Raw genomic sequence first — 57,671 nt, 5'->3', positions numbered from 1 at the left:
AGGCGACAGGTACTTCAAAAATGGATACTAATGAAGTTATTGCAGCAAAAAAGACTAACAAGAAGAACAAACCTGCGACGACACTTGCCCCTACATAACCTATTGATGCTTGCAAGGCTAAGAAAATCTTGGGCAAGAAAGTAAATATCATACTTACCGAAGAATCACTTAACTCGGCCGTATTGGTATTTGGATTAAAGGAAAATACTGCCGGTAAAATCAGTAAACCGGCAATAAACGCAACCATTGTATCAGCCAAAGCAACAAACTTTGCAGATCCAGGAACATCACTTTTGCTATCCAGATACGAGCCGTAGGTAATCATAATGCCCATTCCCAATGATAGGGAAAAGAAGGCTTGTGAAAGGGCTGCACTTACTACCGAGGCGTTAATCTTTGTAAAATCCGGGACTAAATAGTATTCCACTCCAGCAAACGCATTGTCTAGGGTAAGAACGAAAATAACTAAACCCACTAACATAATAAATAATGCTGGCATCATCACTTTCGCGGCTTTTTCAATGCCCTGTTTAACGCCACCTTGCAAAATTAAGTACACAACAGCCAATACGCCGACCATGTAAATAAACAAGTGTGAGGATTTAATAAACTCTGGAAAAGTATTGGGATCAGCAAGTTTGTCTAAATTACCAATGCTAATTTGAAAAAGAAAACCGAAAATCCAAACCGTAATGACCAAATAAAATACGGCAATCATAAACGGGGTTATGATTGACAACCAACCTGCCATACGCCAGTGCAACTGATTTCCGCTTAATTTCACGTAGGCATTAAGTGGGTCCATACGACTTCGACGCCCTACTGACATTTCAGCCAGCATCACCGGCAAACAGATGAGTACAACAAATACCGCATAAATCAGTAAAAAGGCACCACCACCATTTTTGGTTGCTGCGACTGGAAACCCTACCATGTTGCCTATGCCAACCGCAGAGCCTGCGGCGGCCAGAATGAATCCGAGACGAGAACCAAACTGTTCGCGATCTGCTGCCATATTATTTTCCTTTTTTGTTAGTTGAATTATCTCCGCATGACAAAGCACCTACGTCAGATAATCACCTTTATTGTTTTTAGGCTTATTAATTGATGTTAACAGGCTATTTTTAAAATGTCTTTTACTTAAATCTTCAGCAATAAGCAAGTTAGTCAATCACGCAATTGAAACCCTGCACTGTCAATATTTACATACTTAATGCGCCTTAACACGTCTTAAACCTTTCGCCGCACAATATGAATTACCAATCAATGGGTTGATTATCCCAATCTATAAAGTGTGGGGCATACTGTATGTCTAAAGTATGTATATGATTTAGCAATTTATCGACGGTGAAGGACACTGAAAACAGTTTATTTTGCGGAACATTGGCTTGGAAGGGTTTAGATAAATCAGTATCCACAGTCCCTGGGTGATAGCAGATTAATTCAACATTTTTAAAACGTCGCGAATATTCAACTTGTGTGTTTTTGACCAACATATTTAGTGCAGCTTTGCTGGCTCGATATCCATACCAACCACCTAATCGATTGTCCGCAATGCTCCCGACTCTGGCGGAAAGCATAACGACCTGCGATTTTTTTTGATTGTCAAAAATCAACGGCAAGTGCTTCAACCATAACATAGGGGCAATCGTGTTTATTTTAAAATAGGTTTCGAGTTGATCGGCCGAGATATCTTCCAAGCGTTTTTCAGGCTTAATTTCTTTATCATGAATCTGGCTTTGCAATACACCAATACACGATACGACTAATCTAAAGTGACCAACAGAGTGCAACTCTTTACACAAAGCCCTGATTTGCTGTTCATCTAAACTATTAATTTGATGACAACGCACCTTAGGATTCGTTTGATTAAGTTTTTTGCGCGAAACGGCATGCACCTCACAAATTTCGTCACTTTGACTTAATTGTTTCACGAGTTCAGCACCAATACCCGAAGAAGCGCCTATGATTAAAGCATTTGATTGTTTCATCTGGTTTTCATATCCAAAGAATAAAGTCTAAACTTTTTTGTTGTTTGGTTATTACGCAGAATTATCTGAAGTGGATGACTTGAACTCATATCCATTCGCTACCATGTTGATATAACGAGTCAGCATCAACCATTTTAAGAGGTAACATATGGCAAATCTTCAACAGGCAACGCTAGCAGGTGGTTGTTTCTGGTGTATCGAATCAGCTTTCAATTCAATTGAAGGAGTAGAGTCGGCTTATTCAGGCTATGCCGCTGGTCATATTGACAACCCTACTTATGAACAAGTGTGCAGCGGCTCTACGGGACATGCAGAAGTTGTGAGAGTCAATTTTGATGCCGATACCATCTCATATCGTGATGTATTAGAAATATTCTTTTCATTACATAACCCTACCCAATTGAATAGGCAGGGGAACGATGTGGGTAGCCAATACCGCAGTGCGATTTTTTATCATAACGATGAGCAAAAGAAACTTGCTGAAGAAATCATTTCTGAGATTGAGGAACAGCAAATTTGGCCCGATCCAGTTGTGACCGAAGTAACCGAAGTTAACAATTATTATCAGGCGGAAGACTATCATCAAGATTATTTTACTAATAATCCGCAAAACCAATACTGCAATATGGTAGTTGCCCCAAAACTAGCCAAATTTAAGAAAAACTTTGCGAGTCGATTAAAATAATCGATAGCCAACATTAGTCACCTGGCCAATAACTCTATTGGCCACGTAAATCAATAGTGATTAATTAAACCAGTTTGGATCAACCGGCATAGAAAATAGTAGCGGTGCCATTTTTTCGTAATTAACGCGGTTCACTTCACAAATAATGTTGTCTGGATAATAACGTTTCCAAGGATCATTGATCATCCAAATAGTACTGCCGACCACAGCGACGCCTTCTAAAGACGCATTGTCCATTAACTCCCATGGACCACAGTTTTCTTCTTTGGAATGCGTGGGCGCATAAAACTCGACGGCGATCACTTTAGTCTCTTTTTGTTTTGCCAAATCGATCAACCAAATATTGTTGTCGTTTCTGGCGGCAGCAACTAAATACCCAGGATGATTTTCTCGTGGTAAATAGTCCATACCATTAATTGGATGATTACCTGAATCATACTTAGGTAAATTGAGTTGCAAATCTGTTACTTGAGCGAACTCTTCTGATAACCAAAAATCATCATCTATTTTTAAAGAAAAAATCCGAGCTTTAACTTTTTTGTCTTTCTCCATTCCTAGGTAAAGAGTGTCATCTGGCCCAAAAGCGAGCGCTTCTATACCATCATTTGGAAAGTCACCTATTTGCAGGGACGCTTGAAATTGAATAGGTCTAACATGAGAAACCAATAACTCGTTATTCTCCTGTAATTCAAGTCTGAGCAATAATGTAGGGTATTGGGTTGAACCACTATTTTGATATTTTTCAAAACAACTTTCAGACATGGATTCACTGCGCGTCGCATCTTCTGTCACGACGATAAAAACCTTATCATCATCTGGGTCGACAGCTAATGCTTCTAAATCCGGAGCGTCGTTTAAATAAGCGGCAAAACAACTTTGCTGAACCCTATCTGACATAACAAACGTCAAAGACTCAGCTAAAACGGCTGCCGTGTTTGGTTCAATAATATGCAATTGCTTACGCTGTGAAATATCTGCACTTCCATCTGATACAGACAGTAACTTTCCTCTCCACCCCTTAAGCCCTGACGTTTGCGGATTAAGCATGGCTTCTCCGCTCTGCTCAGTTAACCATTGTCCTTGCAACGCAATTTTTTGAGGAGTTTGTTGCTTTTCTGCGCACCCCGTTAATCCAATCGCAACCAGTAAAATTAAACCGAGTTTATTCATTTTTCCCATCCTCTCCATAGGCAGGTTTTTTTAAATTAATAATGTTCCAATAGCAAGTTATTCCGAAAACAATTTGATTGTTCGGTTACAACTAATGCAAACTAAGTCACATCTATTGTTTGTATTTAAATGTGATTTGACTGACTCTAAAAACACTCAAAAATTGACGCCGGATTTGCCGCCAATTATTGCAGGTCCTATTCTTCGTGCAGTAAATGAAAATAGTATTACGCTGTGGATGCTATTAAGTCATAAAATTTCTTTTCAAGCAAAAGTTTGGACTGAACAAGATGAAGTTTGTTTCGAGCAAAGTACACAAGAATACGCACAAAACGTTAAAGTAGGCGAAAACGCTTATATCTGCTTAATAACGTTGCCAATTGAACAACCTTTATCGCAAGGGATACGTTATTACTACGACCTAACCATGGCCACTAACGCTGGTACGCAGAAAAATTTGCAAGCGCTAATGCCAGATCTTTTGTATCCACAGCAAGATGCCCCAAGCTTCGTATTCAACTCTCATATTAAACACGTCTTACACGGTTCTTGCCGAAAGCCCCATCATGCTAGTGATGATGGCATGCTTGCTGTTGACGAAGAGCTTAGTAAAGCATTTAGTGATAAACATGCGCAGCCTGACTTATTACTTTTGTCAGGTGATCAAGCTTATATCGATGATGTGGCAGGGCCCACTTTAGTTGCCATCCATCAAACCATTAAGTTATTAGGCTTATTTCATGAAGAAATACCAGGCGGAACAATCACAAATAGTAAGCAGTTACTAACAAAGCACAGCAACTATTATCAGAGACCTTCTTTATTACCTGATAATGACAGTACCAAGACGGTCATGTCATATTTTTTCGGCGGCAAGAAAAAGCCCATATTCACTTCTGTTAATGCCAACAATCATCTAATCAGTTGGACCGAAGTCATTGGCATGTACGCACTCATTTGGTCTCCCGAACTGTGGAATTTAACCACTTTAGAAACCGATAAAATTGCTGCAGAGTTTAAACCTCTTTTTGCAGAGGAGCTTAAATGGATAGAACGATTTAAAGCTGGGTTGCCCAAAGTTCGCCGCGCAATGGCACATATCCCGGTATATATGATATTTGATGATCACGATGTCACTGACGATTGGAATTTAACCAGAGGCTGGGAAGACGCTGTCTATAATAATGCGTTTGCTAAACGCATTGTAGGTAACGCATTAATCGGATATTGGCTGTGCCAAGGATGGGGAAATGACGTAGAGAAAATTAATCCGCTGTCCAACAAATTATTACCACATTTCACCTCGTCCGGTATTCAAGAGCACGATCAAGTGATTGATATATTGCTCGACTGGGACCAATGGCATTACACATTAAACACCACTCCAAAAGTCGTGGTTTTAGATACGCGCACCCAGCGCTGGCGCTCTGAATCGAGCTTACGTAAACCATCCGGATTAATGGACTGGGAAGCGTTATGCGAATTACAACAAGAACTGATAAATCAACCTTCGGTTATCATGGTTTCAGCGGCACCTGTCTTTGGGGTAAAACTGATTGAGGCTATCCAGCGAATCTTTACCTTTTTTGGGCGAGCATTGATGGTCGATGCAGAAAACTGGATGGCGCACAAGGGCACGGCAAGTGTGATGTTAAATATTTTCCGGCATTATAAAACACCGCCGCATTTTGTTATTTTGTCAGGCGATGTGCATTACTCGTTCGTTTACGATATCACTTTGAAATTCAGACGTAACAGCCCACAAATCACGCAGATAACCAGTAGCGGCATAAAAAACGAATTTCCAAAACAATTAATCCGCTGGTTTGACCGTTTAAATCGAGTTCTATTCAGTACAAAGTCTCCATTGAACTGGCTAACGCAACGACGCAATATGACCGTGCGGCATCGTCAGCCAGACAACCAGCAGATAGGCACCTTATTAAACGGCTCAGGGATTGGTAGAGTAAAAGTAGATAACAACTGCATTCACGTAGAAGCCTCCGTCATTTTAGCAAAAGGTGAAGAAGTCGAATTCATCAAAAAAGACTAACTTTAGCGAGAAAAACAAGCCTAAAAATCGTTGGACCTCAGTGCAGCATCCGGAGACAATAGCCTTTGAAACAAATCTAAGGGAAAAAATGTCAGAAAATGCACTAAATATTGGCTTGTTCTTCGGCTCAACTACCTGTTACACCGAAATGGCTGCTGAAAAAATCCAATCAGAACTCAACGAGCTTTTTGATGCGCCCGTTGTCGAACTGTTCAACATTAAAGACGTCGCATTACAAAAAGCACAAACGTTTGACGTTTTGCTGTTTGGTATTTCTACTTGGGACTTTGGCGAGTTGCAAGAAGACTGGGAGTCTAGTTGGGACGATATCAAGCATATGAACTTAAAAGGTAAAACCGTTGCTCTATTCGGACTTGGAGACCAAATTGGTTATGCAGATTGGTTTCAAGATGCGCTGGGAATGTTGCATGATGAATTAGCGGTATTAGAGTGTGAGTTTATAGGTTACTGGCCAAATCAAGGTTACGAATTTGCCCACTCTAAAGGTCTTACTCCGGATAAAAGTCATTTTGTTGGATTATCTTTAGATGATGAAAACCAATACGAATTAAGTGAACAACGCATCAGTCAGTGGTGTGAACAATTGTTAACCGAAATTCAACTAAGTTAAACATTGCAATGTCGTCTCTTCTGCCTAGAATTCAACGCCCTTTTTACCGAAATGGAGCGCAGCATAGGGCCGGCGCAGATGTGAGTTTTGGTGATATTCATAAAATTTTCGGCTTTAAGACTATACAGATTGGCAAATGGGTAACCCAGGCCGAACAACAGTTGGCGGCAAATCTATTTTTTGATGCCCTTTGCGACTTGATGGACATTTTACACGTTACTGAAACTGTCATTTCTCTGAACGGAAGCTTGTCATTGGCTTTTGGGGTCGGCGGCCAAAAACACAGCAGCGCACATTATCATGCTCCTAAACGACAACTATCATTGGCCAAAAATGCTGGCGGTGGTGCATTAGCGCACGAATGGTTTCACGCTTTCGATCATTACATCAGTACCAAAATGTACGCCACAGACCTACCCCATGCATTTGCTTCTAGTCTCTGGTTAGAAGATGCCACTATGCATTCCCATCCGCTCAATCAGAAACTCTCAGCTTGGTTTCAAACACTTTTTTTGGACAGCAATGGTATTGAACCAAGTGACTACGTTACGCGCAGCGTCAAAGCAGATAAAAGTATGCAGTTTTATTATTACGCTCAACCCCAAGAAATGGCGGCCAGAGCATTTGAAGCCGCGATTCAGGATCAAACCATCAAAAATGCGTTTTTAGTACAAGGGACAAAACAATCCGTTGAAGCTCAGGTAGGGATTTATCCAATCGCACAGCACCGCCAGCAAAGCAACGCTAAGTTATTGGAGTATTTTAAGAAATTAGGAAAAGCGATTGATTAATGGTCAAAATTAGACACTAACTAAAACTATTTTCTAAAAATTTACCAACAATTTCAGATAACTCATTTACTCCGACACCAAACTAATTCTATACTAGGGTATTAACGATTAGAAACTGTGGTTGAATTTATGAGAAAGAAAAAGCACGGCTCCGCTGATGACGAAGCACAAATAGACATGACCCCTATGCTCGACATCGTTTTTATTATGTTGATATTCTTCATCGTAACGACGTCATTTGTGAAAGAAGCAGGCTTGATGGCAAATCGCCCTAAAGCACCTGATGCACCGCCACCGCCAAGTAATGCCAAAACATTGGCAATACGTATCGACCAGCAGGGAACCATTGTTATGGATAACCGCGAAGTTGATATTCGTCGTGTAGTTGCAAACATTCAAAGCTTCTTAGCAGAAAATAATACTGACTCTGCTGCGATACAGGCTCATCCTAAAACGAAACACGGTATCGTGGTTGAAGTGATGAACCAAGCCAAAGAGGCGGGAATAGACAAAGTATCCATACTGGTTAAAGACAGTTGATATTTTAAAGTTTGTAAAAAAGCCCTTCGATTGAAGGGCTTTTTTGTTTCTGCGGCTGAATTAAATACACGTTATTCCAGTGTTAGCTATTTAGCTATACAAAATCTTTTACAATACATTTAACTGAACGGTGATTACTGGCAACGATGAGGTCATCAGCAACATGATCTGCTGGATAACCGTATAAGCCAAACCTGTCTTCTTTACTATGAGTAATGATCACGACATGCTCTGGAGGCTTGTCAATGTTGCCCCGAAATGGATCAATAACCGGTATTTCATAACGACCGAGTTTTAAAAGTGCAATACGGCGGCCGTTACGGTACATAAAGCGATCGAAAACAGGATTATCTAAAATACTGTATACCGCAAATTTGGGGATCTGAAATGGGACGCCTTGCCACACAATTTCTACAATTTGCAGCTTGCCAGCTAAGTTAGAGATCGAATCAGGTAGCTCAATATCACTCATACTTCACCACGTTGCTAAAATCATCTTAATTTAAATATAGCAACAAAAATACCAAGAGAAAATTGTATGCGAAAAAAACTTGAAGGTTTTTGCTAGGGCTGACCAGACATTGCTATATAAGCAAAGCTCTGTTTGCTTTGATCGTCAGAAGTTTAAGTAATAATCTCGACAAAGTTCAATATAGTCAGCCGAATAAGCTCCTTCACAGTCATGAATACATAAATCAGTCACTTGTGGCTGCGCGGGCTCAAACCCAAACCTTAGTAGTTGTCGTTTAGGTGGTTTAAACGGGCTGGATTTCACCCATGTCCGGCGATCACAATATAATCCGTGCTCTTGAGCCAAGGCTTCCAAAGCGATCGTTTCAGCAGGTAAAATACAATAAAAATAAGCATCTTTATTGAGTAGTATTGATACGTGTTGGAATAGTTCTGAAAAGTTGAGGGTGTTGTTATGCCTAGCTTTTCTTCTGCTATCGGAAATGAAGTTAGCGTCTGAGCTTAATAACTCTCCGGATTTTCCCTCAAAATATGGCGGATTACTCACAATAAGGTCATAACGTTGAATTTGGGGGAGTTGTTGCAATGCCCGATGTACAAAAGTGAGTTGGGACGACCAAGGGCAATTGAGTGCATTTTTTTGTGCTTGCAAGATCGCCGATTGGTCAATATCAATTCCCAAAATGTCACATTGCGCGACGCTACGTTGTGCCAGCATTATTGCGATTAAACCACTGCCAGTTCCAATATCGAGTATTGAGCTATAATCTCCTGTCGGGATCCAACTTCCCAGCAAAATACCGTCAGTGCCAACTTTCATTGCGCAGTTTTTATGTTCGATCGCAAACTGTTTAAATCGAAACCCTTCAAACCTAGATGTTGCAGCCACCCTGTTGGCAACTAAAACATATGGTCTGCAAGCGTTTTTTGAATACCAACCACCACTTTCTTATTCAGTTCTTTTTTAATCGGTTCGTCAATCCCAGATATCCAAATTCTAAATTCAGCATCTAAATCAAAATGGCCCGCTGTTTCTAATTTAAACTGAGTGATTGCTCGGTAAGGAATGGAATGATAATCAACTTTTCTCCCTGTTAAGCCTTGCTTATCAATTAAGATAAGGCGTTTGTTGGTGAATACGTACATATCGCGAATTTCTTTAAAAACCCGCTCAATAGATTCACTCGCGCCCAAAATTGGTGTCAGTTCTTCGCTAACATCCGCCACATCAATTTCTGAAGCATTACCCATTATTTTATCTAACAAACCCATGTTTTTCTCCATAACTTGTAAGTTGCATCAAGCATAAGGGATTGCTCGTAAAACTCAATACATCTATACCTTTTGTGCTAGAAATATGCTTCACTACAGCTTGAAAAAAGGAGCACACATGACGAGTTACGCTGACATTGTTCAAGCCCATAAACGGATTGCAGATAAGATTCATCAAACCCCAATAATTGAATCTTCACTTTTAAATAATTGGCTAGGTAGCAGAGTATTATTTAAAGCTGAATGTTTACAACGCACTGGTGCTTTTAAAGTCCGTGGCGCAATTAATATTTTATCTAAATTAGCAGAGCAAGATGCGTTGCCAGAACAAATTGTGGCAAATAGTTCAGGGAACCATGCCCAAGCAGTCGCGTATGCCGCAAGCTTATTTGGTGTTCAGGCAAAGATATTTAGTACCGAAGGGGTTTCAGCAGTAAAAGCGCAAGCTACCCAATACTATGGCGCGGAACTCGCTTTATACCCTACCCGACTCGCCGCAGATGAAGCTGTGTATCAAGCATCGTTAGCAACGGGCACGTTATGGATACCGCCATTTAACCATCCTGATATTATCGCAGGTCAAGGCACATTGTTATTAGATGCCTTAGAGCAAACAGGTGACGTCGACGCAATATTTGCTCCTTGTGGTGGTGGCGGCTTGTTATCAGGTACAGTCCTAACTGCCAGAGAACGCTGTCCATTGGCAAAAGTATTCGGTGCTGAACCACTGGCAGCAAATGATGCTGCGGAATCGATGCGCCAAAATAAAATAATTAAATTAGCCCAGCCACCTTTGACATTAGCTGATGGCGCGGCTACGCCATCTGTAGGCGAGCACACTTTCCCCTTGTTAAAAACACTGGATGGTATAGTTGAAGTGTCAGAATCAGATATCGCCTATTGGACACAGTGGTTGCAACATTTACTCAAGCTCCACATCGAACCGACCAGTGCCATGTCAATGCAAGCCGTGGTAAATTGGTTAAAAAGTGTTCCCCGAGGACAAACCGTGTTAGTACTGTTATCTGGTGGAAATATTGATCACATCAAAATGAAACAGGTTTGGTCTAAAGATTACTTATGTCAGTTGCCTAGCTTATAAAAATAAAGAGGATTTATGAAAACAATATTTATGCTTCTTATCTGTGTCTGCAGTGCGGTTTGTGCAGCCAAACCGACCATGTTCGGTAACGTCAAGGGTTACACCCTAACTAACTCAGGTGCGATGCTGCAGTTCTCTCATATCGTATTTGAAAACGGTAAGGTATTAGAAATTGGCGATCAGACATTATTAAACCAATATCCAGATAGTCTTTTCATTGATGGTCAGCAAAAAACCATGATTCCTGGGCTTATCGATGCCCATGGCCACATGTTGGGGCTTGGTAATTCGTTGTTGAAAGTGGATATAAGAGACGTCAAATCCGCGCAACTATCGGCAAAAAAAGTGGGGGATTACGCAGCCCAGAATGACCACTTAAAATGGATAACCGGTGGCGGTTGGAACCAAGTTCTTTGGCCAGACAAGCAATTCCCTAATGCCCAGCAACTGGACGAGTATGTAAGTGAAAAACCGGTGTTGCTATCCCGTGTGGACGGACATGCTGCTTGGGCAAACAGTAAAGCCTTAGCGATCGCTGGGATAAGTAAAGACACCCTCGACCCGCCAGGGGGTAAAATCATCCGTGATAGCCAAGGCAATCCTACTGGTGTGTTAATCGATACAGCAATGTATTTGGTCACCAAACACCTTCCGAATCAATCTGATGATTACTATCAAGCCAGTTTAAATGCAGCAACCGAACATCTTCACTCAGTCGGGATCACCAGCGTACATGATGCAGGAATTGAAAAAGCCGAGTATGACTTTTTCAAACGCTTAGCGCTGGAAAAAAATCTTGATGTACGAATTTATGCCATGGTTTGGTATGAAGACCCTAACTTAGAAGCCATACTTAACGCAGGTTATTTTAATGATGCGGAAGATTTTCTATCTATTCGTAGCGTAAAAGCCATGGCTGATGGAGCTTTAGGTAGCCGCGGTGCTGCGTTGTTTGAAAATTATGCAGATGCTCCGGACAATAAAGGGCTTTTGGTGATACAAGAAGACCAATTTAAGCCACTGTTCGATCTAGTTCTCAAACATGATTTTCAGCATAATTTGCACGCTATTGGCGACCTTGCCAACCATTTGGCGTTAAACCAATTCGAAGCCTCTTTTAAAGATGTGGGCGGGAAAAACCTTAGAAATCGCATCGAGCACGCGCAGATTATAAGCCTGAACGATATTCCTCGCTTTAAGCAGTTAGATATTATTCCGTCAATGCAGCCGACTCACGCTACCAGTGACATGAACATGGCAGAAGATCGCCTAGGTAAAGACAGATTACTCGGTGCATATGCTTGGAAACGATTTATAGACCAAGGCTCTCCACTACCACTTGGCTCTGATTTCCCGGTTGAACTGGCTAATCCATTCTATGGGATTCATGCCGCTGTCACTCGTCAAGATAGGAATAATCAACCGGTAGGTGGTTGGGTGCCAAGTCAAGCGTTAAGCCTGCAACAGACCTTTAAAGGTTTTACTATTGATGCTGCCTATGCGGCTCATCAAGAAGATATTATTGGAGGTCTTACGAAAAACAAATGGGCCGATTTCATCTTGATTGATCAGGATATATTTTCTATTGATAAAGACCAAATTTGGAAAACAAAAGTATTAGAAACTTGGGTGGCAGGAAAACGCGTATATCAAGCAAAACCTAACTAGCCAGAAAGAAAAAACCCGCACAAACCACAGGACACGAAAATTTGTGCGGGCAGTGTTGCCTTCCTGCCTCAAGAAGCTAAATAGCGCTTGAAGTATTTCAACATTGATTATTATTTTTATTATCAATGGTTACACACATAACATTTCTATCGTAGATGCGTAATCGGGTAATCTATAGCAGCATCAGTGCCAACTTTTTTATCTTTATATATCAAATAGTTAGATTTTCACACCCCCTACCTTTGAGATAATTTCTCGCCAGCTTGGTGCATTGGCACTTTTATAGGGCGCACTGTCCATACCAGTGCGCCAATATGCATCAGTAACATGCTTATTATTTGTACAGGTGTTTGATTAATTTGAAGTTAGCAATTTTTGGTAATTAAACGGACGTATTAAATACTGCCGGCTGACTCAACCACCAGCACTCTTACTTCACCAATTGGGTGGGCAACATGTTCAGTGCCAATAGATGCATAAAAAATGTCACCCACATCTAATCTAGTAGAAAACTCTTCTCCATCTATTCGATAAAACATATCGACTTTGCCATCGAGAACGACAAAGACTTCTTCACCATCATTGATGTGCCACTTATAAGGCTGATCGGTCCAATGTAATCGCGTCGTAATTCCGTTCATTTGCGCTATATTTTTGGCTCCCCAAGCTTTATCCGCGGTAAATTGTTTGCTTCGAATTATGTCCATATCCTTCTCTAATTATCTTTAATCAGATATTCGCATTCAGCCATAGTGCTATCCATTGGTTCTGGATAGTCTATACACCGAAAGCCAAGTTTTTCGTAAAGCGTTCTAGCGACTGTATTATTCGCTAGCACGAACAAGGAAAAGCCTTTAGTTGTAATGCTTTTAGGTGCGTATAGCATGAGTTGCTCAACTAAGTATTTACCAAGTCCTTTTCCTCTCGCATCAGGACTCACTACTAAACGAGCTAAATGACAACGCTCAAGCCTTTGGTAGCATTGACCAAAAGCGAGCATGTTGTTTTTATGATCAACTATTTTGTAGCTATTTAATTGGTCGAGTTTAGTCTCAGCAATGAACTGCATCACGCTAATTGGGAAGTCCATGCTGGGACCTCCCCATTGACGAATTTCGAGGATATTTGTAAACCAACCATGCAGGTTTATTACATCTTTTTCAGTTGCCGACTCTAGATTTAACGATAAAGCGTTCTTATCCATTTTTCTTCATTAATAAAAGACCAACTCCACTCCTGCCATTTTTCATCTAAACCTGCCTCGATGATATCTTCTACTGGCATGCCATTTATTTTTAACTCTTTAACTTGTGCCGAGGTTTCTTTGATCATTTCCACAAATGTAATTAACTGTGCTTTATCGGCAAGTGGCCCGTGACCTGGGATAACCTTAGTTTCATCATCAATCATGCTAATGAGCTTCTCTACTCCAGCAATGTACCCTTTTACCGAGCCTCCACTGTCAATATCGATATAAGGAAATAAACCATTAAAAAATAAATCGCCAGTATGTAATACATTGGCTTTTTCAAACATGACAACACTATCCCCATCAGTATGCGCATTAGATAAATGCATCACATTTAAGGTATCGTCATTAAAATGAAAGGTGACACCATGAGAATAGGTAACCACTGGAAGGGACGCGTGCTTATGCCCATCCTTACTTAACAATCTAACTCTTACGTTGTCATGGGCAAAAATAGTGGCGTCTTTTACTTCTTTCATATACGCATTAGAGCCCGTATGGTCTCCGTGATAATGGGTGTTAATTACATAGCGCAATTTACCTTTTAAGATTTGATCTAATGCGGCTGATATTTTTTCAGCTAAAGGCTCATACTGATCATCTATGATCAATAACCCGTCGTCACCTGCCGAAACCCCGATATTACCTCCCATACCAGTTAAAATGTAAACCGACCCGCCTAAATTCTCGGATTCCATCTTTACGTCATCTGGATTCATTTGGGCCTGTGCGGAAGTAATTAGTAATGTCGTTAACACAAACATGAATGAAAGAGCTAGTTTACGCATTTTTCTATCCTTTATGTTTAATCACTGTGAATATGAAGCAAATAATAGTTTGTTTAGATCATATACACCCTATGCTTTGGATCTTAAACTGTTATTTTGTTAATTTGCTTATGAATTAATTATATAGAGTGGCGCTAGAATGGATAAATTGCAAAATAAGTTAACCCTATTGTGTATTATTTTGGGTTTAATCGGTGCGCTATACGTTAATTTATTCGTTTCGGCCACATGGGTAGAATCGAAAGTTCAGTATCAAACCTATCAAACTGAACAAGGTCAATGGGCCTATATCAGTCGTGGTAAAGAAGTTATTATTGATGCAGTAGCCAACTATGCCGACTCCCCTGTTGCACAACACAAGTTGGACGTTTTAACGTCTGAGCCTGAAATTAAACAACAATGGGTTTTCATTCCAGAATTGGGAAAAAGTCCAGTTTTATTGAAAGCCGATTATCATTTTGAAGTATGGTCATTATTACCTGCCTTCATTGCAATCGCACTTTGTCTTATTAGTCGAGAACCCTTAATCGCATTATTTAGCGGGATTGTAGTGGGCGGTTTCATGTTAGGTAAATTTGATATAGGCCATGATGTTCTTATTCCTAATCTCGCGACAACTGATGCCGCTTCTATTCTCATTTTATATTTGTGGTTACTCGGTGGGCTCATGGGTATTTGGGCTAAAACTGGTGCAGCGCAAGCGTTTGCGCAGATGATGAGTGAACGTTTTGTCACCGGACCAAGATCCGCCAAGCTGGTCACGTGGATGCTAGGTGTACTGTTTTTCCAAGGTGGCACTATGAGTACGGTTTTAGTTGGTACAACAGTTAAGCCCATGGCAGACAAAGCCAATGTGAGTCACGAGGAGTTAAGTTATATTGTGGATTCAACCGCATCCCCTATAGCTGCGGTAATCGCTTTTAATGCTTGGCCAGCATATATTCAGGCATTTATTTTCGTACCAGGCGTGGCATTTTTAGCTACCGAAGCAGATCGCATTGCGTTTTTCTTTTCAAGTATCCCATTTAGCTTTTACGGTATTTTTGCAGTCATTGGCACCTTATTGCTAAGTTTAGAATTCACCGTTTTTTCTGGCGCTCCATTACGTAAAGCCATTTCCAGAGCCAGACTGACCGGCCAATTAGATGCCCCTGGAGCAAGCCCGATCAGCGCCAAGGAACTACGCGAAACCAGTGTTCCTGACAATTACCGTCCTCATTGGATGGAGTTTGTGATTCCACTAATTTGCTTAATTGGTATCGCTGTTGTGACATTTTTGAGCACAGGATCACCGCAAATTCACTGGGCTTTTGCTGGTGCATTATTTATCGCCATTATTTTTGCGTTAGGTAAAGGCATGCAAATTCGAGAAATGTTAAATGGCTTAGGCATAGGCTGGAAGGGAGTAGTTGTTGCCTCGATAATTTTGATGTTAGCCATTACCATTGGCGCGATTAGCAAACAACTTGGTGGCGGAATATATTTAGTTGACCTACTTGGCGAGGAATTGCCATTCTGGATACTTCCTGTGGTGTTACAACTACTCACAATGATTATCGCTTTTTCTACTGGCACAAGTTGGGGAACCTACGCCATTGCTTTTCCGTTAGCCATGCCTTTGATGTGGGAGATTGCCCAAAACGAAATGCTAACCAATCCCGAAGTATTTATGTTGATATGTTTTGCTGCGGTGTTAAATGGCAGTGTGTATGGTGACCAATGCTCTCCCATTTCCGATACCACTATTTTGAGCTCGATGACAACTGGTTGCGATTTAATGGACCATGTAAAAACCCAGATAGTCCCGGCAACATTTGCCGCCACCATCGCAGGAATACTCTGGACCTTGTGTGCTTTACTGATGAGTTAAAATCAAAATAGGTGGTTGATTTTCAGTTTGTAAGTTCGTCTAATTTGACGCGATTTCGACGAGATAGTGTAAGTATTTCGCCACTTTGCAAAATCACTGAGTAGTCACCTTTATCATTAGGACGTAGTTCACTGATGGCACTGCGTCGTACAATTGAAGAGCGATGAATACGCACAAACTCTTGCGGATTAAGTTGCTCTTCTAGGGCAGAGAGTGTTTCTCGATGTAATACATGTTTACCATCATTTAAATGAATTTCAGCGTAGTTTCCCGCACCGGAAATAAAGTTGATTTGAGCAACATCGATCAACCTTATCCGACCGGGGTCACGGATAACTAAGCGTTCTCGATAAGGTTTTTGCTGTTCAAAAATCATTTGCTGAATAATTTCACTCAACTTCGCATAATCATCATGTTTTTCGTCTTTTATTTTATCTCTGGCACGTTCCAGCGCTTTAAAAAAACGCTCATCATCATAGGGCTTTAAAATATAGTCGATAGCGTTTAACTCAAAGGCTTCTACCGCATGTTCGTTGTAAGCCGTTGCAAAAATAATGACGCTTTCTGGAGGTACATGTTTGGCTACTTGAATACCTGAAATCCCTGGCATTTCAATATCTAAAAACACAACGTTTGGTTTAAACTCATTCACCATAGTAAGTGCTTGATTACCATCTTCTGCTTCAAAAATATCTGCAATATCAGTTTCTTTAGATAGCAATATTTTAATCGTCTCGCGCGCTAGATATTCGTCATCTGCTATTAATACACTAAGCATCCTGTCCCCCTATCGGTATAGCTAATAGCGTTTCGAACAAATCATTATCAAGTGGATGTAATTCCAAACGAAAATGCCCATATAATTTAGCCAAGCGCTCACGAGTATTGCTAAGGCCAATACCAAAACCATTGTGTTGATCGTTTTTCGCGACTTTGTTAGTTAACACTACTTTTAGTTCGTTTTTGTCTATGCTGATATCCAAATTTAACAAGTTTCGACTCGACTCTAATTGAGAACCATGTTGCACCGCATTTTCCACTAAAGGATGTAAAAGCATATTTGGAATGGCTAAGTCTAAACATTCGGGCTGAACGTGAATGTGGGTGTCTAATTTATCTGCAAATCGCATCTTTTGAATCGCTAAATAGCTTTTAATAAAGGCGATTTCGTCTTTAACTTTAATGTCATCGTGATTTTTTGTTTCCAGTATTTTTCGCAACATAACACTGAGTTCGGACAATGCAGTAACAGCATCTTTCTCACGCTTCAACCTAACTAAACTGGCGATGGTATTTAGTGCATTAAACAAAAAGTGGGGATTTAATTGAGAGCGCAGAGTTTTTAATTGCTCTTGTATTAAGGCATGGTGTAAACGTTTCAATTCGATACTTTCTTCTACAGCATTATGATAAAAACGTAATGCCATAGCCGCACCAAGAACCCCCAAATACATGAAAATATCTAACTGAGCATTCTGCGTAATAGTGCGCGTAAACCAATAACTAAATTGATCGATGGTTCGCTCAGAGACAGCAATCACGAGTAAGTGAGCTATGGCCCAATACACAATTAAAATAACCGTCATCCAAGCCAAGTGAAAGAGCACTTTGAAAGCAACTGGTTTAGGCGATCTATTGGTGCGCTGAACCAACTTAAATATAATCGCAGTGACGCCTATCCACAAAACAAACCAGGGACTAATTGAAATCCAAAGCTCGGTCCAGTTTGGATTTTGGTCCGTTTGTTCAAACGCTAAAAATTTAATATGTGTGTATAAGGCGTGAACAGCCAACCAAAAAAACGTATTGGCAAACCAAAAATAGCGGTTAAAAAAGTGGTTTGTTTGCGCCATGCTAATTAATCATCAGTGTTTTCTTTTTTTTAACATATCGGTGTTTTCATAAATAATCCAGATATAAAAATGTAATAAAATAATTAATCGAGCCGTCACAGTGAATCCCCATTCACACCAAATAAGGCCATATTAGAACTGTAGAAGTATCTTCCAAAAATCTCAATCTTTCCTCATCAACTTTAATTTTTCATTTATTTTCAATTGGTTAAATAAGAGTGAATCAGCGAAAAAGTATAGATTTAAAATTTAATTTAGACCGTTTAATCAAAGTTCCCCCGCTTCGCCATACAAACCATACCTTTGGTCACACGCTTACTGCGATTGGCGGAAACTGCCTAGAGCAACCCACAGATTGAGCCTAATTTAGGCTTAGACAAGTTATTTTTGTCGAAAATTAATAACACAAAATAAGTGGGTCCAAGAGACTTTTGAGACGCACAGGGGAGTAAGAAAATGTTTAACACGTCAAAAGTGGCAAATTCAATAAAGCTAGCTTTATGCGCTAGCTCATTGGTAGCACTCAGTGTGCCTTTGGCATCTGCTCAAGAAACTGAAGGTGCAAAAGATGTAGAGAAAATATCTGTTACCGGTAGCCGCATACTATCGCCAGGAATTGAATCATCCAGTCCTATATTCTCTCTCGGAGAAGAAGAAATCGGATACTTACAAACACCCGAGTTTGAAAAAATAATTCGATCTTTACCTTCGACTATTCCTGCTGATGGTGGCAACGTAAACAATGGTACGGCAGGCGCTGCCACAATTGATTTACGAGGCCTAGGTGCGCAACGAAACCTTGTTCTTCTCAATGGTAAACGCATGGTACCTTTCAACTTTAATGGTCAAGTTGATACCGCAAATATTCCAACGGCGCTTATCGATAGAATTGATGTTGTTACCGGAGGGGCTTCTGCGGTGTATGGTTCTGACGCTATATCTGGCGCGGTGAACGTCGTGCTCAAAAACAATTTTCAAGGTGTATCCTTGGATATGAACCATTCCCAAAGCAGTGAAAGCGATGGTGATCAAGACAATATATCACTTACCATTGGAGCTAACTTTGATGACAGTCGCGGCAACGCTGTACTGTCTTTAAGCTGGATGGAACGTGACGCGGTATTACTCGGTGACCGTCCACTTGGTCTATTTGGTATCAATTCAAATACAGGTTCAGGTTATCAAGAATTTCTCGCTGGCGACGTAGCAACACCACCACCAGCGGGTTGTGGCGGCCCTAATGTGGTAGATTTATCTGGAAGTGGCTCAACTACTGCTATTCCTACTCGCTTCGAACTGATAGGGACGGGAGTAAACGGTCAATTTAGAGAGGATGGAACATTAGGTCCAAACTGTAGTTTGTTTAACTTCAACCCATTTAACTATTATCAAACTCCTGCTCAGCGATATGGTGCAACGGCGTTAGCAACATATGAAGTAAACGACCATATGGAGTTTTATTCATCATTTAATTTCACCAATACCACTGTAGTGCAGCAAGTTGCTCCTTCAGGGACTTTTGGTAGTAGCTTTACACTCCCTTTGTACAACCCGCTTATCGGATCACAGGCATTAGATTTTATTCTTGATGGTGCCAATGCAGCCGTTGGCGATGGGACCTTAGTAGACGGTGGAAGTTGGACCGACGCTAACAGCAATGGCGTTGTAGATACTGAAGACTCATTGACCGTGAGGTTGCGCCGTAGAACATTAGAACTTGGCGCTCGCTCTGAACGATATGATGCCGAATTGTGGCAGGTTAACGCCGGCTTACGGGGTCAATTTTTCGGAGATTGGGATTATGATTTTTCTTATCAATACGGTGAATCAAACCGCACGACAGTGCGTGATGGTTATACCAACTTAGGAAATATCCAAAACGCTTTAGACACCCGAGATGGCGTAACCTGTGCTGTGGGAGGCACCTGCGTACCTATCAACTTATTTGGGGGTTTTGGAACCATAACCGATGCGTCTGCAGCTTATGCCCGAGCCATTGCATTACAACAACAAAAATATGAGCAAGAAATTATTTCACTGGTACTAACCGGACCGGTAGACTTTATTGAGTTACCAACTGCCGGGGCACCACTGGCAATGAGTTTTGGTCTCGAAAACCGTACCGAAACCGGCATTTTAGAACCGGACGAATGTCTAAAAGAAACCCCGGCTAGTTGCCAAGGCGGAGCTGGTGGAAACTTACTGCCAATTAAAGGTGGCTTTAAAGTCGACGAATTTTATTTTGAAGGTATTTTACCCGTATTCGATGGCGCTGCGTTTGCAGAAAGTATGGACATAGAGTTTGGCTTTAGAACATCTGATTTTGATACTATTGGTACCGCAGAATCGTGGAAAATCGGCTTTAATTGGCGTCCAGTTGAGCCATTACTTTTACGTGTTATGCAACAAAAAGCCAACAGAGCGCCCAATGTTGGTGAAATCGCATCACCGGTTACATCTGGTTTAGATAACGCAGTTATCGATCCGTGTTCTGTCGCAAATGCTGGCAATATTGATGCAACACTTACTGCATTATGTGTTTCCACTGGAATGACAGAAGCGCAAGTGGGTGTTATTCCAGATATTATATCTGGTCAAATTAACACCTTTAATGGTAGTTCACCTAGTAACCCTCCCGGCCCCGAAGAAGCTGACACCTTCACTGCCGGCTTCGTATGGACGCCCGACTTTAACTGGGCAAACGATTTCTCCTTGTCTGTGGATTATTACGATATAGATATCTCCGGTATTATCGGTAACTTCTCTGCACAAGAGATCTTAGATTCCTGTTATATCAATGGGGATGCCGGTGAATGTGCCAAAATCAACCGAGTTGGCGGTGACCTTACCGGTTCAGCTGCGGGTGTTAATCAGTTTACAACAAACTTGAAATACCTGCGTGCCGAAGGCATAGAGATCGGCTTCAATATGAACTTTGATCTAGACGACATGGGTAATTTGGCATTCTCAGGCAATATCAACAAATATCTAACCCAAGAATCTCAAAGCTCCGATACCGTGCCAGTGCTGGATTGCAAAGGTTACTATGGCACTAGCTGCGACCCGTTATCAGATTTACGTTGGATTCAGCGTACTACATGGTCATATGACGACATTACTGTGTCTTTATTATGGAGACATATTAATTCAGTTGACGTAGAACCGGGGGAGCGTGCGTTGCGTTTTGAAGCTTTCAGAAAGATTGACTCCTATGATTACTTCGATATTTTCGCAAGTTATGCTTTCACAGAATATGCCACATTTACATTTGGTGTAGACAACATGTTCGACAAAGCACCACCTGTATTGGGTAATGATATTGGTGATACCAGCTCTAATTCAGGTAACACCTTCCCAAGTAACTATGAAGTGTTAGGCAGAATTTATAAAGCCGGTTTGAAGTTTAAGTTTTAAACAAATGTTGTAGTTTCAAACTTATTTAAATCATACTAAAACGGAGCTGTAATGCTCCGTTTCTTGTTTCTCAAAGGTAATTATCAAAGTTGCATTTAACTACCTACATAACTAAAACGCGCAACTTGTTTGCCCTCAACCAACACATCTTCGATAAACATTGAAAGAGGTCTTACCCATAAACCGCGTTCTCCATACAATGGCCGATAAACCACCAACTCGCTTTCATCTTCAGAGTGCTTGGCTACGCCAATAACCTCATAATCGTTTCCTTTGTAATGGCGGTATTTACCCGGTTTTAGCATATTTATTTATCTCCATTTACTTAAACGTCTATTCTTAGCGTCAAGTTCAACAAAATGACCTTCGAACACGTTTTTGATGATATCAACCTATCTTGTGCTAGGATCGAATTGAAAGGTTAACTGTTGAAATTTATTTTTTACAGGTAAGCCAACATGCAATCCTACTAAACGAATTCCACGCTCAGTCTTTCGATCAAAGGCTTTATCGAGCAATTCTACGAAATAGTTTTTATCTAGCTCTGCACAACGATGTTCAACCGTAGTTTGTTGAAAATCGCTGAATTTCAATTTTACGCCCTGTGTTTGTATTTTTGAGTCTGTACGCGCTGATTTTAACCTTTCTACTAGTTTTGGATAAAGCGTATCTAGCACCTGCAAACATTCTTCTTTAGTTTGGATATCCTCATAAAGTGTTCGTTCAACACCTACTGACTTTCTTTCTCGAGACAAACTTAAATCACGATCATCAATACCATTGCTACGATTCCAGATGACTGGGCCAAACTTTCCGAAACGTTTAACTAATTGTTCAATAGGATACTTACGAACATCTGCACAGGTATACAGCCCTAAATTATGCAGCTTTTGTACGGTTACCTTTCCTACTCCGGGAATTTTCCCAAGTGGAAGCCCCTTTACAAATTCATCTAGTTTGTCTGGTGGGATAACACAGATACCATCTGGTTTGTTTTCATCACTGGCAATTTTAGCAACGAATTTACATGGTGCTACGCCAGCGGATGCAGTAAGACCGGTTTCGGCGAAAATCACTTGCCGAATATCGTTCGCAATGAGAGTGGCGCTGCCATTAAATAGTGAACAATCTGTTACATCTAAATAGGCTTCATCTAAAGATAAAGGCTCTATTTTATCGGTATAGCGTTGGAATATAGCCCTGATCTGTTTGGACACCTGCACGTAAAGCTCCATGCGCCCGGGCACCATAATTAAATTAGGACAAAGTTTTAAGGCTTGCGCGGTCGCCATGGCGGAACGAATGCCAAATTTCCGAGCTGGGTAGTTACAGGTGGATATAACGCCGCGCCGCTCGGAGCTACCACCGATTGCAATTGGAACATGCCGAAGAGATGGATTGTCACGCATTTCCACCGCTGCATAAAAGCAATCCATATCAATATGAATAATTTTGCGCATCGTCCCAACCCACTCAAACAAACTGTTTTTTTATACAGTTATATTCAAGCAGGGTCAAGTTATTTAAATGCTGGTAACGCCGGAATCAATTCTCTCATTTTAGTATAAATAGGTTTTGCGATTTTCTTGAATCCAGACTCTGTAGGGTGAATTTCATTTAACCAATCTGTTTTATTCCCAGGTCGCAATATCCCCTGCGTATCAACAACAACCAGCTTATCTAAATGCTCCGGTTGGCTAGCTAGTGCTTGCAAACGAGTTTTCAGTGTTCCAAGAAGTATTTCAACGATGGGAAGATGCAATTGTTCAGGAATATTTTTTTCTATTAAATAGGGATAAATCCAAGGCTTGGTTTTAATTAATCCCCAAAAAAACTCTGCACCGTCCTCGCTTGGTTTCGCTAAATCATACGTATGGGTGATGATAGTGGCATCTGGAATATATTCATCACGTAAATCAATTAATTGATCATAGGCTAACATGATTGCATCCATTTTTCGGTTAAAACGCGCGGCATGAATACAGTCTTGAGCTGTAAACCCTTCTTCATATTGATTTAGAATCATCGGCATATCGCGTTTCCCTACGATATCGTTGCCTCCACCAGAAAATAAAATCAGTTTGACGTACTCAGAGGTTTGTTGCATCACGGATTCTAAGTCCGCTTTTTGCTGCCCAGACATCATGTCGACCGCCTCATCACCATTGCAGGCTAACCTAAGCATGTTAACTTTATCGGTTTTAGCCACCACTTTTTCGATATGGTGAATAACGTTGATGTCTGCTCCAAGCAGAACCCATTTTTTAGGGTAGGCAAACCATGAATCGCCTTCAGTTATAATACCTATTCGAGTTGGATGCTTTTTACAGATATATTTAAAGTCAGTCCGTAAACTGGTAATGCCCGAATGGGCTGCGATACGTCTACGGCGTTCAATTGGAGTTTCATTTGGCATGATCTTTCCCTGCTTACCTTTTTACTAAGTGTAGTAAAACTGAATTGAAATGCAGGGAATTTTATATAAAACAGAAAATGCTTTAGTTAATGACTATCCTTGGTTTTTACAAGTCATTACAAGATTTGATTTTGTTTCCATTCGGCTAGTTTTTTCTGACGAATTTCTTCTTTTTCGAGGCGTGCTTTTTTGCGGTCACAAGGTTCTGGACAGTCACATGCTTTAGCAATACCTATTGCACCTAACCCACCACAACTGCCGGAAATGGTTTTTTGCTGGACAATATAGCCAACCGCCATTGCCAAAACCACGACAAGAAAAAATATAAAAGCTAAAACAAACGTACTCATTTATTTCCTAACTATTTTTTAATTAATTTACTGTGTTGTCGCAGCGTCAATATAGTCTGCAAACTTACCTGTAGTATACGCTTTATAGTCACCATTTTCATGGGTAATTAACATCACATTTAAATTTTGCTGTTTGGCTATACGTAACGCATCATCCTTGCCCATCACATTTAGTGCCGTCGCTAAGCCATCAGCGGTCATCGATGACGGATGCACTACAGTCACCGCAACGAGATTATGTTGTATAGGAAACCCTGTACGAGGATCTATTAAATGTGAATAGCGCACACCCGCTTGTTCAAAATAATTTCGATAGTCCCCCGAAGTCGCTATTGCGTTATCACCAATGGTGAGAATTGATTGCACTGCCCGTTCATGGTTGATTGGTTTCTCAACCGCTATGCGCCATCCCAACCCACTTACCTTAGTCCCGGCAACACGCATTTCGCCGCCAATTTCGACTAAAAAGTTAGTGTGTCCCAAAGAAAGTAGTAACTCCGCTACCGCATCTACGCCGTAGCCTTTGGCAATGGTTGATAAATCCACATATAAATCTGGTTGTAATTTCCTGACCTGTGTATCTTCAACGATTAATTTATCTAAACCAATTTGCTGTTTCACCTGCTCAATTGTTTGTTGCGTTGGTACTTTATCGGGACGCGCTTCAGGACCGAACCCCCATAAATTAACCAGTGGACCAACAGTGACGTCCAGTACTCCTTCACTTATTTCACCTAAACGTTTCGCTTCTTTTATCACTTTAATAGTAGCCGGTGACAGGTTAAATGGCTCAGTGCTGCTGTGTTGATTAAAAAGAGATAGCTCCGACATTGGATCATAGGTAGACATCAACTTATTCACGTTTTGCAGTACGTCATCAATCTTCTGTTGCAACACTTCCGGTTCTGGGCCGACATCTGGAAAAACTTTGACGTTATAGGTTGTGCCCATTGTCGGACCGCTTAAGTGAACTTCTTCGACTGAGTCCGGTGTGTTCCAAACAACCAGAATAACGAGCAAAATGCATGAAACTAAACCAATAGTTTTAACTTTATTCATTTAAAAGGACCATTTTTAATACAAAAAAGAGGGACATAAATGCCCCCCTTTTATTTATTGATGTCTGCGTTTTTAGCCGCCGAAATCATCAAGCATAATGTTTTCGTCTTCTACACCCAACTCTTTGAGCATATTTATAACGGCTGCGTTCATCATAGGTGGCCCACACATGTAGAACTCACAATCTTCAGGCGCAGGGTGATCTTTAAGATAGTTTTCCAACAACACGTTGTGGATAAACCCTGTATCACCTTCCCAATTATCTTCTGGCTGAGGATCAGATAAAGCAACATGCCATTTGAAGTTTTCATTCTCACTTTGCAGCATGTCGAAATCTTCTACATAAAACATTTCGCGTAAAGAACGTGCACCATACCAAAAGGTAATTTTACGATCGGTTTTTATTCGACGTAATTGGTCGAAAATATGTGAACGCATTGGCGCCATACCAGCACCACCACCAACAAACACCATTTCAGCTTGTGTTTCTTTTGCGAAGAACTCACCGAAAGGACCAGAAATAGTGGCTTTATCGCCTTCTTTCAAACTCCAGATATAAGATGACATCTTACCTGCAGGTAGACTCAAATTATTAGGTGGAGGCGTCGCTATACGCACATTTAGCATAATTATCCCTTCTTCTTCTGGGTAATTCGCCATTGAATATGCACGGATAGTTTCATCATCTACTTTTGATTCGATATCGAAGAAACCGAAACGTTCCCAATCAGGTTTGTATTCATCAGGGATGTCGTAGTCTTTATATTTAACATGGTGAGGTGGCGCTTCAATCTGAATATATCCACCAGCACGGAAAGGTACACTTTCACCGTCAGGAACAGCCAACTTAAGCTCTTTGATAAAGGTAGCTTTGTTGTCGTTAGAAATAACTTCACAATCCCACTTTTTAATACCAAAGACTTCTTCTGGTAACTCTATGTCCATGTCTTGCTTTATCGCAACCTGACACGACAAACGACAGCCTTCTTTAGCTTCCCGCTTGCTGACGTGATCAAGTTCCGTTGGTAAGATTTCACCACCACCTGATTTAATATCTACGCGACACTGGCCACAAGAACCACCACCACCACATGCTGATGAAACAAATATTCCTGAATCAGCAAGTGCACCAAGTAGTTTTCCACCCGGTGAAGCTGTGATGGCTTTATCAGGATCGCCATTAATAGTTATAGTCACATCGCCTGAAGGAACAAGCTTAGACTTTGCAAACATGATGATAAGTACAAGCGCCAAAACGATGGCGATAAACATACCTACACCAAGGAAAATTTCATTTGGATTCATTTACAAATACTCCTAGTGTCTTCGCTTAAAGGGCTACGCCGGTGAACGACTGGAAACCCAATGCCATAAGACCTGCAATCATAAACACAGAGCCTAATCCACGTATGCCCTCAGGCATATCAGCATATTTAAGTTTTTCGCGTACTGCGGCAAGCAAGGTAATCGCAATTGCCCAACCCACACCACTGCCGATACCGTAAACAACACTTTCAGTGAAGTTGTATTCACGTTGCACTGCAAACGCTACACCACCAAAGATGGCGCAGTTAACCGTGATTAACGGTAAGAAAATACCTAGTGCGTTGTAAAGCGCAGGGAAAAACTTATCCAAACTCATTTCTAGAATCTGTACTAATGCAGCGATTACGCCGATGAAAGTTAAGAAGTTCAAGAAGCTCAAATCTGCATCAGGGAAACCTGCCCAAGCAAGTGCACCAGGAGCAAGGATATTCACATAGATGACTTGGTTAACCGGTACAGAAATCCCAAGTACTACGATAACCGCGACACCAAGACCCATAGCAGTTTTTACTTTTTTCGAAACCGCTAGGAAAGTACACATCCCTAAGAATAAGGATAGAGCCATGTTTTCAATGAAGACTGACTTAACAAAAAGACTTATATAATGTTCCATGTCTTACTCCTTAGGCTCAACTTGTTCAGGACGGATAGTTCGGATAAACCAAATCAGTCCACCAATCAAAATGAAAGAACTGAATGGTAAGATCAACAAGCCGTTACCTTGATACCATCCGTCATTTTGAACCAACGGTAGTATTGGGAAGCCTAGAATGGTACCAAAACCAAACAACTCTTTTATGGTACCAATCACAATCAGGACAAATGAATACCCCAATCCATTTCCGATACCATCAAGGAAGCTCATAAAAGGAGGGCTCTTCATTGCATACGCTTCAGCGCGCCCCATTACGATACAGTTAGTAATAATCAAACCAACGAATACCGATAATTCTTTAGCAATGTCGTAGGCAACCGCTTTTAGAATTTGGTCAACCACGATTACCAACGAAGCAATAATAGTCATTTGAATAATAATCCGCACACTCGATGGAATCTGTTTACGAATTAACGATATAAATAAGTTAGAAAACGCCGTTACTGAGGTTAAGGCTAGGGCCATAACCAAGGCAGTTTCTAATTTAGTAGTAATAGCAAGTGCGGAACAAACACCTAACACTTGCAATGCAATTGGGTTGTTGTCCAGAATGGGTCCGAACAGCACCTTTTTCATTTCTTTAGTTTCAGCCATTGTGCTATGCCCTATGATTTCCAAGTCTGATTTTTAAGGTATGGTCCGAAACCATTTTCACCTAACCAATAAGTTAACGTGTTTTGTACACCATTACTGGTCAAGGTCGCTCCGGAGAGTGCATCAACAGCATATTCATTATTTGTTCCAGCGTTTTTCTTGACCTGAATAGCCACTTCGCCGTTTTTAAATAATTTTTTGCCGTCCCACTTCGCTTTCCAGCTAGGGTTTTGCACTTCACCACCCAATCCAGGGGTTTCTTTTTGCTGATAATAAACCAATTCGCGAACGGTATTACCATCTGAATCGATAGCTAAGAAGCCATACATTAGATCCCACAATCCAGATCCATGCACCGGTAAAACCACACGTGTTACTTCACCTGCGTCATTTTCAACCAAATACACGCTTGCAACACTTGAGCGACGTTGAAAACCAACGTTGCTATTTTCTACTTTCACGGTGTATTCATCTTCATTTGCAGCTTTGTACATATCGAAGTCTTCACCAACTTCAACATATTCACCAGTTGAAAGGTCAACATAACGTTCAGTCACAAACTTATCGTAGGTACAAGGCACATCGCATTCCGCGGTAGTTTCCAGCCCTGCAGCTTGTAAAATATTGCTACGTTTATCATTTGCTGCATTAGTTTGCTGCATTTCACGCAAACCAACGGCTGCACCAGATACAACAACAGAACAAACTAAACAAACAGCAACCACAATTCCAATCGTTTTGCCTAAGGTTTCTTTTTTCTTATCCGACACGAGCAACCCTCCGCTTAATGTTACTTTGAGCCACGAAATAATCGAATAGTGGCGCCCATAAATTTGCAAACAAGATGGCAAGCATTACGCCTTCAGGGAAGGCTGGGTTAAGAACACGAATCATCACCGTCATAAACCCGATTAGGAAGCCATATGCCCATTTAGCTTTATTTGTAAAAGATGCTGAAACAGGATCCGTCGCCATAAAGAACATACCGAATGCCAATCCGCCAGTGACCATGTGCCAATACCAAGGCATTGCAAACATGTCATTAGTGCTACTACCAATGAAGTTCAGTAGTGATGCAAAGAATGCAACACCTAATAAAACACCGGCAACAATACGCCATGACGCGATGCGCATATAAATGATAAATAGACCACCAAGCATAATCGCTAATGTAGATACTTCACCAACCGAACCTGGGATATTTCCGAAGAAAGAGTTCCACCATAGGTCCATATTGGCATAGTCCATGTCACCTGAAGCAGCTTTACTTAACCATGTCGCGCCAGAATAACCATCGGCCGCAACCCAAATCTGGTCTCCAGATATTTGTGCAGGATAAGCAAAATATAAAAATGCACGACCAGACAATGCTGGATTTAGGAAGTTACGCCCTGTACCACCAAATATTTCTTTGGCAATTACCACACCGAACGTTATTCCTAACGCCACTTGCCAAAGTGGAATTGTAGCCGGCAGGGTCAAAGCGAAAAGTACTGAGGTTACGAAGAAACCTTCGTTTATTTCATGTTTACGCACAGATGCAAATAAAACTTCCCAGAATCCACCCACAACAAATACTGTCGCGTAGATAGGTACAAAGAAACAAGCGCCGTAGAACATCATGCCTAACCAGCCAGTTCCTTCAACACCAATCTCTCCACCTAAAGCAGTAAATAAACTTGCTTGCCAAATATCAGGTAAGGTTCCAGCGCCTAATATTAAGGCCTCATGAGCTTGTGCACCGACGTTGTACATACCGTAAAACATCGCTGGAAAAGTTGCCATCCAGACCATAATCATGATGCGTTTAAGATCGATACTGTCACGCACATGAGTAGTTGTTTTGTTTACTTTACCTGGCGTGTAAAAAATAGTCGCAGCGGCTTCATAAAGCGCGTAGAACTTTTCATACTTACCACCGGCTTCGAAATCCGGTTCAATTTTTTCTAAATAGGCTTTTAATCCCATGACTTAACCCTCTTTCTCAATGGTGGTGAGACAGTCACGTAGAATAGGTCCGTAGTTATATTTACCCGGACAAACATACGTACACAACGCCAAATCTTCTTCATCCAGTTCAAGACAGCCCAACGTTTGAGCACTGTCTGTGTCACCTGAAATCAAGTCACGTAATAATAGCGTTGGTAAAATATCAAGCGGCATAATGCGCTCATAGTTACCAATTGGCACCATTGAACGATCAGAGCCATTGGTTGATGTGGTCATGCTGAACAATTTTTTCGGATTTAAGTGAGCAAGGTAAGCACGAGTCACTGAGTGCATCTCACTTCCTGGCGCTAACCAGCCTAAAAACTTCTTATCATACCCTTCTGCAAGTAGTGATACTTGCGTGTGATAGCGACCTAAGAAGCCATGAACACCATGAGCGTTGGTACCATTTAACACTGAGCCTGATACCACTCGAACGTCATTACCATCAGCTTCACCAACGGTAAGTTGCTCAATATCAGCACCTAACACAGTTTTGACCAAACGTGGATTTTTCGCAGCAGGACCAGCTAATGAAACTACGCGTTCGTTGTTAATCTCACCAGTGGTGAACAACGCGCCGAACGCCATAACGTCTTGGTAGTTAATCGTCCAAACCGTTTTAGTTGCACCAACAGGATCTAGAAAATGAATGTGCGTACCCGCTAAACCTGCAGGATGTGGCCCTGCAAATTCTTCAACTTCAACCTTAGCAGCTCCGGTAGGTATATCTGCCCCAGACGCTTTACAGACGAAAACGCTTCCGCTAGTAAGTTGATTTAACACCGCCAAGCCATTTTCAAAGTCAGTTTTACGCTGAGCTATAATAACTTGTGGGTCTGCAGCTAACGGATTGGTATCCATTGCATTGACGAAAATTGATTTTGGTTCGCTACCTAAGGCAGGTACTTTGCTGTATGGACGCGTTCTTAATGCCACCCACAAACCAGATTTAACCAAGTTTTCTTCAATTTTTTCACGTGCAATTGAGCTCAATTGCGACGCTTCAACCTTGTCGAAAGTTTCTTGTTCGTCACCGGCGACTTCAATAACCACAGATTGCAAAACACGTTTTGCTCCTCGGTTAACTTCAACCACCTTACCCGCTGCTGGCGCAGTAAATAAAACCCCAGGATTCTTTTTGTCTTCAAAAAGTACCTGACCTTTCTTTACAACGTCGTCTACCTGAACAAACATGGTAGGACGCATGCCAACATATTCTTCCCCCAAAACAGCCACGCGTGTGACGCTTGGACCATTTTGGATTGTTTGGTTAGGAGCTCCCTTAATTGGAAGGTCTAACCCTTGCTTGATTTTTATCATATGCAACCGCAGTCTTGTAAAAATAAAATTAAAATGAAAGAAATATCAATTTTGAATTTTGAATGACTACTGCGTGTTGTAACGATATCCGCAGTATCAGATGAAAACTCAAAGGTGATTTTTCTCAGTAACCAGTTTTGTCTTTTTATTTACGTGAATTTCTAACTCGGTGAACACCGAAACTTTCTGTTTTGGCCCACACCCCTTTAGAAAATGATTGAGTCACTGGGCAAATTTTAAACTAACTTAAGAAACCCATGCCATTAAACCCCGAAATTTTAGCATTAATCCGGCTAGTTGCGCTACGCAATTTGTTGCAAAATAAGGATTTTCCTTACAATAATTAAGGTTTTCTTCAATATAATGCAAATTATAGGCTTTGTTCTTCGTTTTAACGAGTTGTTCTGCTCATAAAAAACCCTAAATTGCCATTCACAATTTAGGGTTTAAATTAGGTTTGATCGTTAATATCAACGAATAAATAAAGTCTTTACCATTCTACCAATGGGTCGACATCCTGTTCGTAGTCAACTCCGTCAATATCAAATCCAAATAACTTTAGAAATTCATGATGATATCCAGCATAGTCACTCAATTGATGGAAGTTTTCCTGCGTCACTTGATCCCAAAGACCTTTAATCACGGCTTGCGTCGCTTCGTTGGTCTCTTTGCCATCCATTCGTAATCGATTTGCTTCGTCCGTTTCTGGAGAGTCGACTAATAACTTTTGTTGAAATAATCCGCTGATTTGCTCAATACAGCCTTCATGCGTACCTTCTTGCTTCATGACTTTGTATATAAGAGAAATGTACAACGGCATCACAGGAATAGCTGAACTAGCTTGAGTAACCAAAGCCTTCAATGAAGACACATAAGCTACAACGTTCTTATCACTATGCTGCTTAATAATCTCACTGGCAGCGCGATCTAAATCTTCTTTGGCTTTACCAATAGTAGCTTGTCCATAGATAGGCCAAGTTAGTTCTTTTCCGATATAGGTGTAGGCTGTGGTCTTGCAGTTATCAGCTAATAAGTCAGCTTCAGCTAATGCATTCAACCAAAGTTCCCAATCTTCACCGCCCATCACTTTAATCGTATTGGCAATCTCTTCTTCACTAGCGGCTTCTAGTTCGACTTCATGGATTAAATCTTTGTCGGTATCATAAGTTTTGGTCTTATAATCCTGTCCTACTGGTTTTAGCGTAGATTTGTATACTTCGCCGGTTTCCGGATCCGTTCTACGTGGTGATGCAAGGCTATAGATAATTAAATCGACTTTGCCCATGTCGGCTTTTAGAGTATCGATAACTTGCTGTTTTATTTCATTTGAAAACGCATCACCATTGATCGTCTGTGCGTAAATACCCGCTTGCTTTGCTTGTTGATGAAAAGCAGCCGTATTATACCAGCCAGCCGTCGCAGTTTTTCTCTCCGAAGGTGGCTTTTCAAAACACACACCTAAGGTATTCGCGCCATAACCAAACGTGGAAACGATACGCGAAGCCAAACCATATCCGGTTGAACATCCCAAAACTAATACGTTTTTAGGCCCTTCTCCCAAATCACCCTGACTTTTCACATACTCGATTTGTTCTTTTACACTTGCCGCGCATCCCACTGGATGTGCATTTGTGCAGATAAAGCCACGTACTTTTGGCTTAATTACCATAGTGATTTTTCCTCAAAAAAATAGTTCCGAATGTAGTCATTAGTCAGTTAAGTTTCAAATCCACTGCGCTTCTTAGGTCACAGCGATTGAGAGCTCTTTTACTCTATATGCGCTTATTGTAGTAGCCAATGGCACAACAACAAATCTGAACAGCTGATTTTATTCTTTACCTTCACGATTTTTATAGTATTCCATTTCCGAAATCTGATGATATTTTGATACGCCTTGCTGAAACGCGTTATAAGATGCGTAAATTTTTGCGAAGGTTGGGTCTGCTGCTGATTGTTCTTGCATTACCTCAGCACTTGCAACGCGCAACGCTGCCATCACATCATCCGGCAACGGACGCATATCCACCCCATGGGTATCGACAAGGGCGCGCATTGCATCATTGTTAGCGGCTGTATATTCATCCCACATATCTTGATTAACTGCGCGTGTTGCGACCTCAATTATTGCTTGCAAATCATCAGGTAATGCTTCGAAAGCGCTTTTATTCACAATAAACTCAAGACTAGCACCGGGTTCATGCCATCCAGAGTAATAATAATATTTAGCCGCTTTATGCAAACCAAACGATAAATCATTGTACGGACCTACCCACTCAGTGGCATCGATCGCGCCTGACTGTAATGAGGTAAATAATTCGCCTCCAGTCAAGGCAATTGGAATCCCTCCTACCTTTTTAAGCACCTCTGCACCTAGGCCAGGAATGCGCATTTTAAGCCCTTTTAAATCCTTTACACTGTTGATTTCTTTTTTAAACCATCCCGCCGTTTGCACGCCGGTATTGCCACCTGCAAAGGGAATGAGATTAAACGGGGCATAAAGTTCACGCCACATTTCTAAGCCACCACCATAGTGTAGCCAACCGTTAAACTCTGTTGCATTCATGCCAAATGGTATTGCCGTAAATATTTGTGCAGCTGGCGCTTTACCTTTCCAATAATACGAACCGGAGTGGCCAATTTCAGCAGCCCCGCTAGACACCGTATCGAACACCTCAAATCCTGGTACCATTTGGCCATCCCCAAAGACTTTGATTTTGAGACGTCCATTTGACATACGCTCTACATACTTAGCGAAGGTTTCCGGCGCTTTACCAAGCCCTGGAAAATTTTTCGGCCACGACGTAACAAGCTTCCATTCATAGGTTTGCTGGGGTTCAGCGCTGACATTGCCTGATGATGATTTATCACCACAGGCGGCCAGTAAAACGGTGAAAAAAAGTAAAAAAGTAAAATTAAAAGTTTTCATTACACATCCATTGACCGATCACAATATTGAAGGCAGCCAAGTTACCAGATTTGGCCAAATTGCCAAGCCTATCAATAACAACAACTGAATAATAATAAAGGGTATCACGCCTTTGTATATATGAGTGGTCTGAACATTTGCCGGCGCGACACCGCGCAAATAGAACAAGGCAAAGCCAAATGGAGGTGTCAGAAACGATGTCTGCAAATTCACTGCAATCATTATCCCTAACCAGATAGGATCAACCCCCATCGCCAAAAGCACAGGTGCAACGATCGGCACTACTACAAAGGTAATTTCAATAAAATCCAGAATAAACCCAAGTAAAAATATAACAACCATGACGAGCAAAACTGCGCTAAAAGTGCCTCCTGGCAGTTGTTGGAAAAAGTCTTCAATAAGCTCTTCACCACCGAATCCACGAAACACTAATGAAAATATGGATGCGCCAATCAAGATTAAGAACACCATGGCGGTAACACGAGTGGTGCTCAACATTACCTCTTTTAACTTTGTAAAATTAAACTGTTGCGTAGAGAGCGCCAATAACAATGCACCAGCAGCCCCCACACCGGCAGCTTCTGTTGGCGTTGCATAGCCACCTAAAATAGAACCTAAAACGACGAAAATTAAAATTAACGGAGGAAACAGGGCACCCAATAAATTAACTGAAACCTGATTATTGTTATGTTCACTTCGCACGTTTTTATCAATGTGTCGGCTTGCAAACAGCACCACATACAATAAATACATAGCCACTAAAATCATGCCTGGCACTAATGCGCCCAAAAATAAGTCGCCTACGGAAACGGACTCAGGAGAGAAAATCCCCATATTCAATTGAGCTTGTTGAAAAGCGCTCGATAAAACATCCCCTAGCAACACTAACGCAATTGAAGGAGGAATGATTTGCCCTAATGTGCCTGTTGCACAAATAGCACCTGAAGCAAATGCGGGTGAGTAGCCCTGTTTCAACATCGTAGGAAGAGACAGCAACCCCATAGTGACTACAGTTGCACCGACAATGCCCGTACTTGCAGCTAGCAACATACCAACCAACACGACCGAAATAGCCAACCCCGACTTTAAGCGCCCGAAAACTTGTCCCATAGCTATGAGTAAATTTTCCGCGACCTTAGATTTTTCTAGCATTACTCCCATAAACACAAACAAAGGAACGGCTATGAGGGTTTGATTAGTGACTATGCCATACAGCCGGCTCGGTACAGCCTGCAAATACGCAGTATCAAACACTCCGAAGAATGCGCCAACTCCGGCAAATATTAGCGCCGTTCCAGCTAAGGTATAGGCGACTGGGTAGCCTAAGAGCAACGTAATACAGACGATTAAAAACATAACTAAAGAGAGATATTCCATTATTTTACTTCTCCCAATACGCTTTCATTTTTAGTTACACATAAAGTGATATTGCGAATTAATTCTGCAATGCCTTGTAGCACCATTAAACCGGCAAACATGAGAATAAAGGTTTTAAGCAGAAATACCGCTGGAATACCTCCAGCAGCCTGAGAATCTTCCAAGATTTTCCAAGCTGCTACTACATAATCCCAACAAATAATAAAAATAAAAATATTGACAGGCAGCATAAAAAACAATGTACCAAACAGGTCTACTTTGGCTTTTTTTAAGACATCAAAACGACAATAAAAAATGTCAACTCTAACGTGTTCATTAACGCGCAGCGTATGCGCACTGCCTAATAGAAATACACAAGCATGTAGATACATGACGGATTCTTGCATGGCTATCCAACCAATATCAAAACCGTATCTCAACACCACAATTAGCAATGTGATTAACACCATAAACAATGTAAACCAACTGACTAGTTTGCAAATGCTATCGTTGACTACGTCAATGGCGCGAGAAAGGGATGCTGCCTTAAACATTCTCTTTTACCTGTTTTATTATTCTATTTGTTCGATATTAAACGTTTTTTTAGCAAATAACGCTAGGGCACAAAGCTAAAGATTGTTATATTTTAGCGACAGAATATGAAATGGGAATTTGGTGTAAATCCAAAACTGTACCCGCAACTGTAATTAGTCAGCCTACATCAGCGGCTAAAAGTCAGATACCAACGTAATATTCAATTACTCACTTATTTTTTGTAGCGTGCGGGATCACACGATTTACTCTAGTATTCTTTGCGATACTGATTTCCCCTTGCATCAAATTAAACCCCGTCAAAATTCAATTTTGGCTTTTTAGTGTTCAATGGGAATGACAGGTAAAGCAATGCTCAAATTAAGCAATCTAAGCTATCAAATTGCTGGTACTACAATCTTGTCAGATATCCACTTCCAAGCTGACACGGGTTCTGTTATCGGTATTTTGGGACCCAATGGAGCTGGCAAGACAACGCTACTAAAGCTCATCTCTGGCCAACTCAGTTCACAACAACAAGTATTTTGGCGCTCAAACGCGATTGAAAATTTACCTGCAATAGCCCGCGCTCAGCAAATTGCGGTAGTGAACCAGTTCAATAGTCGCGTCTTTAATCTTAATTTAGAGCAAATAGTAAGTATGGGCTTACTACCGCATCAGACCTTATTCTCTAAAGTTTCAATAGCACAAAAAGACGTAATATCCACAGCTCTTGAACAAGTAGGTTTAAGCGCAAAAGCAAAACAACCTTTTCATTCACTCTCTGGCGGAGAACAGCAGCGGGCACAAATTGCCAGAGCACTTGTACAAACAGCGGGTTTATTTGTACTCGACGAGCCAATCAATCATTTAGATGTGTACTACGAACACCAAATATTATCTTTGCTACGTAAAATTGCGAAACAACAAAACGTTACCATCGTAATGAGCTTGCATGATCTCAATCATGCTGCTGAATACTGTGATCAACTATGCTTATTGGCAGAAGGTAAATTGATGTCCTTTGGCAGCCCTCAAGAAGTATTAACTCAGACACGTTTGCAACAGGTTTATAAAACGCCCTGTGATGTCGTGATCAAACCCTCCACACATAAGATTAGAATTGAATTTTATCCTCCCAATATTGAGCAAGCCGATGTGGCAAATGGCAGGAACGTAATAAATGACTAAGTCTAAATTTGCAATACTGGTCAGTTTTAGTGTTTTAAGTATTTTCTGTGGAATGTTTTTTGGTGCGGCCCAGTTAGACCTCGCAGGCATCTTTCAATGTATTAGCCATGACTGTGCCTCCAATGTTGATGAAGCAATTTTTTGGCAGGTGCGATTACCACGCGTTTTGGTTGGATTTTTAGTTGGTGCAGGACTTGCAGTAGCGGGGGCAACATTACAAAACGTGTACCGCAATCCACTGGCCGATCCCTATCTTTTTGGGGTTGTTTCAGGTGCTGGCTTAGGGGCAAGTATCGCTACGCTTTTGTTTAATGGTAGCTTAGCTAGTCAATCATCTCTATTTGCCTATTTGGCGCAGATTCCATTTTCTTATGCGTTGCCTCTTTCAGCATTTTTGGGTGCATTTTTTTCGGTCATCTTAGTTCAAATATTGTCGAAGAGATTGTTCGGGGAGCGCACAGAGTTTTTGCTTTTAGCCGGGGTAGCCGTTTCATTTATGCTGAGCGCATTAAGTCACTTTTTATTATTTATGGCCGAGCCATTTGCAGCCAATAAAGTCATTTTTTGGTTACTGGGCAGCTTGGCCAGTGCACAAATGTGGTTTGTTTGGATCATGTTGCCGGTTGTGACGATAGGCGTCATTGTCTTATGGCTTTACGGTCGACACATAGACGCCATGTTATTGGGCGACGAGAACGCCCAGACACTGGGTATTAAGGTCGACTCTTTACGATTATTGGTATTAATGATTTGTGCAGCTTTGACCTCGTGCATCGTTGCTTATTGCGGTGGGATAGGTTTTGTAGGGTTAATGATCCCACACATTGTCAGAGGCTGGTTTGGGGTTACCAGTAGAAGTCTCATTATTGGTTGTGTATTTGTTGGTGGCAGCTTTTTAATTTGGATTGACGTCGTCGCCCGGGTGATTATTGAAAATCAAGAAATCCCAATTGGTATTATCACCTCGGCGATTGGCAGTATATTCTTTTTATTTACATTACAGCAAAGTCGAGGTCGCTGATGAAGCCAGTAAAAGATAATAAATCACCTTTTTTACCGTTTGTTTCGCTTATATTGCTGCTATGTATGGGCGTTTGTGAAGCTGTTGAACCGAATGACAATCTAAACATTCAACATAAACAAAATCTTAAAATCATTGCCCTAGCTCCACATATTGTAGAGTTATTATTCGACATAGGCGCAGGACATCAGATCATTGCCACAGGCACCTACGCAGATTTTCCGGAACAAGCCAAAACACTACCACGGGTTGGCGATCATAGCCGCTTACAAATCGAAAAAATACTGCAATTAAGACCCGATTTAGTTATTGCTTGGAGAAGCGGAAATTCATTAACTGACCTAGCCAGATTGGAAGAATTTGGTATTCGCGTGTTTTATTCTGATCCTAAAGTGTTAGAAGATGTTAGCAAAGAAATACGTATTTTCGGTGAACTTACCGGTAGGCAACAACAAGCCAATTTGCTGGCTGACAACTATCAATTGCACCTTACAAACATGCGCAAACAGTATGCTGCAAAACAATCGATTTCTGTCTTCTACGAAATATGGCCAGCTCCAATGCAGACTATTGCTGGTGACGCGTGGCCACAACAACACCTCGATCTTTGTGGGGCCAGAAACATCTTTGCAGAAATTAACGAAGATTACCCTTCCGTATCCCTTGAGCAAGTTATCAGTAGAATGCCACAGGTAATTATTCAACCCAAAGCAGCGCAGCAAATAGAAAGTAGATTATTCGACTGGCAACAGTTTGGATTTATTCCTGCAGTCGAAAACCATTTTATATTGCGGCCAAACGCAGACAAGGTGTATAGAATGACAACCCGAGTGTTGAGTGAAATAGAACTATTGTGCGAAAACATTGAGCGCGCAAGGTTGTTTTACGCTAAATAATAATTAGTGGAATGGTACGGAGTGCAAGCCCCATTAACCTGCACTCCATTTGATACCGAAATTACTTTATGAAGCTGCCCGTTTCATTCCCCCCAGGCAATTAGGTGAATCAGGAGAATTACCATACAAGCTTTGCCACTCTTCTCCAGTGTATGTATGTAGAGCTAAAGCATGAATATGGTCTGCAAGCTCTTCTTTAAGCACAGCATTTACCGCTCTATGGCGATTGATTAAACGCTTACCTGCAAATTCTGGTGTCACTAATACAACCTTGAAATGCGTTTCAGACCCATCTGGTACATTGTGCATAAAACTTTCGTTAATGACTTCCAAATGAGCAGGATTAAAATGTGACAACAACTTTTGCTCAATATTGTTTTGTATGTTCATAGTTTGGTCCCTCTGTGTGTCTGTGTATAAATTTAGCCTGTTCGGAGCGGATTAAAAATCTATTTTTTCACGTTTTATCTTAAGTGATTGAGTCTGATAGATATTATTTATCGACGCTGTAATTGAAGTTTTTATAACGTGAATATTTAGAAAAGGATCTTGCGAAAGGTAAGATTAATCCGGCCTTGAACTAAGTTACTGCGCTTAGGAAGACTATGTAGCCAATGTTGCTGGGTGTTACCTGCCATTACCAATAAACTCCCATTTTGCAGCGAAATTCTTATTTTTTGGGCACTGCGCCTATGTTTAAAATCGAAATCTCGAGGATACCCCAAAGTTAATGATGCAATAACAGGCTGTTCACCTAACTCAGTTTCATTGTCTGCGTGCCAACCCATTCCATCTTGACCGTTTCGATACCAGTTAGCTAAAACCGAATTAAATTGAGAATCGCAGGCCTGCTCGAGCTTTTGTTTTAAACTATATAGTTCCTTTGTCCAAGGTATGGGGTGCATCTCCAATCCAGAATAACGATAAGTAGTTTGCTTATCCCCATACCAAGCCTGTAATCGAGGAATTGCCACTTTTCGTCCATAGATTTGGATAGATTCCTGTTGCCAAGCTAAATTAACCATTAAATTCTGATACAATTGATTGGCTGTGTCCTGATCCAAAAAGTCAGCTTGATAATGCACTTCTGCATCTACCATTGGCATTTTGATAAGACCCGCTGGGGGGGTTGAAAATAAATCCTGTTGCATACAACTTACTTGAATTCGGCTTTCATGAATACTAGCTTTCATTTTTTAGAGAAATCTCTGCAATTATACCGTTATCCCAGACGATTTGCTCACCCTAGTTGGCAGGCGTGGGATGCTGCTGATGAACTTATTTTAGAACACATCCATCAAGAGCAAGGTGATATTACACAAGCTAGTATCGTCATCATGAATGATGATTTTGGGGCTCTCTCATGTTGGCTAAATGAGGCTGACATTCATCACGTTAGCGATTCATTGGTTGCACAAATTGCCTGCCAACATAATATTCGAGAAAATGAATTAGATAAAACGCGAATCAAGTTTCATGACAGCCTCGCGCAAATCCCACAGGCTCCTGATTGGGTTATTATAAAAATTCCAAAAACCTTGGCCTTGTTGGAACATCAATTAATTCAACTGCAATCCGTACTTGCACCGACTACGCGAATAGTGGCAGGGGCAAAAGCCAAAGCAATTCAAAAATCAACGTTAGCGTTATTTGAAAAATATTTAGGCAAGACGCATACATCGTTGGCCAAGAAAAAAGCGCGACTAATATTTTGTGAGCCGGAATTGCCTTTAACTCAACAAATTTCACCTTACCCAACCACCTGGGAAATGGATCAAGAACCATTTACGATTCTTAACCATGCAAATGTATTTGCACGTCAGCAAATCGATATTGGTGCACGCATGCTGATAGATAACCTGCCCAATTGTAATGGAAAAATCGTGGTCGATTTAGGTTGTGGCAATGGCGTCGTTGGTTTATGTGTTTTAAAACGCTTTGCAGACGCACAGGTCATATTTGTAGATGAATCCTATATGGCAGTCGAGTCAGCCAGACAAAATGTGAAAAACAATTTGCCAGATCAATTCAATCGCGCCCAATTTGTAGTCAGTAATTGCTTGGAGCGGTTGGAAAAACAACAACAAATTGATATCGTAATTTGTAATCCGCCGTTTCATCAACTGAACACTATCACTGATCACATTGCGACTCAGATGTTTGAAGATGCGTGTTCGAAATTAGCAAAAGGCGGAGAACTAAGGGTTATTGGCAATCGGCACTTAGACTATCCACAAAAATTAAAACGGTTGTTTGGCGGTTATAGTGTTGTCGCAAGCGATAGAAAATTTAGTATTTTATCCTCGTTAAAATAAAGAGAAATTAGATGAAGCATTATTTAGTAGTATTAATACTCTCATTGTGTACGTTTATGGCCCATGGAAAACCCAAAGACGATGGCTCGCAAATCCAGCCAGATAATTATTATCCAAGGGTTAAAATGCATACCACAATGGGGGATTTTGTAGTTGAGCTTGATCGCTCCAGAGCCCCTATTACGGTAAATAATTTTTTGCGTTATGTAGATAAACGTAGTTACGAAGGAACTGTTTTTCACCGCATAATTGCTGACTTTGTCGTGCAAGGTGGCGGCTATGATAAAGACATGAAAGATTTGCCAAAATTTCCAGATATTTTCAATGAGTCAGGTAACGGTTTAAAGAATCAAACTTATACAATTGCCATGGCACGTTCTAATGGTGAGCATACTGCTAATCGACAATTTTATTTCAACCTCAATGATAACGAAAGTTTAGATCCTGGCAGAAAGTGGGGCTATGCGGTGTTCGGTTATGTCACAGAGGGGACTGATGTGCTTGATGCCATCTCTCAAGTGGAAACCCAATATGATGCAGTGATTGGCTGGGCAGATGTGCCAATTGAGCCAGTACTGCTGAATAAAGTTACGATATTGCCACCGCTTTAACTAAAAGTAGTTCTGACACTCAATTTCACTTGAAAAAGCTGTATAACAGGGTGTCGGTTTGCTGGTGTTGGATAACCTTAGTGAATGTGAAGCCCAATCTTTCGATTAGATTGATTGATTGGGTATTTTCTTTAGAAATAATTGCATGTACTTTTTTAAGGCCTAAACGCTGACAATCAGCTTGCAACACACCTTGGCACGCTTCAAACGTAAACCCTTTACGTCGGTATGCTGGCAAAATTGCGTAACCAATATCCGGCGCATCCAAGAACGTTCTCTGTAACATTCCACATACGCCCATAGGACGGTTTTTACGGTTGTCACAAAACACGTACAAGCCAAAGCCATTTTTTTGATACGAGACAAAAGGGCCGTCTTCAATAAACCTGCGCGCATCCGCTTGATTGTGAATATCACGATCACCAATATGTCTTATCCAGTCTGGATCATTAACTAGTTCTAGTATGAAAAACGCTTCAGCCGTAGTGACTTTACGAATATTCAAGCGCTCTGTTTGCGCAACTAAGGTGCCCGTACAACTCATGAAATAGACGGTTTATCAGAGTGAATAAAGATATTTCGAACTTTATTTTTGCCTGCTTTTTTAGCGAGGTATAAGGCTTTATCAGCTTTTTCCAATAATGCCACGACACTTTCACCTTGTGCTACCGTCAGTCCGACACTGATTGAAACGTGACAATCTTTATGTTGGTTATTCAGATTCATTACTTCATTTCGCATTCTGTCAGCAATTTGCAGGGCGTTATCTTGGTTTGTTTCAATCAAGATAACTAAAAACTCATCGCCCCCCATTCTTCCAACATAGTCTACATCGCGTATATGCTTTTTGATACATTGGGAGATGTCGACCAGCACCTGATCACCAAAAACATGCCCAAAGCCATCATTAATCTGTTTAAAATTATCAACATCGATCATTAATAACGAAAGTGGATGGTCAAAGCGCTCACTGCGAGTGAGCTCTCGCTTTAAAGCATTGTCTATCGCTCGACGATTGAGCAGTTTTGTAAGATGATCTTCCTGCGATAAGCGATGCAGCTGTTTATTTATACTGCTTAATTTAGAGATCATTTCAAAATTTTCTAATCGTATTCTTTCGATTAAATTAGCCACCACAAAACACGCTACCGCACTGGTAAATCCAGTAACAATACCTGGCCAGATATTATCAATATCGGCATAGCGAATAAGGCCAAACATTAAACAAACAAAAGCCGTGCTAATAATCCCCAATAGCAAATTTAATTGCCCTTGTAGAGGGAAACACAGCAACATCATTAAGATAGCAAAGGGGGTTATTCCGTGGCCGTCATTGACACTTAATATCGACCAAAAAACAGCAACACTGGCTAGAAATGTAGAAAACAAAGCCTCAATAAAGCTAACAAAAGACGACAGTTTCGATAGTGATTTAAGCTTCCCTAAAACCAGGATATTCGCGGTTGCAACAATTAATGAAAATGAATACAGCAAGGTATAAGGCAAGTTTGCAGCATTCAACATTTCATCACCAAGTCGGAAATGGTTTAGTAGTTGAATACCAAACACCACACAAGCCAAGTATGAAAAGTAAATAACGTACTTAATATTGTTGGAATTACTATGTACCAAATAATCCGCTAGATATGCGGGCTTCGGTTTGGGGAAAAATCGTGACATCAATCCACTCGTGAAATCGAAACTTACCTACGCTTCATTCAATTTTATGCGATGAATAAAGCATTGCTTGTTGCTACATCGATTAAAGATCCATCAGTTTTAGTTTAGCAAAAAATACTTTTGATACCATTACTTTCGTAATTTAAACGTTATAAAAGATAGTATTGAGGTATGAGGTTACGCGTTATTAATTGAAAAACTTAAGACACTATCAATGTTTTGGGAATGACAGGCGAGCATAATTAAGCGGTCAATGCCTAACGCAACACCAGAACAATCTGGCAATCCGGATTTCATTGCAGCTAAAAACCTGTGATCTACAGGAATTTGTTTTAATCCTTTTTGTTTGCGCGTTTGGTTATCTTGTTCAAATCGTTGCAACTGCTCATTGGCATCAGCCAATTCGTGGTAACCGTTGGCCAGTTCTATGCCTTTGAAATACACTTCAAAGCGTCGAGCTGTGCGTGGGTCGCTTTCTTCAAGCCTTGCCAATGCAGCCTGTGACGCAGGAAAACCAACCAAGGCTACAGGTCGATTTTGACCAATTTTAGGTTCGATCACTTGACTACAAAGTAGTTGCAGTAATACGTCTATAGAATCTTCAATTGCTGCGATATTTTCGAATCCAAATTCGCAAGCCTTTAACTTTAATTCGTCAAGCGAGCACGCTAACGGATCGATATCACAAAACCTTTGAAACGCATTTTGATAAGTTAATATCTCTAGAGGTTCCGTTTGTAAGACCAACTGCAAAAGCTGATCGACTTCGTCAATTAACTGGAGATGGTCAAAATTAACCCGATACCACTCTAACATTGTGAATTCAGGGTTATGATGCCTACCGGCTTCTTCATTGCGAAACGATTTACAAATTTGAAATATACAGCCGCTGCCAGCGCAAAGCAGTCGTTTCATGGCAAACTCTGGCGATGTCTGCAAAAACAACGGTGTCGATTCAGGTTTCAATGGACTTTGAAATAACGTATTGAATGCATGCAAATGCACATCCGTCACACCTGACAAAGACAAAGCCGGCGTTTCCACTTCGAGTACGTCACGCTGCACAAAAAAAGCGCGAATTTGAGCAATGATGCGCGCACGCTTTTGCAATATAGAAATGGAGGCCGAAGGTTGCCAGTTATCCGATATAGTCATGTGAACCTGGAAATTAGATGGAGCTTAAAAGACATTAAGCTCCGAAAAAGTGAGTTACTTTTGCGCGCGAGAAACGTATTCACCACTGCGAGTATCAACTTTTATCACTTCACCTGTTTGCACAAACAAAGGAACTCGTACTACTGCGCCAGTCACCAAAGTAGCAGGTTTTCCGCCTGTACCCGCTGTGTCTCCTTTCAAACCAGGATCAGTTTCAGTGATCTCAAGCTCAACAAAATTTGGTGGCGTAACAACGATGGGGCTGCCATTCCACAAAGTAATGGTACAAGTATCGTTTTCAACTAACCATTTAACACTCTCACCTACCGCTTTTTCGTCGGCGGCAATTTGTTCGAATGTGTCATTATTCATAAAATGGTAAAATTCACCATCGTTATACAAATAGGTAAGGTCAGTATCCATTACATCCGCACCTTCAACACTATCCCCGGAACGAAAGGTTTTTTCTAGCACTTTTCCAGAAATTAGTTTACGAATTTTGACCCGATTAAAGGCCTGACCTTTACCTGGTTTAACATATTCGTTCTCAAGAACGTTGCAAGGTTCGCCGTCGAGCATTATCTTTAAGCCCGCTTTGAATTCATTTGTGCTGTAATTAGCCATAAATCCTCTAAATTAATCGATTGAGTACTCGTTTGGCGCTGATAATACCTAAAAAATCCATCTCTGTAGAGAGTAACTGGCAAAAAGAACTAGCGACTAGTTTTAATCAACCAGAAAAATTATTGGAATTTCTTAATATTCCAATAAACCAACATACCCAAAACATCACTGCACGGAAATTATTTCCTATGCGTGTACCGTTACACTTTGCCAATTTAATGGCCAAGTCAGATCCGCTCGACCCGTTGTTTAAGCAGGTGTTTCCGCTGTATGACGAATACTTTGAAGACCCAGAATATAGTGTTGATCCGTTACAAGAACAAGCAACACCGCAACAAGGTATTCTGCATAAATACCAATCTAGAGCCTTGCTGATGGTACGCGGCGGTTGTGCGGTGAATTGCCGATATTGTTTTCGCCGGCATTTTCCCTATCAGCAAAACAGTTTAAATAAACCAGGTTGGTTAAATGCACTTAAATACATTTCAGAAGATCAGCAGCTCAATGAAGTGATTTACTCAGGCGGTGATCCGCTCATGGCGAAAGATGATTTTTTGGCTTGGCTCACCCAACAGATTGAACAAATACCGCATATAACCCGCTTGCGATTGCATACTCGACTGCCGGTGGTGATCCCTAATCGTATTGATCCCCACTTCATCGATTGGATAACCAAGTCTAAACTGAAAATAATTATTGTTCTGCATATTAACCATGCCAATGAAATTGATATAACACTGCAAAACAAATTGAAGTTGTTGAAAGAGGCAGACGTGACCTTACTTAATCAATCAGTATTACTGGCAGGGGTTAACGATGATACCGAAAGCCAAATTGCACTGAGTGAGCGCTTATTTGAAGTGGGAATTATGCCCTATTACTTGCATATGCTTGATAAAGTGAAAGGCGCTACACATTTTGACGTTGATGAAAGCAAAGCAAGGTTAATAATGGCAGAGATGATAAAACGCTTGCCAGGCTTTCTTGTCCCCAAACTCGTAAGAGAAATTAGCGGACAGCCCGGCAAAACGCCCTTAGACTTACATCTTCACCCTTAATTAAGCAAATGTATCGACATTTGACCCAATTGCAGGATTCGAAGAAACTTTTGGTACGTCAGCTGCTGATTCCAACAACTGAAGCGTCGCTTGGCCTTGAATCTCTTGATTTGATTTCGCAAGTTGCAAAGCTTTTATCTCAAGCGGCGCACCGGTAGTTCCAGATGCATTTACACCTTGAAGTTCCATACCAATTACCTCATTGCTTGTAGCAATTTAAAAAAACAGGCAGAATTACCCGTCTACGGTCGTTATCGACCCTACTGAAACTTTCTTGAGTATTTTTTTCCACTTTTTTTGAGATCTTTTTAATGCCCACTGATTCTGACTCTAAACTTCGACCTTTATTTGAAAAACTAGCTGAAAACATGCAGGTAATATATCGCAAAGCGATAGATGCTGACGAAGCCCTTGCTAAATTACAACAATCAGGAAAAGGTAAGTTTAATCATATATTTGCTGAAGATGCGGGATTTAGTGTGCAGAGCAAACGTTTTGTGCCTTACGTAAAGGAACTGGCTGTTGAAGTAGCTAAACTTGAAGAAAACCAGCAGTCACAAATAGAACAAAAATTACCAGACATCGTTAAAAAAATGGAATTATTACTTAGCACGCTAAGCCAATTTAAAGTCACGTTATAATATTAGAACGACCGTTTACACATCGCGCGCAGGTTGTTTTTTATACAAAATACACCATAATTATAGATGGAGATAGTTTCTACCCGTTACATGCATCAAATGTGGTGGGGCATTACCTTATGAGGTGTGAAAATGGAAATCGGTATTAGTAACAATCTAAATAATCTTTCTGCGTCACTTTCTGGTGCATTTAAAAGTGAATCAACAGGCGTGAATGCGTTTGGTATTGGCAATGCCAACAAGCCCGAAGTTGAATTATCTGCTCAGGCCAGAATTTTACAACAAAACGAACAAACTCAAAATGAACGTAGAGAAAGCGTGAATGCGGGAAATCAAGCTGAGGAATCTGCTGACGTCACTGGCAATGAATTTATTCGCGTATCTAGTAGTGTTGGTTCAGCGGCACGCAATAACTTGACCTCTGAGAAAGCGACTGAAGTTTATCGCTCCATACAAGACCTGTTATAACCAAAAGTTAAGCTTTCACAGACCTTGATACAGTGCTAAATCATCGATTCGCTGATTGATTAACGCCACCACCTGTTTATATTTCTCGCCTTCTACATCTCCATATTGGCGGCTAAATTCGTTTTTACTTAACCCTTCAGGTAAATGCGTAATGGCAGGGAAAAACTGCTCCTCACTACTGATATTGGCTAACGAAGCTTGCAAAGTTTCTGCATGAACAGGGTCAATCGCCATCACTGCGAGTTTTATGCCTGCTAAATCAGCTGCTAAATCAGCAAAACTAAAGCCTGATCCACCTTCTGCTCGGTCCATTAATTCCTTAAATTCACCTATAGCTGCACTAATTCCCTGTTGCGACAAAATTTTAATGGCCGCTGAAATAACAAAGTGCTGGGTTAAATCACTCCGACCACTAATCAGTGGTCGATAGTAAGGCATAACTACCTTGCCTTCGAACGGCTGCACATTGCCAATAAAATTCGCGATGCGATGATGTCCCGCATAAATGGCTAGTGCCAACAAGGCTGCTTCATTTTCAACCACGGCAGAAGAATTTACCGTTTGGCTTTGCGCTTTTTGAAACAACGGCTTTAAATAATCTGCCAGCGGCTGACCTGTAGGTAGACTGGAAAAGCTCAAACTATCCAAATATGCTAAATAAAATGTTACCTTCTGTTTTAATTCTTCGTTATCAGAGCCGGATAGTCCGTTTTTAATTTCATTCAAACTCACTAAAAAGTCATGAATAGGAATTAATCTAATTTCCACCGCGTTCTCTGAGGTTTTCACCTCCGACACTTGATTCAGGGCCATGTCTCCCAAATCACTATTGGTCCACCAATTGACTAAAAAGGTCATGGCTGAAACACCCCATTGCCCATAAATAGGCAAATCACCTAATTGGATATTTCTAACCTGAACACCTGGCGCTGTGATCAATTCTGCGCTGAAATTAAGGTATAAAGAAAACCAATCAACGGGGACTTTGTAAGTAAACTTAGTGGTTAGCTTTTCTTTGTCGGTAAGCACTTCCCCGGAAAATTCGGGGACGGCACGTTGCATAAACCCCACAAGGCTATTCATTTGCGGATTTGACATATAAATGGTTTGTGGAACAAAGCGTCGTTGGGTAATTTGCCTGATTTGTCGCAACAAAATATTGACTGAATCTGCGTCGTCTACTTGTTTAGAGGCATTAGCCACGACCAAAGGTTTTGTTTCAAATATTAAAACTACTAATACAACAGTCACCGCAATTAAAAAAAGCAGTGTCATTTTGAAGAATTTAATTAACCTAGACATGTCGTTATGTCCAAAAATAATGCTGAAACAAACATCGCTCTTTTATAATTCCGCTTTAATTATTTAACACCCGTAAAGAGCTTCGCACTATTTTATAGATAGTTGCATCATGCTGGCGAAACCACTCAACTATCAAATCTGTCATGTATTTCTAGTGGAATAATATCATTTTAGATTGGCAAAGGAACGCCCGAAATAAATAATCTCTGCGATTCGACTCGTTTGTATTTACAAGACACATCGCTGTTATTTGGGTCTCCGACTGGGTTGCAGCTTTTCCGTAGCCCAATCCGCAAATTCGAGTAAAGAGCAGCTATCTGAATGACCTTTATTGGCCCCCTCAACGGTCCGGTATACCACCATATATTTCGACAATTCTTTGTGTGCTCTCTCATCAACAACCTGTCTAACTGACCAGCGCATACCCGGTAAACTATTGGTATAAAACGCCCCGACTTCCAACTCGAAACCTAAAGCAGATTCTGCTCGCATTATTTCGTCCGCTAAATCAATAATACGCTTAAGCTGCTGATCACTGATATCTACAACGACTTCAGATTGGGATATTGCTTGATGTATGTGTTTGGGTAAAATTCGTTTGGTATCAGGATTATTTTTCACTTCTTGATATTTCATCAATCCCATTGGATATCGTCGCCAATGAAACCGATTATTAAACACCACGGCGACGAGAAAAAGTATTAAACAATTCATCAGTGTCGGTGTAACCATATACCAGTAACCTAATTCTTGAAAACTAGGTCCGCCAATCGCAGCGGCGAGTGCGGTTGCTCCCCCCGGCGGATGCAGGCATCTAGCTAAATGCATAAACAAAATGGCTGTACCTACTGCCAATGCCGAAGCTAGATAAATATCAGGAACGAGTTTGACCATTGTCACACCCGCAAAAGCGGAAATTAAGTTGCCACCGAAAAGCGCCCAAGGAGTAGAAAGTTGACCATGCGGAACAGCAAAAAGTAACACGGTAGACGCGCCCATCGACGGTAGAATAACAATACTTCCCTCGGGGCCGATGAGATACACACTAAGAGCGTAGGTTAGTAAAATAGCTAAGGTGCCACCGATAGCTGCGACAACTTTTTCAGAAGAAACCACATCGCTTTGAATACCGATAAAACGTAAGGCTTCGGTGAATCGCTTCATTTTTATACTCCAAAAAAAAGCCAACTGATTGTTGGCTTTTCTAATTCATAAATGTGTAGGTTACACTTCAGCCATATTCCCTTTTGACTCTAACCAAACTTTGCGGTCTGGGGCACGTTTTTTGGAAAGTAACATATCCATCAATTCCATCATTTGCCCAGCGTCGCCTTCGGTAAGTTGGACCAAACGACGAGTGTTAGGATCCATGGTGGTTTCACGCAACTGCATCGGATTCATTTCACCTAATCCTTTAAAGCGTTGTACATTCACCTTGCCACGTTTTTTCTCAGCTTCGATACGATCCAAAATGCCTTGCTTCTCACCTTCATCAAGGGCATAGAAAACTTCTTTACCTACATCGATTCGAAACAGCGGTGGCATAGCCACATACACATGTCCGCGATTAACCAGAGTTCTAAAATGTCGCACGAAGAGTGCGCATAATAATGTGGCTATATGCAGTCCATCAGAATCAGCATCGGCAAGAATACATATTTTTCCGTAGCGCAAGCCACTTAAATCATCTGAATCAGGGTCGATGCCTAAAGCAACTGAAATGTCATGAATTTCTTGAGAAGCCAATACTTGTGACGAATCCACTTCCCAACTATTTAATATTTTCCCGCGCAAAGGCATGATAGCTTGAAAGACGCGATCTCGCGCTTGTTTTGCTGAGCCACCAGCAGAGTCCCCTTCCACCAAGAACAACTCTGAGCGTTCAATATCCTGATTGGTACAGTCAGTTAATTTACCCGGAAGCGCTGGCCCTTGGGTGACTTTTTTACGTGCAACTTTTTTGCTTTGGCGCAATCGACGCTGTGCATTATTGATACACATGTCTGCTAACAACTCAGCAACATCAGTATGCTGATTTAACCAAAGGCTAAACGCATCTTTGACCACACCAGAAACAAAAGCCGCTGCTTGACGCGAAGACAATCGCTCTTTGGTCTGCCCTGCGAATTGCGGATCTTGCATTTTGGTCGATAACACGTAAGCACATCTGTCCCAGATATCTTCCGGAGACAACTTCACTCCTCGGGGCAACAAATTGCGGTACTCACAAAATTCGCGCATCGACTCCAACAGTCCCTGACGAAGTCCATTCACATGGGTTCCGCCTTGTGCAGTTGGAATTAAATTTACATAACTTTCGGTGATCATTTCACCACCTTCGGGTAACCACATCACTGCCCAATCTGCAGCCTCATGATTTCCCGCCAATTTCCCCACAAAAGGAGCATCTTCAGGCAATGACACATAATCACTAACAGACTGGTACAGATAGTCGCGTAAACCATCTTCGTAGTACCACTCTTGGCTTTCTTTGCTTATTTTATTGTCGAGTTTAATTCTCAGACCCGGGCATAACACCGCCTTTGCTCGCAAAATATGTAACAGCTTACTTACTGAAAATTTTGCAGAATCAAAGTAAACAGGGTCAGGCCAGAATTTGACACTGGTACCCGTGTTGCGTTTACCACAGGAATCTACGATATGCAGATCTTCGACCTTATCGCCATTTTCAAACGCCATTTGATAGACATTTCCATCGCGACGAATGACCACTTCCACACGGGTAGATAGGGCGTTTACAACCGAAATACCCACACCGTGCAAGCCACCTGAGAATTGATAGTTTTTGTTCGAAAACTTCCCGCCGGCGTGTAACTTAGTCATAATCAGTTCAACGCCTGACATGCCTTCTTCCGGATGAATATCCACAGGCATTCCGCGACCATCATCCACCACTTCCAATGATTGATCTTCATACAGAGTCACTTTGATATTACTTGCAAAACCAGCAAGTGCTTCATCGACACTGTTATCAATCACTTCCTGACTAAGGTGATTGGGGCGAGTGGTGTCCGTATACATTCCCGGACGACGTTTAACTGGCTCTAAGCCATTGAGGACTTCTATTGCATCAGAATTATATTGGTTTGACATGCTTATTTTTCGATTTTTTTTGCCAAAAGGGGGTGGTTGGTAACACCTATATTACTACTGATGTTACCAATTCAAAGTGCGCGGAGCAATCAACATCTCGTTCAATATAACGTTTAAATTTAAATCAAATTAAACATGCGAGAATACAGGCTCAAGAAAGCAAAAACTCAAATATCTTGGGTAAGTGATTCTGATAGTTTTGAAAACTATGATCACCACCCTGCTCGATGCTCAATCGGCTGGTTAAATATTTCTGCTCCGCCTGACGATAGTCTAACGTTTCATCCCCTGTTTGCAGTAAGGCCCAATAAGCACTTGGATCCTGCAATTCTTGAGTATTTAAATCCAAGAGTTGTTGAATGTGTAGATCTTGCAAGGTGAAGGCTTTGTTGGTGTATGGATTTACATGATCACCTAGATAACCTTGTAATAATTCAAATGGGCGCACTGCTGGATTGATAAGTACAGCTTTGCCGCCAAACTTTTCGACTAAATAAGTAGACATATAGCCACCCATAGAGCTACCGATAAAACGCAGTTTTTTACCGCTATGTCGACTAACAATCTCCTCCAGCATTTGCGCCGCTTCCAAAGGATAATTAGGCACTTCAGGAAGCTCCACAATCAGCCCTGCATGGTGCTCTTCAATGTACTTTAGCGTTTGTTGTGCTTTTACCGACTGTGGCGAGCTCATAAACCCATGAATATAAATGAGTACGTATTCCATCTAACTTATCTTTCCTTTTCTAAACGTATGGTTGAGTGCGAAAAAGTGCCATCATCAAACAACTGAAACAGGTTGAAACCGGGCAATTCCTTACTTACTGAAAATTCGGGAGTATTAGCAAACTGCCAGCAACTAGACGGGCAGGATTGATAACGACATCCATGTAAAAAAGTATGCGTATCGGCATGTATATGACCATAAACCACCAGCTTAACCTGGCACAATTGCTGAATTTCATTCACAAACAGATCGCGATTAAGCCAGTTGTGTTTATCCATCCAACTACCGGTTTCAATTGGGTGATGATGACAAGCAACCAAGTGAAAATGGTTAGGATTAGCATGAATGTTGGATACTAGATATTGCAAATCTTCTGTGCTGACTTGCCCTAACGTGGCGGTATATCGGGTATCTAGACCGTGCAAGCACCAATTATCCAGTTGCAACGGTGCTTTTTTTGCTAAATCTTTGTGAGCGAATAGACTGTTAAACGATGACGATTGATCATGATTCCCGGCAATCACTTGGCATTTGTCAATTAAATTGAACTGGCTAAACAAATCTAAAAAGTGTCGATAACTTTGCTCACTGTCGTCTCCAGAAATGTCTCCGGTAACAAGAATGCAGTCAGGGTTCAGGTCTGTAATTTTCAGAAGTAATAATTTAAGTGACTGGTAAGGGTTAATATGGTTGTAACCCGTTTTGTTCTTATCTGCGAACAAATGACAATCACTTACTTGCACTAAAGTCGTCATAATTCATTAAACTTAGTTAAATTTCTGAGGAGCCTATTGATTCCGCATGGCGTAGGCAAAATGCTAACCATTCAGCCAAAAACCGATTGGTCATTTCTTTTTCATTGGGTTGATGCATGTGAGTATTTGGATAGGCATAACTTGGTTTCAAAGAGCCTATATATTGAGCACTCAACACTTCTGCCACATTGGCGTCATGATAAAGGCGCACTTGCATGACTGGACGCATATACGTAGGCACGCCATTGGCTAGCTGCGCTAACTCTACTGTGCTGGTGTAACGGCTACTATCGAGAATTTTGACTCGATAATAGAGACCTTCATTGATTTCGAAGGAATAGCTCAATGTCACAGTGTCACAATCTGGCAGCAAACGAAGTAAACGCGCATAATTGGCCTCACAAACCGCCAGCAACGACGGAAGGTCAGGAACATATTTGCGTTGTTTATTAGTTATTTTCATGCCAGATATCACGTACTTTCTGTTCGTTTAAAAGAAACCATTGTAACGCGATAAGCGCCGCAGCGTTATCGATTTTGCCTTCATTCAGCCAATCAATTGCTTCTAACTTAGTTACCCTGCGCACTAATATATCTTCACTTTCGTCTTCTAAACCATGTACACCTTGCGCAGAAGATGCATCCACTTCACCAATATAAATATGTATACGCTCGGTGGTGCCGCCCGGGCTTGAAAGGTAACTCAACGCTTTGTGTAAACGCTTAACAACCACGCCTGATTCTTCAAATGCCTCGCGCCGACATACTTCTTCTACTTCCTCACCTTGTTCAATCATGCCAGCTACAACCTCAATCAACCAAGGTGTTTCACTGGTGGCATACGCTCCTATTCTAAACTGCTCAATAAACACAAATTCATCTAGCACTGGATCAAATAACAATACGGCTACAGCATGACCTCGTTCCAAAACTTCTCTGGAAATAGTTTTGCTCCATCCGCCGTTGAATAAGCGGTGGGTAAATTGATAATCGATCAGCTTAAAAAAACCGCTATAGAGTGATTCAGTTTTATTAATTTTTAAATCGTGTTTCGTAAACATTGGAAATGGCTTCAATTTTTAATCTCCAAATTTAGTACAGTTCTACCAATTTATCCGTTGAGTTACCTTGATAAATTGTCATTCCCATAGCTTAATAGCGTTACAATTTAACCCAATCCAAAATGGAAGTGTAGCGACACGTATTTTTGCGTGGACAAGCTGATGTAGTTTGATGGTTTTAACGTTATCGATGGTACTTCTTAGCCATTGGATTCAACTTAAAATTAACAGAACATAGTTTCTGATAAACATATTCTGTTACACTTCATAGGATACTGTTACTACTTATCATTTTCGGTTAGCGCTTGATTTAATTACAATTTGACCTGAAATAAAAATAACTGAATATAACAGCATCATGCAGTACATTACGGAACATAAATAGGAAAGCAAATGAAAAAATCAATTCTGTCTCTGCTTATTGGCTTTAGCGTGGCCACTCAAGCCTATGCAGATGATCTTTATCAGGTGTATCAACGCGCACTGGAACAAGATCCTACGATCAATAAAGCGAAAGCGGATCGTGACGCAGCCTTTGAAGGCATTTCAATATCACGAGCAAATTTGTTGCCACAGATATCAGGGGTGATTGGCTATACAGATAGTACAAGTGATCAATTCAATTTCACAACTGTACCTGTTTTAGACCCGTCTACAAATGAACCCGTATTAGATCAAAATGGTGATCCTGTTACGACAACAGAGGTTTCAATTTTTAACAATCAAAGTAAAAATTTAGGTTGGGATATAAATTTATCCTTATCAATTTATGATCACCAAAATTGGGTAGGCCTAAATCGCGCAGAAAAAGTCGCACAGCAAAGTGACACTACCTATGCATTGGCTAAACAAGAATTGATAGTGAGAACCACTATTGCCTATTTAGCTGTGCTACGTGCTCAGGACGGTTTAGAGTTTGTAAAAGCCGAAAAACGCGCAATTGAGCGTCAATTGGAACAAACTAAACAACGATTTGAAGTAGGATTAACCGCAATTACTGACGTGCACGAAGCTCAAGCTAACTTTGATAATACAGTTGCACAAGAGATCGTTGCAGAAAACTTAGTTGAGTTACGCCTCGAAGAGTTGCGTGAAATCACAGGTAAATACCATGACAACCTCTCGGTACTAAATACAGAAAGCTTTACGGCTTCCAGACCAATACCTGAGCGTGTTGACGGCTGGCTAGAAATTGCAGAAGAAAAAAATCTCGACTTAATGGTTAGCAAATTAGCCACTGAAATCGCCAAAGACGATATCAAAAATGCTCGTGCTGGCCATTACCCTACTGTTTCATTAACAGCGTCCATTGGTAGCAATGATACAGAACTGAATGGTAATAGTAGTCTACCAACAAGAGATAACGATTCGATTGGCATACAATTGAATGTTCCGATTTATTCTGGTGGTAGAGTGAGTTCTCAAACAGCACAGGCAAAGTATAACTTTATCTCTGCCAGTGAAAGTCTTGAGCTAGCCCATCGTTCAACAGTGCGTTCAATTCGCAGCTCTTATAATGACGTAGTGGCAGCAACCTCCACTATCCGCGCCTTAGAGCAAGCCGTGGTTTCGGCGCAAAGTGCCTTGCAAGCAACTGAAGCGGGTTTCGATGTGGGTACACGTACCATTGTTGATGTATTAAATAGTACGCGAAATCTATTTGACGCACGTCGAAACCTTGCCGGAGCACGCTACGATTTCATTTCAGCTGTCATGACCTTGAAGCGTTCTGCAGGAAACTTAACAGAACAAGATCTTATTGATATTAACCGAGGACTTAGATCCGCTTCTTAGTCTTTGGCAATATAGTTTAAAAATCCGTTGTAGTTTTCTGCAGCGGATTTTTTATGTTCTTAATGCCAGCCTGTTTGTTATTATATTGGCGCTTTTGATTAACCCCGTCTTTGGATTTCACTTTACATGAATGCGTCTGCTCTAAAAGCTCAGTTTATTAAAATTCGTTCAAATAAGATTTTCGAACTTGTTGTAATCTCAGTGATCATTTTCTCGGCATTATTAGTAGGAGCAAAGACCTATGAAATGTCAGCGACCCTGATCTCGGTTACCACTTTTCTGGATTGGTTTATCACTTTCTTTTTCCTTACCGAAATCACAATCCGCTTTTTTGCCGAGCCCCGGAAACGAGACTTCTTTAAGAACTTTTGGAATATATTCGATACCTTAATTGTGTTGGTAAGTGTGATACCTGCAGATGACACTGACATGGCGATCATTGCACGATTAGTGAGAGTATTCAGAGTACTGAGAATGGTCTCCATTATCCCAGAACTGCGTTTGCTATTAACCTCACTGATAAAAGCAATGCCTCAACTGGGTTACGTTATGCTGTTGATGTTTATAATTTTTTATATCTACGGTGCAATAGGAAGTACGTTATTTGAACACATCAATCCGGTACTTTGGGGTGATATTACCGTGTCAATGCTTACCCTCTTTAGGGTAATGACTTTTGAAGACTGGACAGATGTAATGTATGAAACCATGGAAGTTTATCCGTTTAGCTGGATATTCTATCTTACCTTCATTTTCCTGAGCGCATTTGCGTTCTTAAATATGGTGATTGGTATAGTGGTCAATGTCATGGAGCAGGAAAACGAAAAGGCTAGAAAAGAAAAAATGGCTGAATTAGGTGAACCTACTTTATCTGATTTAGCTAAGCAGCTGACAGATATTCAAACTCAAATACAACAACTTGACCAATCTAAGCCACTGGGCAACACGACTAATAAGATTTCTAATTAATCTCCCGCAATATCATTAACTACAGTCAGCCAAGCAAGATGTAAACATTTATGTTCACTTGTTTGGCATTTAATTGCCTTTAAGTGAGAGTAATTGGGCATAAATTACACTATAAATATAGAGCGTCAAAATTAATTGGCGAATCAACGTAATGAATGGACACAAGCGTCAAAAGTATAGCTAAATATAACTTTTAGGTAAATTTAATAACCACAA

Annotated in this window: 59 protein-coding genes and 1 riboswitch (1 of these 60 only partly in view); of the genes, 19 read left to right on the top strand and 40 right to left on the bottom strand. The window is 41.0% G+C overall.

Features of this window, described 5'->3' with window-relative positions; translation table 11 throughout:
• Positions 1-1,015: the 5' portion of a sodium-dependent transporter gene (locus GLIP_RS21120; protein ID WP_008846773.1), read on the bottom strand. It extends 407 nt beyond the left edge of the window; 1,015 of the gene's 1,422 nt are visible here — the first part of the coding sequence; it begins with the start codon at positions 1,013-1,015; the stop codon falls past the left edge of the window.
• Between the two features lie 241 nt (positions 1,016-1,256).
• Entirely contained in the window at positions 1,257-1,991 is a 735-nt protein-coding gene (locus tag GLIP_RS21115; RefSeq protein ID WP_008846772.1) for an SDR family NAD(P)-dependent oxidoreductase, read from the bottom strand.
• A gap of 148 nt (positions 1,992-2,139) precedes the next feature.
• Here GLIP_RS21115 and msrA point away from each other — a divergent pair, with 148 nt between their 5' ends.
• Positions 2,140-2,676, top strand: coding sequence for a peptide-methionine (S)-S-oxide reductase MsrA (gene msrA, locus GLIP_RS21110; protein WP_008846771.1), 537 nt, complete (start codon positions 2,140-2,142; stop codon positions 2,674-2,676).
• A gap of 60 nt (positions 2,677-2,736) precedes the next feature.
• Here the strand turns inward: msrA and GLIP_RS21105 are convergent, their stop codons facing one another.
• On the bottom strand, positions 2,737-3,846 hold the full coding sequence (locus tag GLIP_RS21105; RefSeq protein WP_193362870.1) for a protein disulfide isomerase family protein: 1,110 nt from the start codon (positions 3,844-3,846) through the stop codon (positions 2,737-2,739).
• Between the two features lie 94 nt (positions 3,847-3,940).
• Between GLIP_RS21105 and GLIP_RS21100 the strand changes: the two genes are divergently transcribed.
• The 4 genes from GLIP_RS21100 (at position 3,941) to GLIP_RS21085 (ending at position 7,861) form a co-directional block, all read left to right on the top strand.
• A complete protein-coding gene (locus tag GLIP_RS21100; RefSeq protein WP_008846769.1) occupies positions 3,941-5,899 on the top strand; it encodes a metallophosphoesterase family protein in 1,959 nt (652 codons plus the stop codon).
• 88 nt (positions 5,900-5,987) lie between these two features.
• A complete protein-coding gene (gene fldB, locus GLIP_RS21095) occupies positions 5,988-6,530 on the top strand; it encodes a flavodoxin FldB (protein ID WP_008846768.1) in 543 nt (180 codons plus the stop codon).
• A gap of 8 nt (positions 6,531-6,538) precedes the next feature.
• Positions 6,539-7,321 carry a CLCA_X family protein gene (locus GLIP_RS21090; RefSeq protein ID WP_008846767.1) on the top strand — a complete coding sequence of 261 codons (783 nt, stop codon included), beginning with the start codon at positions 6,539-6,541 and terminating at the stop codon, positions 7,319-7,321.
• 129 nt (positions 7,322-7,450) lie between these two features.
• Positions 7,451-7,861, top strand: coding sequence for an ExbD/TolR family protein (locus GLIP_RS21085; protein WP_008846766.1), 411 nt, complete (start codon positions 7,451-7,453; stop codon positions 7,859-7,861).
• Positions 7,862-7,955: 94 nt separating this feature from the next.
• Here the strand turns inward: GLIP_RS21085 and GLIP_RS21080 are convergent, their stop codons facing one another.
• The 3 genes from GLIP_RS21080 to GLIP_RS21070 all read right to left on the bottom strand — a co-directional run bounded on the left by GLIP_RS21080 (position 7,956) and on the right by GLIP_RS21070 (position 9,604).
• Positions 7,956-8,333, bottom strand: coding sequence for a hypothetical protein (locus GLIP_RS21080; protein WP_008846765.1), 378 nt, complete (start codon positions 8,331-8,333; stop codon positions 7,956-7,958).
• Between the two features lie 144 nt (positions 8,334-8,477).
• Positions 8,478-9,221 (bottom strand): tRNA1(Val) (adenine(37)-N6)-methyltransferase, encoded by a 744-nt coding sequence (locus GLIP_RS21075; protein WP_008846764.1) that lies wholly within the window; start codon positions 9,219-9,221, stop codon positions 8,478-8,480.
• Between the two features lie 11 nt (positions 9,222-9,232).
• Positions 9,233-9,604 (bottom strand): PH domain-containing protein, encoded by a 372-nt coding sequence (locus tag GLIP_RS21070; protein ID WP_008846763.1) that lies wholly within the window; start codon positions 9,602-9,604, stop codon positions 9,233-9,235.
• 118 nt (positions 9,605-9,722) lie between these two features.
• On the opposite strand from GLIP_RS21070, the gene GLIP_RS21065 reads away from it, so the two are divergent.
• Positions 9,723-10,706 carry a serine/threonine dehydratase gene (locus GLIP_RS21065; RefSeq protein ID WP_008846762.1) on the top strand — a complete coding sequence of 328 codons (984 nt, stop codon included), beginning with the start codon at positions 9,723-9,725 and terminating at the stop codon, positions 10,704-10,706.
• A 15-nt stretch (positions 10,707-10,721) separates the two neighbouring features.
• Entirely contained in the window at positions 10,722-12,374 is a 1,653-nt protein-coding gene (locus GLIP_RS21060; protein WP_040523713.1) for an amidohydrolase, read from the top strand.
• A 395-nt stretch (positions 12,375-12,769) separates the two neighbouring features.
• Here the strand turns inward: GLIP_RS21060 and GLIP_RS21055 are convergent, their stop codons facing one another.
• Genes GLIP_RS21055 through GLIP_RS21045 form a run of 3 tightly spaced genes read right to left on the bottom strand, consistent with a single transcriptional unit; the run spans position 12,770 to position 14,411 of the window.
• Positions 12,770-13,081 carry a cupin domain-containing protein gene (locus GLIP_RS21055; RefSeq protein WP_008846760.1) on the bottom strand — a complete coding sequence of 104 codons (312 nt, stop codon included), beginning with the start codon at positions 13,079-13,081 and terminating at the stop codon, positions 12,770-12,772.
• A gap of 8 nt (positions 13,082-13,089) precedes the next feature.
• The gene (locus GLIP_RS21050) at positions 13,090-13,578 is read right to left on the bottom strand and encodes a GNAT family N-acetyltransferase (protein WP_008846759.1); all 489 of its coding nucleotides are present in this window, start codon (positions 13,576-13,578) and stop codon (positions 13,090-13,092) included.
• Positions 13,554-14,411 (bottom strand): MBL fold metallo-hydrolase, encoded by an 858-nt coding sequence (locus GLIP_RS21045; RefSeq protein WP_008846758.1) that lies wholly within the window; start codon positions 14,409-14,411, stop codon positions 13,554-13,556. The genes GLIP_RS21050 and GLIP_RS21045 overlap by 25 nt, the downstream gene beginning before the upstream one ends.
• A 139-nt stretch (positions 14,412-14,550) precedes the next feature.
• On the opposite strand from GLIP_RS21045, the gene GLIP_RS21040 reads away from it, so the two are divergent.
• Positions 14,551-16,281, top strand: a complete 1,731-nt coding sequence (locus tag GLIP_RS21040; RefSeq protein WP_008846757.1) for a Na+/H+ antiporter NhaC family protein — start codon at positions 14,551-14,553, stop codon at positions 16,279-16,281.
• 22 nt (positions 16,282-16,303) lie between these two features.
• Here GLIP_RS21040 and GLIP_RS21035 read toward each other — a convergent pair whose 3' ends face one another.
• Complete coding sequence (locus tag GLIP_RS21035; protein WP_008846756.1) at positions 16,304-17,059, bottom strand: LytR/AlgR family response regulator transcription factor; 756 nt, start codon at positions 17,057-17,059, stop codon at positions 16,304-16,306.
• A complete protein-coding gene (locus GLIP_RS21585; RefSeq protein WP_008846755.1) occupies positions 17,052-18,134 on the bottom strand; it encodes a sensor histidine kinase in 1,083 nt (360 codons plus the stop codon). Before GLIP_RS21585 ends, GLIP_RS21035 begins: the two co-directional genes overlap by 8 nt.
• 456 nt (positions 18,135-18,590) lie before the next feature.
• Here GLIP_RS21585 and GLIP_RS21025 point away from each other — a divergent pair, with 456 nt between their 5' ends.
• The gene (locus tag GLIP_RS21025; RefSeq protein ID WP_008846753.1) at positions 18,591-21,548 is read left to right on the top strand and encodes a TonB-dependent receptor domain-containing protein; all 2,958 of its coding nucleotides are present in this window, start codon (positions 18,591-18,593) and stop codon (positions 21,546-21,548) included.
• Positions 21,549-21,643: 95 nt separating this feature from the next.
• Here the strand turns inward: GLIP_RS21025 and GLIP_RS21020 are convergent, their stop codons facing one another.
• The 15 genes from GLIP_RS21020 to GLIP_RS20950 form a co-directional block, all read right to left on the bottom strand.
• A complete protein-coding gene (locus tag GLIP_RS21020; protein WP_008846752.1) occupies positions 21,644-21,853 on the bottom strand; it encodes a DUF1653 domain-containing protein in 210 nt (69 codons plus the stop codon).
• A gap of 87 nt (positions 21,854-21,940) precedes the next feature.
• The gene (dinB, locus tag GLIP_RS21015; RefSeq protein ID WP_008846751.1) at positions 21,941-23,008 is read right to left on the bottom strand and encodes a DNA polymerase IV; all 1,068 of its coding nucleotides are present in this window, start codon (positions 23,006-23,008) and stop codon (positions 21,941-21,943) included.
• 59 nt (positions 23,009-23,067) lie between these two features.
• Positions 23,068-23,964, bottom strand: a complete 897-nt coding sequence (locus GLIP_RS21010; protein WP_008846749.1) for a hypothetical protein — start codon at positions 23,962-23,964, stop codon at positions 23,068-23,070.
• Between the two features lie 116 nt (positions 23,965-24,080).
• The gene (gene nqrM, locus GLIP_RS21005; protein ID WP_008846748.1) at positions 24,081-24,314 is read right to left on the bottom strand and encodes a (Na+)-NQR maturation NqrM; all 234 of its coding nucleotides are present in this window, start codon (positions 24,312-24,314) and stop codon (positions 24,081-24,083) included.
• A 27-nt stretch (positions 24,315-24,341) separates the two neighbouring features.
• Positions 24,342-25,373 (bottom strand): FAD:protein FMN transferase, encoded by a 1,032-nt coding sequence (locus GLIP_RS21000; RefSeq protein ID WP_008846747.1) that lies wholly within the window; start codon positions 25,371-25,373, stop codon positions 24,342-24,344.
• A 72-nt stretch (positions 25,374-25,445) separates the two neighbouring features.
• The gene (gene nqrF / locus GLIP_RS20995) at positions 25,446-26,678 is read right to left on the bottom strand and encodes an NADH:ubiquinone reductase (Na(+)-transporting) subunit F (protein WP_008846746.1); all 1,233 of its coding nucleotides are present in this window, start codon (positions 26,676-26,678) and stop codon (positions 25,446-25,448) included.
• A 25-nt stretch (positions 26,679-26,703) separates the two neighbouring features.
• Positions 26,704-27,312 (bottom strand): NADH:ubiquinone reductase (Na(+)-transporting) subunit E, encoded by a 609-nt coding sequence (nqrE, locus tag GLIP_RS20990; protein ID WP_008846745.1) that lies wholly within the window; start codon positions 27,310-27,312, stop codon positions 26,704-26,706.
• 3 nt (positions 27,313-27,315) lie between these two features.
• The gene (locus GLIP_RS20985; protein ID WP_008846744.1) at positions 27,316-27,948 is read right to left on the bottom strand and encodes an NADH:ubiquinone reductase (Na(+)-transporting) subunit D; all 633 of its coding nucleotides are present in this window, start codon (positions 27,946-27,948) and stop codon (positions 27,316-27,318) included.
• Between the two features lie 11 nt (positions 27,949-27,959).
• On the bottom strand, positions 27,960-28,718 hold the full coding sequence (locus GLIP_RS20980; RefSeq protein WP_008846743.1) for a Na(+)-translocating NADH-quinone reductase subunit C: 759 nt from the start codon (positions 28,716-28,718) through the stop codon (positions 27,960-27,962).
• Positions 28,708-29,916 (bottom strand): NADH:ubiquinone reductase (Na(+)-transporting) subunit B, encoded by a 1,209-nt coding sequence (locus GLIP_RS20975; RefSeq protein ID WP_008846742.1) that lies wholly within the window; start codon positions 29,914-29,916, stop codon positions 28,708-28,710. Before GLIP_RS20975 ends, GLIP_RS20980 begins: the two co-directional genes overlap by 11 nt.
• Positions 29,917-29,919: 3 nt before the next feature.
• Complete coding sequence (locus GLIP_RS20970; protein WP_008846741.1) at positions 29,920-31,260, bottom strand: Na(+)-translocating NADH-quinone reductase subunit A; 1,341 nt, start codon at positions 31,258-31,260, stop codon at positions 29,920-29,922.
• Positions 31,261-31,750: 490 nt separating this feature from the next.
• A complete protein-coding gene (gene fabV, locus GLIP_RS20965) occupies positions 31,751-32,929 on the bottom strand; it encodes an enoyl-ACP reductase FabV (protein ID WP_008846739.1) in 1,179 nt (392 codons plus the stop codon).
• Positions 32,930-33,088: 159 nt separating this feature from the next.
• The gene (locus tag GLIP_RS20960; RefSeq protein WP_008846738.1) at positions 33,089-34,186 is read right to left on the bottom strand and encodes a TRAP transporter substrate-binding protein; all 1,098 of its coding nucleotides are present in this window, start codon (positions 34,184-34,186) and stop codon (positions 33,089-33,091) included.
• 18 nt (positions 34,187-34,204) lie between these two features.
• Positions 34,205-35,563 (bottom strand): TRAP transporter large permease, encoded by a 1,359-nt coding sequence (locus GLIP_RS20955; RefSeq protein WP_008846737.1) that lies wholly within the window; start codon positions 35,561-35,563, stop codon positions 34,205-34,207.
• Entirely contained in the window at positions 35,563-36,096 is a 534-nt protein-coding gene (locus GLIP_RS20950) for a TRAP transporter small permease subunit (RefSeq protein ID WP_008846736.1), read from the bottom strand. Before GLIP_RS20950 ends, GLIP_RS20955 begins: the two co-directional genes overlap by 1 nt.
• 70 nt (positions 36,097-36,166) lie before the next feature.
• Positions 36,167-36,307, top strand: a riboswitch (cobalamin riboswitch).
• 138 nt (positions 36,308-36,445) lie between these two features.
• Here GLIP_RS20950 and GLIP_RS20945 point away from each other — a divergent pair.
• The 3 genes from GLIP_RS20945 to GLIP_RS20935 are packed head-to-tail and all read left to right on the top strand — an operon-like array spanning position 36,446 to position 39,181.
• Positions 36,446-37,264, top strand: coding sequence for an ABC transporter ATP-binding protein (locus tag GLIP_RS20945; protein WP_226992266.1), 819 nt, complete (start codon positions 36,446-36,448; stop codon positions 37,262-37,264).
• A complete protein-coding gene (locus GLIP_RS20940) occupies positions 37,257-38,285 on the top strand; it encodes a FecCD family ABC transporter permease (protein ID WP_008846734.1) in 1,029 nt (342 codons plus the stop codon). Before GLIP_RS20945 ends, GLIP_RS20940 begins: the two co-directional genes overlap by 8 nt.
• Positions 38,285-39,181 carry a cobalamin-binding protein gene (locus GLIP_RS20935; protein WP_008846733.1) on the top strand — a complete coding sequence of 299 codons (897 nt, stop codon included), beginning with the start codon at positions 38,285-38,287 and terminating at the stop codon, positions 39,179-39,181. The genes GLIP_RS20940 and GLIP_RS20935 overlap by 1 nt, the downstream gene beginning before the upstream one ends.
• Positions 39,182-39,247: 66 nt before the next feature.
• On the opposite strand, the gene GLIP_RS20930 is transcribed toward GLIP_RS20935, so the two are convergent.
• Together GLIP_RS20930 and GLIP_RS20925 are read right to left on the bottom strand one after the other, a co-directional pair.
• A complete protein-coding gene (locus GLIP_RS20930) occupies positions 39,248-39,571 on the bottom strand; it encodes a BolA/IbaG family iron-sulfur metabolism protein (protein WP_008846732.1) in 324 nt (107 codons plus the stop codon).
• Positions 39,572-39,717: 146 nt separating this feature from the next.
• Positions 39,718-40,374, bottom strand: a complete 657-nt coding sequence (locus tag GLIP_RS20925) for an alpha-ketoglutarate-dependent dioxygenase AlkB family protein (protein ID WP_008846731.1) — start codon at positions 40,372-40,374, stop codon at positions 39,718-39,720.
• Here GLIP_RS20925 and GLIP_RS20920 point away from each other — a divergent pair.
• Both GLIP_RS20920 and GLIP_RS20915 read left to right on the top strand, forming a co-directional pair.
• The gene (locus tag GLIP_RS20920) at positions 40,357-41,496 is read left to right on the top strand and encodes a methyltransferase (RefSeq protein WP_008846730.1); all 1,140 of its coding nucleotides are present in this window, start codon (positions 40,357-40,359) and stop codon (positions 41,494-41,496) included. The genes GLIP_RS20925 and GLIP_RS20920 overlap by 18 nt on opposite strands.
• 11 nt (positions 41,497-41,507) lie before the next feature.
• Positions 41,508-42,107: a peptidylprolyl isomerase gene (locus GLIP_RS20915; RefSeq protein ID WP_008846729.1), complete on the top strand. Its 600-nt coding sequence runs from the start codon at positions 41,508-41,510 to the stop codon at positions 42,105-42,107.
• A gap of 25 nt (positions 42,108-42,132) precedes the next feature.
• On the opposite strand, the gene GLIP_RS20910 is transcribed toward GLIP_RS20915, so the two are convergent.
• From GLIP_RS20910 to efp, 4 genes are all read right to left on the bottom strand, one after another.
• Entirely contained in the window at positions 42,133-42,651 is a 519-nt protein-coding gene (locus GLIP_RS20910; protein ID WP_008846728.1) for a GNAT family N-acetyltransferase, read from the bottom strand.
• A complete protein-coding gene (locus GLIP_RS21580) occupies positions 42,648-43,787 on the bottom strand; it encodes a GGDEF domain-containing protein (protein ID WP_052155029.1) in 1,140 nt (379 codons plus the stop codon). The genes GLIP_RS20910 and GLIP_RS21580 overlap by 4 nt, the downstream gene beginning before the upstream one ends.
• Before the next feature lie 177 nt (positions 43,788-43,964).
• Positions 43,965-44,942 carry an elongation factor P--(R)-beta-lysine ligase gene (gene epmA / locus GLIP_RS20900; RefSeq protein WP_008846726.1) on the bottom strand — a complete coding sequence of 326 codons (978 nt, stop codon included), beginning with the start codon at positions 44,940-44,942 and terminating at the stop codon, positions 43,965-43,967.
• A 54-nt stretch (positions 44,943-44,996) separates the two neighbouring features.
• Positions 44,997-45,566, bottom strand: a complete 570-nt coding sequence (efp, locus tag GLIP_RS20895; RefSeq protein ID WP_008846725.1) for an elongation factor P — start codon at positions 45,564-45,566, stop codon at positions 44,997-44,999.
• A gap of 32 nt (positions 45,567-45,598) precedes the next feature.
• Here efp and epmB point away from each other — a divergent pair, with 32 nt between their 5' ends.
• A complete protein-coding gene (gene epmB, locus GLIP_RS20890) occupies positions 45,599-46,624 on the top strand; it encodes an EF-P beta-lysylation protein EpmB (protein ID WP_008846724.1) in 1,026 nt (341 codons plus the stop codon).
• Here the strand turns inward: epmB and GLIP_RS20885 are convergent, their stop codons facing one another.
• Positions 46,625-46,813 carry a hypothetical protein gene (locus GLIP_RS20885; RefSeq protein WP_008846723.1) on the bottom strand — a complete coding sequence of 63 codons (189 nt, stop codon included), beginning with the start codon at positions 46,811-46,813 and terminating at the stop codon, positions 46,625-46,627. It lies immediately after the preceding gene.
• 122 nt (positions 46,814-46,935) lie between these two features.
• On the opposite strand from GLIP_RS20885, the gene GLIP_RS20880 reads away from it, so the two are divergent.
• Together GLIP_RS20880 and GLIP_RS20875 are read left to right on the top strand one after the other, a co-directional pair.
• Positions 46,936-47,265 (top strand): hypothetical protein, encoded by a 330-nt coding sequence (locus GLIP_RS20880; protein ID WP_008846722.1) that lies wholly within the window; start codon positions 46,936-46,938, stop codon positions 47,263-47,265.
• A 132-nt stretch (positions 47,266-47,397) separates the two neighbouring features.
• Entirely contained in the window at positions 47,398-47,733 is a 336-nt protein-coding gene (locus tag GLIP_RS20875) for a hypothetical protein (RefSeq protein ID WP_008846721.1), read from the top strand.
• 15 nt (positions 47,734-47,748) lie between these two features.
• Here the strand turns inward: GLIP_RS20875 and GLIP_RS20870 are convergent, their stop codons facing one another.
• From GLIP_RS20870 to nudF, 7 genes are all read right to left on the bottom strand, one after another.
• The gene (locus GLIP_RS20870) at positions 47,749-49,035 is read right to left on the bottom strand and encodes a hypothetical protein (protein WP_008846720.1); all 1,287 of its coding nucleotides are present in this window, start codon (positions 49,033-49,035) and stop codon (positions 47,749-47,751) included.
• A 246-nt stretch (positions 49,036-49,281) separates the two neighbouring features.
• The gene (locus tag GLIP_RS20865) at positions 49,282-50,199 is read right to left on the bottom strand and encodes an HPP family protein (protein WP_008846719.1); all 918 of its coding nucleotides are present in this window, start codon (positions 50,197-50,199) and stop codon (positions 49,282-49,284) included.
• A gap of 60 nt (positions 50,200-50,259) precedes the next feature.
• Positions 50,260-52,149, bottom strand: a complete 1,890-nt coding sequence (gene parE, locus GLIP_RS20860; protein WP_008846718.1) for a DNA topoisomerase IV subunit B — start codon at positions 52,147-52,149, stop codon at positions 50,260-50,262.
• Positions 52,150-52,300: 151 nt separating this feature from the next.
• Complete coding sequence (locus GLIP_RS20855) at positions 52,301-52,876, bottom strand: YqiA/YcfP family alpha/beta fold hydrolase (protein WP_008846717.1); 576 nt, start codon at positions 52,874-52,876, stop codon at positions 52,301-52,303.
• 5 nt (positions 52,877-52,881) lie between these two features.
• Positions 52,882-53,631 (bottom strand): metallophosphoesterase family protein, encoded by a 750-nt coding sequence (locus tag GLIP_RS20850; protein ID WP_008846716.1) that lies wholly within the window; start codon positions 53,629-53,631, stop codon positions 52,882-52,884.
• Between the two features lie 16 nt (positions 53,632-53,647).
• Positions 53,648-54,094: a DUF1249 domain-containing protein gene (locus GLIP_RS20845; protein WP_008846715.1), complete on the bottom strand. Its 447-nt coding sequence runs from the start codon at positions 54,092-54,094 to the stop codon at positions 53,648-53,650.
• Complete coding sequence (gene nudF, locus GLIP_RS20840; protein ID WP_040523804.1) at positions 54,081-54,692, bottom strand: ADP-ribose diphosphatase; 612 nt, start codon at positions 54,690-54,692, stop codon at positions 54,081-54,083. The genes GLIP_RS20845 and nudF overlap by 14 nt, the downstream gene beginning before the upstream one ends.
• Positions 54,693-55,085: 393 nt before the next feature.
• On the opposite strand from nudF, the gene tolC reads away from it, so the two are divergent.
• Positions 55,086-56,486 (top strand): outer membrane channel protein TolC, encoded by a 1,401-nt coding sequence (gene tolC / locus GLIP_RS20835; RefSeq protein ID WP_008846713.1) that lies wholly within the window; start codon positions 55,086-55,088, stop codon positions 56,484-56,486.
• Positions 56,487-56,612: 126 nt separating this feature from the next.
• A complete protein-coding gene (locus tag GLIP_RS20830; RefSeq protein WP_008846712.1) occupies positions 56,613-57,455 on the top strand; it encodes an ion transporter in 843 nt (280 codons plus the stop codon).
• Positions 57,456-57,671 lie beyond the last annotated feature (216 nt).

This window comes from Aliiglaciecola lipolytica E3, assembly GCF_000314975.1.
Taxonomy (GTDB): domain Bacteria; phylum Pseudomonadota; class Gammaproteobacteria; order Enterobacterales; family Alteromonadaceae; genus Aliiglaciecola; species Aliiglaciecola lipolytica.
Note: the sequence above shows the minus strand (reverse complement) of the source record. Positions and strands in the feature narration are given on the sequence as shown.

What these genes read in the sequence shown, in the direction of transcription:
- msrA (WP_008846771.1), top strand. Translation starts at nt 2,140, where the DNA reads ATGGCAAATCTTCAACAGGCAACGCTAGCAGGTGGTTGTTTCTGGTGT.
- GLIP_RS21085 (WP_008846766.1), top strand. Translation starts at nt 7,451, where the DNA reads ATGAGAAAGAAAAAGCACGGCTCCGCTGATGACGAAGCACAAATAGAC.
- fldB (WP_008846768.1), top strand. Translation starts at nt 5,988, where the DNA reads ATGTCAGAAAATGCACTAAATATTGGCTTGTTCTTCGGCTCAACTACC.
- GLIP_RS21580 (WP_052155029.1), bottom strand. Translation starts at nt 43,787, where the DNA reads ATGTCACGATTTTTCCCCAAACCGAAGCCCGCATATCTAGCGGATTAT.
- nudF (WP_040523804.1), bottom strand. Translation starts at nt 54,692, where the DNA reads ATGTTTACGAAACACGATTTAAAAATTAATAAAACTGAATCACTCTAT.
- GLIP_RS21080 (WP_008846765.1), bottom strand. Translation starts at nt 8,333, where the DNA reads ATGAGTGATATTGAGCTACCTGATTCGATCTCTAACTTAGCTGGCAAG.
- GLIP_RS21115 (WP_008846772.1), bottom strand. Translation starts at nt 1,991, where the DNA reads ATGAAACAATCAAATGCTTTAATCATAGGCGCTTCTTCGGGTATTGGT.
- GLIP_RS20875 (WP_008846721.1), top strand. Translation starts at nt 47,398, where the DNA reads ATGGAAATCGGTATTAGTAACAATCTAAATAATCTTTCTGCGTCACTT.
- GLIP_RS20970 (WP_008846741.1), bottom strand. Translation starts at nt 31,260, where the DNA reads ATGATAAAAATCAAGCAAGGGTTAGACCTTCCAATTAAGGGAGCTCCT.
- fabV (WP_008846739.1), bottom strand. Translation starts at nt 32,929, where the DNA reads ATGGTAATTAAGCCAAAAGTACGTGGCTTTATCTGCACAAATGCACAT.
- GLIP_RS21010 (WP_008846749.1), bottom strand. Translation starts at nt 23,964, where the DNA reads ATGCCAAATGAAACTCCAATTGAACGCCGTAGACGTATCGCAGCCCAT.
- GLIP_RS21035 (WP_008846756.1), bottom strand. Translation starts at nt 17,059, where the DNA reads ATGCTTAGTGTATTAATAGCAGATGACGAATATCTAGCGCGCGAGACG.
- GLIP_RS21100 (WP_008846769.1), top strand. Translation starts at nt 3,941, where the DNA reads ATGCAAACTAAGTCACATCTATTGTTTGTATTTAAATGTGATTTGACT.
- GLIP_RS20935 (WP_008846733.1), top strand. Translation starts at nt 38,285, where the DNA reads ATGAAGCCAGTAAAAGATAATAAATCACCTTTTTTACCGTTTGTTTCG.
- GLIP_RS20845 (WP_008846715.1), bottom strand. Translation starts at nt 54,094, where the DNA reads ATGAAAATAACTAATAAACAACGCAAATATGTTCCTGACCTTCCGTCG.
- GLIP_RS20940 (WP_008846734.1), top strand. Translation starts at nt 37,257, where the DNA reads ATGACTAAGTCTAAATTTGCAATACTGGTCAGTTTTAGTGTTTTAAGT.
- tolC (WP_008846713.1), top strand. Translation starts at nt 55,086, where the DNA reads ATGAAAAAATCAATTCTGTCTCTGCTTATTGGCTTTAGCGTGGCCACT.
- GLIP_RS20885 (WP_008846723.1), bottom strand. Translation starts at nt 46,813, where the DNA reads ATGGAACTTCAAGGTGTAAATGCATCTGGAACTACCGGTGCGCCGCTT.
- GLIP_RS20985 (WP_008846744.1), bottom strand. Translation starts at nt 27,948, where the DNA reads ATGGCTGAAACTAAAGAAATGAAAAAGGTGCTGTTCGGACCCATTCTG.
- GLIP_RS20865 (WP_008846719.1), bottom strand. Translation starts at nt 50,199, where the DNA reads ATGAAGCGATTCACCGAAGCCTTACGTTTTATCGGTATTCAAAGCGAT.
- nqrE (WP_008846745.1), bottom strand. Translation starts at nt 27,312, where the DNA reads ATGGAACATTATATAAGTCTTTTTGTTAAGTCAGTCTTCATTGAAAAC.
- GLIP_RS21020 (WP_008846752.1), bottom strand. Translation starts at nt 21,853, where the DNA reads ATGCTAAAACCGGGTAAATACCGCCATTACAAAGGAAACGATTATGAG.
- GLIP_RS20955 (WP_008846737.1), bottom strand. Translation starts at nt 35,563, where the DNA reads ATGGAATATCTCTCTTTAGTTATGTTTTTAATCGTCTGTATTACGTTG.
- efp (WP_008846725.1), bottom strand. Translation starts at nt 45,566, where the DNA reads ATGGCTAATTACAGCACAAATGAATTCAAAGCGGGCTTAAAGATAATG.
- GLIP_RS21025 (WP_008846753.1), top strand. Translation starts at nt 18,591, where the DNA reads ATGTTTAACACGTCAAAAGTGGCAAATTCAATAAAGCTAGCTTTATGC.
- GLIP_RS21105 (WP_193362870.1), bottom strand. Translation starts at nt 3,846, where the DNA reads ATGAATAAACTCGGTTTAATTTTACTGGTTGCGATTGGATTAACGGGG.
- GLIP_RS20915 (WP_008846729.1), top strand. Translation starts at nt 41,508, where the DNA reads ATGAAGCATTATTTAGTAGTATTAATACTCTCATTGTGTACGTTTATG.
- GLIP_RS20975 (WP_008846742.1), bottom strand. Translation starts at nt 29,916, where the DNA reads ATGGGATTAAAAGCCTATTTAGAAAAAATTGAACCGGATTTCGAAGCC.
- parE (WP_008846718.1), bottom strand. Translation starts at nt 52,149, where the DNA reads ATGTCAAACCAATATAATTCTGATGCAATAGAAGTCCTCAATGGCTTA.
- GLIP_RS21000 (WP_008846747.1), bottom strand. Translation starts at nt 25,373, where the DNA reads ATGAATAAAGTTAAAACTATTGGTTTAGTTTCATGCATTTTGCTCGTT.
- dinB (WP_008846751.1), bottom strand. Translation starts at nt 23,008, where the DNA reads ATGCGCAAAATTATTCATATTGATATGGATTGCTTTTATGCAGCGGTG.
- GLIP_RS21090 (WP_008846767.1), top strand. Translation starts at nt 6,539, where the DNA reads ATGTCGTCTCTTCTGCCTAGAATTCAACGCCCTTTTTACCGAAATGGA.
- epmA (WP_008846726.1), bottom strand. Translation starts at nt 44,942, where the DNA reads ATGACTATATCGGATAACTGGCAACCTTCGGCCTCCATTTCTATATTG.
- GLIP_RS21585 (WP_008846755.1), bottom strand. Translation starts at nt 18,134, where the DNA reads ATGGCGCAAACAAACCACTTTTTTAACCGCTATTTTTGGTTTGCCAAT.
- GLIP_RS21070 (WP_008846763.1), bottom strand. Translation starts at nt 9,604, where the DNA reads ATGGGTTTGTTAGATAAAATAATGGGTAATGCTTCAGAAATTGATGTG.
- GLIP_RS21065 (WP_008846762.1), top strand. Translation starts at nt 9,723, where the DNA reads ATGACGAGTTACGCTGACATTGTTCAAGCCCATAAACGGATTGCAGAT.
- GLIP_RS21050 (WP_008846759.1), bottom strand. Translation starts at nt 13,578, where the DNA reads ATGGATAAGAACGCTTTATCGTTAAATCTAGAGTCGGCAACTGAAAAA.
- GLIP_RS21055 (WP_008846760.1), bottom strand. Translation starts at nt 13,081, where the DNA reads ATGGACATAATTCGAAGCAAACAATTTACCGCGGATAAAGCTTGGGGA.
- nqrM (WP_008846748.1), bottom strand. Translation starts at nt 24,314, where the DNA reads ATGAGTACGTTTGTTTTAGCTTTTATATTTTTTCTTGTCGTGGTTTTG.
- GLIP_RS20910 (WP_008846728.1), bottom strand. Translation starts at nt 42,651, where the DNA reads ATGAGTTGTACGGGCACCTTAGTTGCGCAAACAGAGCGCTTGAATATT.
- GLIP_RS20920 (WP_008846730.1), top strand. Translation starts at nt 40,357, where the DNA reads ATGAATACTAGCTTTCATTTTTTAGAGAAATCTCTGCAATTATACCGT.
- GLIP_RS20880 (WP_008846722.1), top strand. Translation starts at nt 46,936, where the DNA reads ATGCCCACTGATTCTGACTCTAAACTTCGACCTTTATTTGAAAAACTA.
- GLIP_RS20960 (WP_008846738.1), bottom strand. Translation starts at nt 34,186, where the DNA reads ATGAAAACTTTTAATTTTACTTTTTTACTTTTTTTCACCGTTTTACTG.
- GLIP_RS21040 (WP_008846757.1), top strand. Translation starts at nt 14,551, where the DNA reads ATGGATAAATTGCAAAATAAGTTAACCCTATTGTGTATTATTTTGGGT.
- GLIP_RS20855 (WP_008846717.1), bottom strand. Translation starts at nt 52,876, where the DNA reads ATGGAATACGTACTCATTTATATTCATGGGTTTATGAGCTCGCCACAG.
- GLIP_RS20930 (WP_008846732.1), bottom strand. Translation starts at nt 39,571, where the DNA reads ATGAACATACAAAACAATATTGAGCAAAAGTTGTTGTCACATTTTAAT.
- GLIP_RS20925 (WP_008846731.1), bottom strand. Translation starts at nt 40,374, where the DNA reads ATGAAAGCTAGTATTCATGAAAGCCGAATTCAAGTAAGTTGTATGCAA.
- GLIP_RS20830 (WP_008846712.1), top strand. Translation starts at nt 56,613, where the DNA reads ATGAATGCGTCTGCTCTAAAAGCTCAGTTTATTAAAATTCGTTCAAAT.
- GLIP_RS20945 (WP_226992266.1), top strand. Translation starts at nt 36,446, where the DNA reads ATGCTCAAATTAAGCAATCTAAGCTATCAAATTGCTGGTACTACAATC.
- nqrF (WP_008846746.1), bottom strand. Translation starts at nt 26,678, where the DNA reads ATGAATCCAAATGAAATTTTCCTTGGTGTAGGTATGTTTATCGCCATC.
- GLIP_RS21045 (WP_008846758.1), bottom strand. Translation starts at nt 14,411, where the DNA reads ATGCGTAAACTAGCTCTTTCATTCATGTTTGTGTTAACGACATTACTA.
- GLIP_RS21060 (WP_040523713.1), top strand. Translation starts at nt 10,722, where the DNA reads ATGAAAACAATATTTATGCTTCTTATCTGTGTCTGCAGTGCGGTTTGT.
- GLIP_RS20850 (WP_008846716.1), bottom strand. Translation starts at nt 53,631, where the DNA reads ATGACGACTTTAGTGCAAGTAAGTGATTGTCATTTGTTCGCAGATAAG.
- GLIP_RS20870 (WP_008846720.1), bottom strand. Translation starts at nt 49,035, where the DNA reads ATGTCTAGGTTAATTAAATTCTTCAAAATGACACTGCTTTTTTTAATT.
- GLIP_RS20950 (WP_008846736.1), bottom strand. Translation starts at nt 36,096, where the DNA reads ATGTTTAAGGCAGCATCCCTTTCTCGCGCCATTGACGTAGTCAACGAT.